A 52,240-nucleotide genomic window follows, 5' to 3' on the forward strand; every position below is an offset into this window, starting at 1 on the left:
AGGCTCAGCCTGGCGCGGGGAGGGTCCAGGGAGGGGGCGCGCAGCCCCCTTCCTGGCCGCCGGAGGCATCCGCCCGTTCGCCGTCAGGCGGTGACGGGCGATCCGTCGGCCTGCTCGAAGCCGTCGCACCAGTCGTAGGCGGAGAGGTACTCGTCGAGCTTGTCGCAGATGCCGTCGTCCTTGCACACCGAGCCGTAGGCCGAGCCGAGGACCTTCCAGCCCTTGTAGACCGACTCGAGGTATTCGGGCGAGTTGTTGAAGTGGCGGCAGTTCAGGCAGATGTCGTTCTTGTGGACGAGGGACACGGCGCATCCTCCGGAAGTTTGGGGTGAGGCGGAACGGCTGCCGTGCGGCGCCCGCGGGATGGTGCGGGCGCCGCGCGGCGTTTTTTCGGTTCCCGGCTAGTGCGACAGGTTCGTCCAGTAGTGGACGAAGACCATCGAGGACAGGACGAAGCCGAGGATCACGTTGACCACGACGCCGCAGGTGAAGGCCCAGAACGGCTTGGTGCCGGCCGAGGCGAGCTCCTTGAAGCGGGTGGTGAGGCCGATGCTGAAGAAGCAGAAGATGAAGGCCCAGGTGCGCAGGGCCTTGATCGGTCCGATCAGCAGGGGCTTCAGGACGTGGTTGAAGTCCGCGAAGCTGTACTGGCTGGTGATCACGGTCATGAGCACCGAGGCCACGAAGAAGCCGAGCACGAACTTCGGGAAGCGCCACCAGATCTCCTTGGGATCCGGCTTGGTGCCGCTCTTGCGGCCCCAGACCGTGGTGGAGATGATGGCCATGATGAAGGCCCAGATGCCGATCCAGATGTCGCGGCCGACGACCTTCATGAGGGTGAAGCCCCACACCGCGTCCTCCGGGGAGCCCGGGATGCCGCTGACGTGCCCGGCGAGGTTGCCGTAGGCCTGGGCCGCGGCGTAGCCCGCCGCGTCCGCGAACTCGGACGTGCCGACCCAGGCGCCGGTCACGCCGGTGGCCAGGTGCAGGGCGCGGGAGACCAGGGGCAGGAAGAAGATCATGACGATGGCCCAGATGATGACCATGGTGATGGCGATGGGCGCATGCTCCTTCTTGGCGCCCACGGCGCCCGCGATGGCGATGGAGCCGGAGACGCCGCACACGGCGCCGCCCGCGCCCAGCGTGGCGCACAGGCGACGGTCCAGGCCCATCTTTCGGCCCGCCCAGAAGATGACCAGGAAGGTGGTCACGGCGACGATGGAGGCCTGGCCGATGGCCACGGGGCCCGCCCAGGCGATCAGGGTCAGGGGCAGCGTGGCGCCGAGCAGGATGATGCCCACCTTGATGTAGTACTCGACGCGGAAGCCCGTATCCATCCAGCGCGGCAGGCCGGTGAAGTTGGCGATGACCATGCCGATGGCCAGGGCGATGAGGGGCGGCTCGAGGTTGTAGTCGTGCGCCTGGTCCCAGGAGCCGATCATGAAGATCACGATCGAGCAGACGTAGACGAAGGTGAACGAGGGGATGAACTCCCCGACCTTCTTGCCCATGATCTTGAGGCTGACGCTGAAGATGGCCGTCCACAGGACGAACTGCGCCACGTACTGCGTGATGTGGCTGCCGAAGTCGCCCGCCAGCTGGTCGAGCGTGTGCCACTTGGCCGGGGTGACGGCGATCCACTTGAGCGAGCCGCCCGCGAGAAAGAAGGCGTAGGCCGCCAGAATGATGCCCAGGGAGAGCCAGATGGCCCACCAGTCCTCTTTCAGGTACAGTTCCTTCAGGCCGACGGTCTGCCTGCGGGTCGGTTCTTCGACCTTTTCGTTTTCCCCTGACATTCCTTTCCTCCTAGTGCTTATGTTGCTGGTCCGGCGATCGCGTCTGCGCGGCCGCCGGACCTTTCCAGCGCAATTCGTCCCGTTTCCGGGAACGCCAGGGGATCCCGCTACTTGAACTCGTCCGTCGTGATGCCGAACCGGGCCAGCATGTTCTGCACGGCCACGCGCGAGAGGCCGGAGATGCGCGCGGCCTGGGAGACGTTGCCCCCGGCCCGGGCCATGGCCTCGCGGATGTAGTCGCGGGTGAATCCGTCCACCACCTGGCCCTTGGCCTCCTTGAACAAGGGAAGCTCGCCGTCCCTGGCCGCGGGCTCGCCCCCGGCCAGGCGGACGGCGTCCATGGCCACCGTGCCGCTGGTGCCGAACACGGCCAGCCTGCGGATGGTGTTCTGCAGCTCGCGCACGTTGCCGGGCCATTCCCCGGCCGCCAGGTGCCCCAGCACCTCGGGCGAGAGTTCCTTGTCCGGCAGTCCGAGCTCCGCGCAGGCCTTGTGCATGAAGTAGCGGGCCAGCAGGAGCACGTCGCCCTTGCGTTCGCGCAGCGGCGGCAGGTTCAGGGCGAGCACGTTCAGCCGGTGGTAGAGGTCCTCGCGGAAGGTCCGCTGCGCGACCCGGGCGGGGAGGTCCTGGTTGGTGGAGGCGATGACCCGCACGTCCACGCCGCGCGCCCTGTCCGAGCCCACGGGCCTGATCTCGCCTTCCTGCAGCACGCGCAGCAGCTTGGCCTGGGTCTCCAGCGGGATGTCCCCGATCTCGTCCAGCAGGATGGTGCCGGAATCGGCCCGCACGAAGAGCCCGTCGCGGTCCTTGTCCGCGCCGCTGAAGGCCCCCTTGACGTGGCCGAACAGCTCGCTTTCCAGCAGGTTCTCGGGAATCGCCGTGCAGTTCACGGCGACGAAGGGCTTGTCCGCCCTGCGGCTCAGGTCGCGGACCATGGAGGCCACGAGCTCCTTGCCGGTGCCGGACTCGCCCATGATGAGCACGGTGTATTCGGTCTGCGCGGCCGCGGCGATGGTCTTGCGCAGCTGCTCCATGGCCGGGCTCTCGCCGATGAGATGCTCCTTGCGGCGCTCGAGCTGGTCGCGCAGGTCGCGGTTCTCGGTGAGCAGGCGGCTGCGCTCCAGCCCCTTGGCCACCACCCTGAACAGGGTCTCCGGCTCGATGGGCTTGGTCAGGAAGTCGTAGGCCCCGGCCTTCAGCGCCTCCACCGCGATCTCGATGGAGCCGTGGGCGGTGAGCACCACGGCGGAGAGGAACGGCGCGCGGCGCAGCGCCGCGTCGAGCAGCGCCATGCCGTTCATGCCGGGCATCTGCAGGTCGGTGATCAGGAGGTTCACGCGGCCGCGCCTGAGGGCGACCGCGGCCTGCTCGCCGGACGTGGCCACCTGGACCCGGACGTCGGGGAACTCGCCCTCCACGAGCCTCTTGAGCCCCCTGGCGAAGTCGGCCTCGTCGTCCACGATGAGGATGTGCATGGCGGCGGCATCGCTCATGACGCGCCTCCCGGGGCGGCGGGGAAGCGCAGGGTGAAGACCGCGCCGCCGTCCTTGCCGTTTTCGGCCGTCACCGAGCCGCCGAGCTCGCCCATGAGCCCGAAGACGATGGACAGCCCGAGCCCCGAGCCCTTGTTCACTTCCTTGGTCGTGTAGAAGGGGTCGAAGATGTACTGGCGGTCCTCGTCGGCGATGCCGGGGCCGTCGTCGGCCACGCGCACCACGGCCTCGCGGGCCGCGGCGTCGTGCGAGACCGAGATGCGCACCCGGCCGCCCGGCTCGGGCAGCGCGTCCAGGGCGTTGATGATCAGGTTGGTCATGATGTGCTCGATGGCCTGCGAGTCGGCCGCCACGGGCGGAACGTCGCCGTCGGACTCGACCGAGATGGCGGCGCCCTGCCGCTCCGCCTGCACGCGGAAGACGTCCGCGATGGAGCGCACGGCCCGGGCCAGGTCCACGGCCTGGTCGGTGGAGGCCTTGGGCCTGGCGAAGGAGAGGAGGTCCTTCAGCACGTGCTGGGCCTGGCGCGTGTGCTTGAGGATGACCTCCACGTCCTCGCCCAGCTGGCCCTCGGGCACGGCCTTCTTCAGCAGCTCGGCGTAGCAGAGGATGACGCCCAGGGGATTGTTGATCTCGTGGGCCAGGCCCGAGGCCAGCTTGCCCACGGTGGCCATCTTCTCGGAGTGGGTCATGTGGGCCAGGAGGCGTTTTTGCTGCGTGGTCTCGTGCACGTAGACCACGGCCTGCCCGCTCTGCGACGGCCCGGCCGGGTAGACCGGGTAGATGCTCAGGGCGAAGGAGCGGCCGTTCGCCAGCGAGACCTCGCGCGAGATGACCTCGTTCAGCCTGATGGACTTCGCGATGTCGCAGTCCTTGTGCCCGGCGCCCGCCTCGCACAGCAGGCCGATGACGTTGCCGTCGCCGGTCACGCCGCCGGAGAGGTCCATGCTCAGCCGCCTGGCCGCCTCGTTGGCCACCACCGGGGAGCCGGAGGTGTCGGTCAGCAGCAGGGGCTCGGTGATGCCCTCGAAGATGGCGCGCAGGTTGGCGCTGTGGCGGACGATGGACTCCAGCGCCATGATGTTGTCGGCGGCCAGCCCCAGCTGGCGGCCGATGGCCTGCAGCACGGCCCGGTCCTGCTCCTCGAAGTCGCGGCCCGGCTTGCGGTACAGGCAGAGCAGCCCCTCGGCCGTGCCCTGGGTGGACTCCACCGGGATGAACGCCCGGTCGCCCTCTATGCGCGCCGTGGAGCCGGTCAGCAGGTCGATCCAGTCCGGCGGGAGGTCGCCCGCCTCGGCCGATTCGGGCCAGGCGTAGTGGCGGTTGGAGAAGAAGGTGCAGACGTAGGCCGCCCGCTCCAGGTCGAAGCGCTCGGCGATGAGGGGCAGGGTGGCCTGCCACAGCTCGGGGCGCGAGCCGCTGCGGTTCGCCCCGGCCAGGAGCTGCACGAACATCCGCACGTCCTCGGCGCGGGCGTGGGCCTGGTCGGCCAGCTCGCGGGTGCGCTCCTCCACCATGGCCTCGAGGTTCGTGGCGTAGCCCTGGATCTGCTGGCGCGTCTCGTAGAGATAGTCGCTCAGCTTGTCGATGCCCGCGAGCATCTCGCCGATCTCGTCGCCCTGCTCGACCTCGCGCACCAGGGCCGCGCCCTTGTCGTCGCTGAAGTTGCGGCGGAAGCTGGTGGTCAGCAGGCGGATGTTGTTGGCCACGATGCGCTTGAAGATCACGTTGGTGGCCGCGAAGTAGAGCAGCGCCCCCAGGGCGAAGAGCAGCAGGTAGGTCCAGATGGCGTTCTGGACGCGCGCCACCGAGGCGTCCACCGGCAGCCCCACGAAGTCCACGCCGCCGATGGAGTTCTCGGCATGGTGGAACCCCCGGTCGCCGTACAGCGCGATGAGCTCGGGAGGCGCGTCGCCGATCTCGCCGTGGCAGCGCAGGCAGCTCTGCTGATAGACCACCGGCCGCGCCATGACGAAGTGCCTGACCCCGCCGATCGTCTTGTAGCCCTGCCAGAGGTGCAGGGCCGGGTCCTTGCGGAAGGTCTCGATCAGCCCGCGCTCCAGGGCGTCGGCCTCGTACCTGGGATTGCGCGCGCCGATGGCCACCCGGCGGTAGAGCAGGTTGGTGTGGCTCTCGTCGGCCATGTCGTTCATGACGATGCGCGAGATGTAGGAGGAGGACATGGCCTCGATGATGAAGGTGTCCGGCAGGGCCTCGTACATGCGGGGCCGCAGTATGCGGCGCTCGTAGCGCTGCACGGAGTCCACCTGGGCCAGGACCATGGCCGCCTTGTCCCGCACCTCGTTCTCGAGCACCCGGCGCACGTGGTAGGAGAACCCGGCGAAGAGCAGGCCGCCGATGATGACCGAGGCCGCGAGCAGGCCGACGAGAAACCGGCTTTGCAGGGAGTATGGCCTTGGGAGCTTCATGCGTCCCTCCGCCGGCTGCCGGCAATGGTGCGGCCCACGCCGCGGGCCGTCCTGCGGGAATCTCCTCCCCGCGGGCCGGTTCCCGGCGAAAGCCTCGTTCTTCTGAATTCCACCATTTCCCTGGCGATCCTTTCCGGAATGACCCTGCGATCCGTATCCAGCCGTCCGTTCACGCCCCGCCTGGGCCGCGCTCGGCGTGTCCCTGCACGGGGAGCCGACCGCGCCGGGCGGTTCGGCTCCCTCGTGCCGCGCACCAAAAGCAAGGGACGGGCCAGTTTTCGGATCGGGTCACATCATCCCGGTTTTAAAAGTGATTTCTTTCTTGAAGCGGCGGGGTGTGCAAAGTCCACTTTGCAGTTGCGAAAGCGCGCTTGTCAATCCGGACGGCAGGAGGGGGAGGGCGGGCAGGGCGGCGGGTCTGCCGGTCCCCACCGGGCGGTCGCGGCGCGGGCCGCCCGCGCCGGGCCGGGGGCGTGCGCGTCCCTTCCGGGAAGGGCCGCCGCGCCTCCGTCCTGGGCCGGGAACCTCCGGTCTGCATCCGGGACGGGAGTCCAGGCGCGGAAGCGTTCGAGGAGATGTTTCAAGAAAAGCGCTGGATGGAAAAACGAGCTTATATTTTCGTGCCGCTTCCTGGCATTACGTTCGTCTATGCCCTAGTGTCTGTCTATCACCACCTGTTTGCATGAACAGTTTATCAAGTAAACCTGGGGGCATCATGAAAAATCTCAAGCTGGGAACAAAGATGGGGCTCGGCTTCGGCCTGCTCATCATCATCGCGTGCACGCTCGGCGGGCTGGCCGTGTACAACATGCGCGGCGTCAGCAAGGACGCCGACCGCCTCGACCGGGAGTACGTGCCCGAGGTGGCCAAGGCCAACATGCTCGAGCGGACGTCCCTGGCCACCATGCTCGAGATGCGCACGTACACCTACACCGGCGACCAGTCGTCCCTGCAGGCGCTGCGCCAGGACCTCGGACAGGTCAAGGAGGCCTTGCGCCAGGCCGATGCTCACGCGCAGGCCTTCCCGGATCTGACGACCCTGCGCGAGAACGTGGCCAAGGCCAAGGAGAAGGTGGCGCAATACGAGTCCTTGACCGACCAGACAGTGGCCGTGCAGGACGCCATCGACCAGATCCACCACAAGCTCGATGCGGCCGCCGTGCAGTACATGCAGAACTGCGCGACCTTCCTGAACGATCAGAACACCAGCATGAAGCAGGAGATACAGGGCAAGGCGTCCGCCCAATCCCTGGACGAGCGGCAGCAGAAGATCACCTGGGTCAATCAGATCATCGACGCGGGCAACGACACGCGGGTCAGGAACTTCAAGGCCCAGGCGTTCCGCAGCAAGGAGATGCTCAAGACCGCCCTGGGCAATTTCCCCAAGATCGAGGAGCTCCTGGCCGAGCTGCGCACGGTCACGCACAGGGAGAGCAACCTGCGGCAGATCGAGCTGACCAAGAAGGCGGCCGGGGACTACAAGGCGGCCATGACCGATCTTCTGGACGCCTGGGACCGCTCGGACGAGATCGCGGTCAGGCGCGGCAAGGCCGCGGACGAAGTCCTGGCGGCCTGCCGCGAGACGGCGGACGCGGGCATGGAGCACACGAACAAGATCGCGCACGAGTCGGCGGGCGCTCTCACGGCCGCCTCCTCGGTCATGGTCAGCGGCCTGGCCGTGGCGCTGCTCCTGGGCATCGGTCTGGCCGTCTATCTGACGCGCTCCATCACCCGGCCGGTGATCAAGGGCGTGGACTTCGCCAAGGCCATGGCCGAGGGCGACTTCAGCAAGCGCCTGGACATCGACCAGAAGGACGAGGTGGGCATCCTGGCCAAGGCGCTCAACGACATGGTCGAACGCGTCGGGCAGGTGGTTTCCGAGGTGAGCGGCGGGGCCGAGAACGTGGCCTCGGGCAGCCAGGAGCTCTCCGCCTCCTCCGAGACCCTTTCCCAGGGCGCCACGGAGCAGGCCGCCAGCGTGGAGGAGATCTCCTCGTCCATGGAGGAGATGGCCTCCAACATCCGCCAGAACGCCGAGAACGCCCGGCAGACCGAGAAGATCGCCCTGCAGTCCGCGCGCGACGCGGAGGAGGGGGGCCAGGCCGTGGGGGCGACCGTGTCGGCCATGAAGGAGATCGCGGAGAAGATCACCATCATCGAGGAGATCGCCCGGCAGACCAACCTCCTGGCGCTCAACGCGGCCATCGAGGCGGCGCGGGCCGGTGAGCACGGCAAGGGCTTCGCCGTGGTCGCGGCCGAGGTGCGCAAGCTTGCCGAACGCAGCGGCCAGGCCGCGGGGGAGATCAGCGAGCTCTCCGGCCGCAGCGTGGAGGTGGCCGAGAAGGCCGGAGAAATGCTGAACAGGATGGTCCCCGACATCAAGCGCACCGCGGACCTCGTGCAGGAGATCGCCGCCGCGAGCGCCGAGCAGGACTCGGGGGCGGAGCAGATCAACAAGGCCGTGCAGCAGCTCGACAAGGTCGTGCAGCAGAACGCCTCGGGCGCCGAGGAGATGGCCTCGACCTCCGAAGAGCTCTCCAGCCAGGCCGAGCAGCTGCAGGGGACCATGGGCTTCTTCCGCATCGACACGAAGGAAGGGCAGACCCGGCGCCCGCGGAAGAAGGCCATGATCGCGCACCCCGCGCCGCACGGGAAGCTCGCCCCCGCGACGCATGCCTCCACCCCCCCCGCCAAGTCCGCCGGATTGGCCCTGGACATGGGGGCGGGGGTCGGAGACGACGAATTCGAGAAGTTCTAGGCGGAATAAAGGAGAGCCGGTCATGGAAAGCGAAATGCGGTCAGGACAGTTCCTGACGTTCGTATTGGACGAGGAAAACTACGCCTTGCCGATCTCGGTAGTGCGCGAGGTGCTGGAATACACGAACATCACCCGGGTGCCCCGCACCCCCGCCGCCATGCGGGGGGTCATCAACCTGCGCGGGCACGCCGTGGCCGTGGTCGACATGCGGCTCAAGCTGGGCTTGAACGAAACCGATCCGACCGTGAGCACCTGCATCATCATCACCGAAACGGACATGGGCGACGGACCCGTGATCCTCGGGGCGCTGGTGGACGCCGTGCGCGAAGTGGTGGATATCGAGGCCGCGTCCGTGGAGCCCGCCCCCAAGATGGGGCTGGACGTCGACACCACGTACCTGAAGGGCATGGCGCAGCAGGAGGATGGGTTCGTCATGATCCTCGACGTGGACAACATATTCACGGCCGAGGATCTGCTCTCCCTCTCCTGCCGGGAACCGGCCGAGTGCGAGGCCGCCACGGCCTAGCCTCCGGTCCGGCGCCTTTTCCCACGGGCCCCCTTCCCGCCTCCGGGAAGGGGGCCCTCCTCTTTGCGGGGCCGCGCCCTCCGGGACGAAAAAAACGGCGCCCCTCCTTCGGGGGAGGGGCGCCGCTGTCCGGCATGGGCGGGGCGAGGCCGCTGCGCGGCTATTGCCCGGCGTCTTCCCGCAGCCTGGCGATGAGCCTCTGCAGGGCGTTGGCCTGGGCCGCCAGGTCGCTCACGGCGTGGGCCGACTGGGCCATGGCCTGCGCGGTCTCGGCCGAGATGCGGTTCACGTCCTCGATGCTGCGGTTGATCTCCTCGCTCGCGGCCGACTGCTCCTCGGACGCCGTGGCGATGGAGCGGACCTGGTCCGCCGCCTGGTCCACCAGATCCACGATGCGCTGCAGGGACTCGCCCGACTGGTTGGCGCGGGTCGTGGCGTCCTCGATGGCCTTGGCGGAATTGTCCACGTTCTGGATGTTCTTGCGGGTGCTCTGCTGGATGCCGGAGATGGCCTCGCCCACCTCCTTGGTGGCGGCCATGGTCTTCTCGGCCAGCTTGCGCACCTCGTCGGCCACCACGGCGAAGCCGCGGCCCGCGTCGCCCGCCCGGGCGGCCTCGATGGCGGCGTTCAGCGCCAGGAGGTTGGTCTGGTCCGCGATGTCCGTGATGACGTTCATGATCCGGCCGATGCCCTCGGCCTGCCGCCCGAGCGCCCCCATGTCCTCTCGCATCTCCTGGGCCTGGCTCTTGACCGTGTCCATGCCCTGCACGACGTCGTTCACGATCCGGGCGCCGTCCTCGGCGTTGTGCTTGGCGCTGTCCGCGGTCTCTGCGGCCTGGCCCGCGTTGCGCGCCACCTCGAGGACCGTGGCGTTCATCTCCTCCATGGCCGTGGCCGTCTCCGCCACGCGGCGGGACTGCTCCTCCGAGCCGCGGCTGGATTCGTCGATCTGGGCGGAAATCTCGGAGGATGCCGTGGACACCCTGGCCACGATGTCCTGCAGCTGGTCGGCCGCGCTGAGTATGCCTTCCTTGCGGGCGACCTCGGCCTTCGCCTGGGCCTCCTGGGTGGCCTGCAGAGCCTCGGACGCCTGGCGGGCCTTGTCCTCGGCGATCCGGGACTGCCTGCCCACCTCCTCCATGTTCCCCTTCAGCTGGGCGAGCATATCCCGGAACGCCTTGGCCAGGATTCCGTTCTCGTCCTTCTGGTCCACGTCGAGCGTTGCGTTGTAGTCGCCCTTGCCGATGCGCCGGGCGAAGTCCATCATCCTGCGCAGGGGCGTGGTGATGTTGCGCGAGAGGACGAAGGTGACGAAGGCGCCGAGCACGGCGCTGCCCACGGTGATGGCGATGAGTATGAGCACCAGGGTCTTGAAGGAGGCCTGCGACGCCTTGTCCTTGCCCTCGGCGAGCCTGTTCACGATCTCGGTGAGCTCGTTGAGGTTCTCGCGCATGGCGCCGAAGCGCTTCTTGGCCTCGCCCAGGGAGAGCTCCTTGGCGGCCTCCGTGTCGCCCTTCTCGCGCAGCTCGATGACCTTGCGGGAGACGGGTTCCCACGTCGCGCGGTCCCTGAAGTACTGGTCGACGTATTTCTTGGTCTCCGGGCTGGGCTCGGCCTCGTAGAACTTCTTCACCCGGGTGTCGGCCTGCCCGATGTTCTCCGTGTATTCCTGCATCAGGTCGGCGTAGGCCTTGCTGCCCGGCTGCGCGAAGATCATGGAGCGCTCGGCGATGAGCATCTGGTGGAGGTCCCTGTCGGCCTCGAGGAGGAGGGAGGCGCCCTTGAAGTCGTGCTCGAAGACGTCGGTGAGCTGCGACTGGAGGTACTCGGCGCTGTAATAGGCCACGAGCCCCATCGTGCTGAGCAGGAGGATGTTCAGGATCAGAATGAAGCCGAGTTTCCTGGAAATCTTGATGTCGCCCAGAGCGCTCATGCCATACCTCTCCTCGATGTTAAGTTTTTCCCCCTGGAAAACGTCAACTCATAATAGGTGTTCCTGGATAATCCACTCTTCGAAACCTCCTGAAGAAACTGCTGGAATGGCCCTTCACTGCGTCTCTGTCCTCGTGAAGATCCTGTACTGTCCACTCGTTGCAGGAAAAATTCCAGCTTATTGGACGCGAATCTCCATGCAGAGGCATGCATGACAAAGCAGAAGGCCGACTATTTGACCGTTTACCAGACGGCATCTGGAGATGCAATCCTCCTCGAAGCGCTTGAGCAGGCCGCATCGTCCTCTCATGGCGCAGATTCCAGCATGATTATTCTTCTCGACACGCGAAAAGACGTCTTCTGTTCGGCTGAAGGCACGTGAAGTGCCGTGGACAATCCCTGCAATATATCATCAGGGAGAAAATTTATGCATTGAAAGCATCATCTTATCTCGTCCAAAGAGCGCTGTTCCATGGGTTCTCGCCCCTGATGCTGCGCTCCTGCGTCACTTTGCCGCGCAAAGGCCGGAGAGGGGCGTCCCCGGCCTCGGGAGGCCCCGGACGTCTAGCGCGGTCCGTGCAGGAGCCGGGAGATGGTCTTGTCGAGCACGGCGCGGTCGATGGGCTTGGCGATGAAGGCGTCCATGCCCGCGGCGAGGAATTTTTCCTTGTCGCCGTTCATGGCGTAGGCGGTGAGGGCGACGATGGGGATGCGGGCGAGACGGCCGAGGGCTTTCGATTCGCGGATGGCGCGGGTGGCTTCGAGACCGTCCATGACGGGCATCTGCACGTCCATGAGGATGAGGTCGAAGTCTTCGGCCGCGACGCGGTCCAGGGCCTCCTGGCCGTCGCGCGCCTCGGCCGTGGCGTAGCCGGATTTCTCGAGCATCCATTTGACGGACGCGAGGCTGACCTCGTCGTCCTCGGCCACGAGGATGCGCGCGGGCCTGCCCGTGGGCGCGGACACCGCCGCGGAGGAGCGCTCCCGGGCGCCCTGGGGGGGACAGGCGTCCGGAGGGAGGCCGAGCGTGAGGGCGAGGTAGGCCGTGGTGCCGTCGCCCGGCGCGCTGTCGATGGCCAGCTCGCCGTCCATGAGGCGGACGAGCTTGCGCACGATGGACAGCCCGAGCCCGGCGCCCTGGAAGCTGCGGGTGTAGTCGGCCTCGGCCTGGGCGAAGGGCTCGAACATGTCGGCGTAGAACTCGTCCGGGATGCCGATGCCCGTGTCGTCCACGCTGAGCAGGACGCGCACGCGGCCGGACGCGGGCGCGGGCCGGGCGCTCACGGTCACGCGCACGCCGCCCTGCTCGGTGAACTTGATGGAGTTGCCCACGAGGTTGAAGAGGATCTGCTGCAGGCGCGCCTCGTCGCCGACGAGCTTCCCGGGCACGCTGTCCGAGATGTCGAAGGCGAGGGAGAGCCCCTTGTCCCGGGCCGTGGGCAGGAAGAGCTCGAAGATGGAATCGCGCAGGCTTGCGACGTCGAAGAGGGTCTCGGCGAGCTCCATCCTGCCCGCCTCGATGCGCGCGATGTCGAGGATGTCGGCGAGCAGGCGGGTCAGGCGGTTGGTGGAGCGCACGGCCAGGAGCAGGAACTCCTTCTGCTCCTCGCTGGGGTCGGTGGTCTGCAGCAGCTGGAGCATGCCCAGAACGCCGTTCAGCGGAGTGCGGATCTCGTGGCTCATGTTGGCCAGGAATTCGGACTTGGCGCGGTTGGCGGCCTCTGCCTTGTCCCGCATCTCGATGAGCTGCGCCTCCACGCGCTTGCGCTCGAAGATGAAGCGGGCCTGCTGCACGTTCTGGTAGGCGATGGTGGAGAGCTGGCGCGCCAGGGTGAACAGGGCCCGGGCCACGTCCTCGAAGCGCTCGCGGGACATGGCGGGCACCTCGTGCAGGGCGGCCACGGCCTCGTCCTCCTCGATGCCGATCGCGCGGGCGTATCCGCGCATCGTGTCGTCGGTCTGGGTCGCGTCGCGCACCTGGCCTATGAGCCAGTTGGCGACGTGGCGCCCGCCGACCGAGATGCCCGCCCCGGCGTCCCACAGGCCGCCGCTCAGGCAGGTGCAGACGGTCGGTCCCTCGGTGCACAGGCGGCCGAGGACGGCGTCGGACTTGAAGCAGTTGGCGAGCCCCTGCTTCGTGCCGCGGATCAGGGTGCACAGGCGGCAGAAGCCGCTGGGCGCGGTGATGGGCGTGCCGTCCGGCATGGTGATGATGGAGGCCACGCCGGTGGCCCGGGAGAACTCGTCCTGCAGGCGCTGGATGTCCTCGAGGTTGAACAGGTCCCGGAAGGTGATGCCCGCGGCGTCGTCCAGCGGCCGGGTCAGGGCCGTCATGCGCTCCTCGAGCTCGGTGGTCGCGGTGATGTCGTGGGCGATGCCGAGCACGCCGATGAGGGTGCCCCGCGCGTCGTGCATGGGGGTCTTGATGGTCCGGAAGAGGCCGCGGTAGCCGCCGGTGGCGAAGGTGAGCCACTCCTTGTTGGTCAGGGACTTCCCGGCCAGCAGGGCCCGGCGGTCGTTCTCCCGGAAGGAGTCGGCCACCGCTTTGGAGACGAAGTCGTAGTCGGTCCTGCCGACGATCTTGGCCTCGGCGGCCCCGAAATAGCGCTCGAAGGCGGCGTTGCAGGCCAGGTAGACCCCTTCCGGGTCCTTGAGCCAGACGAGGTCGGGGATGGTGTGCACGAGGCAGCGCAGGTAGTCGGCGGAGTGCGCGACCCCCGCCGGTGCGGGCGACTCCTGCGGCGCGCCGCCGCTTCCCGCGGCAGCGCGGCCGGACTCGAGCTCCCGGATGCGCCGCCTGGCCGCCTCGAGCTCGGCGCGCAGTTCTTCCCTGGTCTTCTCGCCGTCCGCCATGAGTCTCTCGTATCGGTGAACGAATATCACACGAATAGCGCAGCAAGGTGAAATTCGTCAATGCGGCGGGCGGCAGGGCGGGGCGCGCCGACTTCCGCCGCTGGAGCGACGGGCGGCCGGGACAGGGGGTGACTGCGGGTATGCGCTGGATTGTCGACCTGTTTGCTGAACAAAAGAATCCATGGAAGACGTTGGGCAACTGCGGCATGGGCGTCTCGGGATCATTGAAAGAACATGATTTTCCTGATCAGCGTGGTTTGGAAGCCGTTCCGGCAATGAATTTGTTGCTCAAGATGCTCTGGTGGTGCTAGGGGGAGGCTGGAAGTGGAAAACCCACGCCGCGCTCGCGAGCACGCCGTTGATTGCCGTACCGACCGCTGCGCCGACTGCTGAACCGATCGCCGCGCCCCGCGCCTGTTCAGGTACCTGCGCCGCCCCGGTATTCGTTCCGGCATTCAGCCCGGCTGCCGTGCGGGCTCCCCGCCTTCCGGCCCCGGCCGGGGAGGGGGCGCAGGCGCGTCGCGCCGGTCCCGCGGGGGGCGGTACCCCGGGGCCCGGTGCAAAGAGCGGCGAGGGACTTCCGTTCGCAGGAGGAGGGAGGCGCGGGCCGGAAGGCCGCGCCGCGCGAGCGAGGAGGGCCTTGACGGCAGAACGTCTGCCGAGCGCACAGCAATCCGCGAAGGTGGCCATGAAGCTCATCATTCAGATCCCGTGTCTCAATGAGGAGAAGACCCTTCCCGCCACGCTGGCCGATCTGCCCACGGAGATCGACGGGGTGGACGAGATCGAGGTGCTGATCATCGACGACGGCTCCACGGACAGGACCGTGGAGGTCGCGAGGCAGCACGGCGTGCGGCACATCGTGCAGAACAAGCGCAACATCGGGCTGGCGCGCAGCTTCCGCGAGGGCCTGGACTACTGCCTGCGGCACGGCGCGGACATCATCGTGAACACGGACGGCGACAACCAGTACGCCGGGTGGGACATCCCCCGCCTCATCGAGCCCATCCTGCAGGGCAGGGCGCAGATCGTGGTGGGGGACCGGCAGACCGGGAAGATCTGCCATTTCTCGGGCTGCAAGAAGCTGTTGCAGCGCGCGGGCAGCTGCATGGTCCGCTGCCTCTCGGACGTGGACATCCCGGACGCGGTCAGCGGATTTCGGGCCATATCGCGCGAGGCCGCGCTCAAGATCAACATCGTCTCGCCCTTCAGCTACACCACGGAGATGCTCATCCAGGCGGGCAAGAAGCACCTCGCCGTGGCCTCGGTCCCGGTGGACACCAACCCGAAGCTTCGGGAGTCGCGCCTCTTCACCAGCATCCCCGGCTTCATCAAGAAGCAGCTCTCCACCATGGTGCGCATGTACGCCATGTACCAGCCGCTCAGGGTCTGCTTCTACATCGGCACGGTCCTTCTGCTCATCGGCCTCGTGCCCATCGCCCGCTTCCTGTTCATGTACTTCACCGGCTCGGGCGAAGGGCACATCCAGTCCCTCGTGCTCGGCGGGGCCTTCATGGTCCTCGGCATGGTGGCCTACATGTTCGGGATCATCGCGGACATCGTGAACTTCAACCGGCAGCTGATGGAGATGACCCTGGAGAAGGTCCGCAGGATCGAGTTGGGAGAAGCGCTGCAGCCCGCCGCGGGTCCCGCTGCGCCCACCGCCCCCGAACGGGAAGGGAAGAGGAAGATCAGCAGATGGAATATTCCAAGGAAGACGGCGTCGTAATAGGCAACGTCGACGACAAGTACGGCTCGCGAAATCCCGTCGCCCGGATGCTCATGGACGGCTTCCTGGCCGCCTTCGACGAGCTCGTGGGGATGTGCGGGGCCTCGGAGGTCTTCGAGATCGGCTGCGGGGAGGGCCACCTGGCCGCGCGCATGGCGAGAAAGGGCATGCGCGTGCGGGCAGGCGACTTCTCCACCGCGATCATCGCCGAGGCCAGGGCCCGGAACGGGGGCTCGGGCGCGCACTTCTGCGTGAAGAGCATCTACGACCTCACGCCCGAGGACGCCGCCCCCCTCATCGTCTGCTGCGAGGTCCTGGAGCACCTGGAGGAGCCGGACGAGGCCCTGGCCGCGCTCGCGCGCGCGGCTTCGCAGTGGTGCCTGCTGAGCGTGCCGCGCGAGCCCCTGTGGCGGGTGCTGAACATGGCGCGCGGCAAGTACCTCGGGGACCTCGGCAACACCCCGGGCCACGTGCAGCACTGGGGCCGGGGCGGCTTCCTGCGCCTGCTGGCGCGGCATTTCGACGTCGTGGCCGTGCGTTCGCCCCTTCCCTGGTCCATGGCCCTGTGCCGCGCGCAATGAGCAGGCGGCAGGGGGCGGCGCGCGCGATGCTCAGGAAGGTCGTCAAATCCGCCGGGTGGGGGCTCACCCTCCTCGCGTTCTACTACGTCTTCCAGGTCTTTTGCCGCAACGCGGACGCCCTGGCGCGCCACGCCTGGGGCGCGTGGGACGCGGCGGCCGTCCTGGCCGCGGCGCTCGTGGTCGGCGGGGCGTACTTCGTCCTGGCCGTCTCCTGGGCGCGCATGGCGCCGCGCCACGAGGAGCGCCGCCTCTTCTGGACCGTCGTCGCGGCCTACTCCATCACCTCGATATTCAAGTACCTCCCGGGCAACTGCTTCCACTACGTGGGGCGCAACGTCATGGGCAGCCAGGGCGAGGGCGAGCAGGTGGGGCTGGCCTCGGCCACCCTCTTCGAGGTCGTGCTCTCCGGGCTGTGCTCGGTCTTCGTGGCCTCGCTCTGCGCGCTCCTGCCCGGCGCGAACGCGGGCCCGGCCTGGCGCTACGCGCTCCTCCTCGCGGCCGTCCTTCTCGGCATGGCCGTGCTCCTGCGGCTTTCCGGAATGAAGGCGAGGCCGGGCAGGGGCAGGCTCGTCTCCCTCGCCCTGCGCCTGGCCGAGGTCCCCCCGGGCATCGCCGCGCCCCTGGGGCTGACGCTCCTGGCCTACGGCCTCATGGCCGGGGCGGCAGTGGGCGTCTGGAACGCCTTCTCCGCGGTCCCCGTGGCCTGGCCGCAGATCGCCTCGGCCTACGTCTTCAGCTGGCTGGTGGGCTACGTCGTGCCCGGGGCGCCGGGGGGGCTCGGCGTGCGCGAGGCCTATCTCGTGCTCACGCTCTCGCCGTACGCGACCGAGCCCGCGGCCGTGCTCTTCGCGCTGGTCATGCGGGTGGTGGTCACGCTGGCGGACCTCGTCCTGCTGGCGGCCGGAAAGGTCATCCAGGGCCGCTTCCCCCGCCGCGCGGCGCCCCTGCTGCAGGAGGCGCGGGTGCGCTGCGGCACGGGACAGGAGGGCGGGGGTGTCTGAGGGAGACAAGGTCTTCGCCAACGAGGCGGCGGGCGCCCGGCTCCTCGCCGCGATCAGCCTGCTCGGGCTTTTCTTCGGCGCCTTCCTGATCACGGACGGGACGTTCGACTTCTTCGGCGTCAGCCGCTTCGGCTTCGCCTACAACCACTACCTCCTGAGCATCCTCCACGGACGGCTGGACATCCCGCCCGAGGTCCTCGGCCGCGAGGCCTTCTACGACGCGGCCGGGCGTGCCTATGCCTACTACGGCGTCTTTCCGGCCTTCCTGCGCCTGCCCTTCCTGCCCTTTCTCGACCTGACCGCGGTCTGCGTGTCGCGCGCAGTGGTCTTCGCCTGCGTCGCGGCCACGGGCCTGCTCGCCCAGTCCCTGGTCCGGCGCACGGTGCGCGCCGCCACGGCCGGGAATCGCCTGGACCTGGGCCTTTTGGCCTCGGGCAGCGTCCTCGTCTGGTTCGCCTCGCCCGTGACCTTCCTCTTCGGCAACGCCTCCATCTATCACGAGACCGTGGTCACGGGCCTTCTGGGCGTGGTCGTCTTCGCCTGGCTGGTCCTCGACGACCTGCTGGTGAAGGGCCGCCCACGCCCAGCAAGTCCGGTCCTCCTGGCCGTGATCGCGGGCGTGGTCCTGCACTGCCGCCCCACCCTGGCCATAGGCCTCTACGTCTGCGTCGGCGCCTTCTGCCTGCTGAACGCCCTGGACACCTACGCTGCCGAGCGCGGGCAGGGCAGGGGAGCGGCCGCGAGCGCCGCGCGGGCCCTGCTTTCGCCGCGCGGCGTGCTCCTGCCCATGCTGGTCCTCTTCGCCTTCGGCTGCGTGGTCCTGTTCATGAACTGGGTCCGCTGGGGGAACATGTTCACCAGCGCACCCATGGAACGCTACGGCTACTATCTGGGCGGCGAGACGAGCACAGGGCGCATGCAGAACTTCCTGCAGCAGGGCCGCTTCAATATCCGCCGCATCCTCCCCTCGATCTTCTTCAACCTCTTCGGCATCGATCCCACCTTCTGCTACACCGACTACTTCTTCGGCATCGGTCAAGCCTTCTGCAATACCGTCTACGCCAAGACCATGCAGTTCTTCGGCACCGGCACCATGCGCGTGGAGGACAACTTCTCCCTGCTGCTCCTCTGGGGGCCTTGGCTCGTCGTCGCGGCCTGGGTCCTTCTCTCCCGGGCGCCTTCCTGCCTCGAGGGCAGGGCCAGGACCACGCTGCGCGTGCTCGTCCTCTCCCTGTGCGTCTCGTGCGTGCTCATGCTCTCCTATCCCACCGTCACCATGCGCTACAAAGCCGAGTACTGGACGCCGCTCTTCGTCGCCTTCTGCCTCTTCGCCTGCGCCGCGGCCCGGGGCGCGGCACGGTTCTGGACCCGGCCGCTCCCGCGCCGGCTCTTCTTCGTCCTCGTGGCCGTGGCCGTGGCCTGCAACCTCGCCTTCGCCGTCAGGTACCGCCTGTCCTGGGTCTCCCTGAGCAGCGACACGAGCCACTTCCGCGCCCTCCTCGCCGCCTGGGCCTCCTGGCGCTTGCACTGAACCGTCTTCCTCGTCCCCTTCCTCCCCGGAACCCTCGGCCGTCGCGCCGCGGACTGTCGGACCGCTTTACAGTCAGCCTTCATTGTTTTTTCCCCATGGTCCTGTTTTTGCGGACGATCCGGCCGAGGCACGCTTTGTGCTTCTCCCGCACGAACGCGCGCGGCAACGAAGCCGCGCTGAGGGGGAGATCATGCGCAAGTTCATCTGTTCGTTCGTCTGCTCGTTCGTCCTGCTCGTCGCCGGACTGCTGGCCGCCGCCTCTGCCCAGGCCACCACGCTGACCGCCGTCGACCTGCTGCACGACTTCAACGCCGTCATCTTCCACGACGCGTCCACCACGGCCGACATCGAGGGCGCGTCCATCATCGGCGGCAGCTTCTCGGGCGCCACGGTGTACGGCACCCCGAAGGGCGTTCTCCTGCCCGCCTCGTTCAACGCGCTGAACGTCTACGGCGACAACGACGGGGGCCCGGTGAACCTGAACAACGGCGGCAGCGCCTACGTGGGCGGCGCCAGGAACGCCGTCGTCAACTTCAACGGCGGCGGCGGGTACGCGGCCGCGGCCCCGTCCATGAGCCTCAGCGAGATACAGACGGAGCTGACGAACTATTCCCTGTATCTCTCCACGCTCGCGGCCAACAGCACCCTGCCGACCCCGGACAACAACGAGGTCATCACCGCCACGCCGGACGCGAGCGGCATCGCCGTGTTCGACGTCAGCGTGGGCGACCTGGGTCTTATCCCGAGCTACGGCATCAACCTGAACGGCGCCACGACCGTGGTCTTCAACGTCTCGGGCTCGGTCCTCGACTTCACCGCCAACTACCAGGGCAACGACTCCATCTTCGGCAACGTCATCTGGAACTTCTACCAGGCCACGGACCTGACCTTCGAGACGCTCATCGGCGGCACGGTGCTCGCGCCTTACGCCACGGTGACCAACAGGAACCAGATCGACGGCGCCCTGGTGGCCGACTCCTGGAACGGCCAGGGCGAGCTGCACGAGTATCCCTTCGACGGCCCCCCGCCGCCCACGGCCACGCCGGAACCCGCCACCATGGTCCTCTCGGCCGCGGGCCTCGCGCTCCTCGGCCTTGTGCGCCGCCGCGCCGCGCGCTGACGCGGGCGGGGAGGGCAGGGGGCCGGCCCCCCTGGTCCATAGGCAGGCGGGATGGGGTGGACGGTTCCTATCGTCGGCATCAATGATATGGACTGAAAGCGTCAGGTTTTCCGACAGCGACGTGTCGGAAAACCTGCACGCCGTCGCTCTCGGGAAAGGCGGGGGGGCGCCTCGGCAATCCTCCCGGCACCGCGCAGGCGAAAAAAAGCACACCGGAAAGCTTTCTGGCCGCGTCCAGGGGTTGATGTTTCCCGGCGTTTTCTGGTCTACTCTGACGCTTTCGTAAGTTTTCCGGCCAAGGGCACGACGGGAAGAGGTCCGCGCGCCTTCCATCGGGGAGGGCGCTCCCGGACGTGCCTTTGGGCGCGCACCGCAGCTCCGGAAAAAATGCCAGAATCGCGTCCCGCCCCGGCGGCTGCGCCGACAGGAGCCGACATGCACCTGACCAGCAATGCGGTGGACCGCTGCCGATCCCGCCTTTGCGACATGACCGAATCCTGCGGGCGGCTTTGCGCCGTCACCGCACGCACCGTTCACGCCTCCCGTTTCCTGCTCCATGCGATGGGCAAGTCGCGGCGCTTCCTGCTGGTGCACTTCAGGAAGGGCTACGTGCGCGAGCAGCTCCATGTCCGCGAGGGAGGCTGCCGCCAGTGCGGCACCTGCTGCAACCTCCTCGTCACCTGCCCCATGCTGACCACGCAGAGGACGTGCCTGGCCTACGGCACCTGCCGCCCCCAGGCGTGCAAGGTCTTTCCCATCGACCAGCGCGACATCGACGAGGTGACGGCCTGCGGCGGCCGCTGCGGCTACAATTTCGGCACTCCGCCGTCCCCGCCGCTGCGCGACGAGGCCTAAGCCACGGCCCGACCCGCGGCCCGACCCACGGCCCGACCCGCGGCCCGACCCGCGGCCCGACCCGCGGCCTGATCCGAGACCTGCCCCCCGCCCGTCCTTCCCGGTTCGCGGCCTGTCCGGGCATCGCGCCGAACACCCCTCATCCCCGAAGGTCGATGGATGAAAAACATTGCCGTGCAAGGATTCCAAGACCTTCACCAAGTTTTTTAATCAAACGATTGATATTTTCCAGGGCCGGGCGTAGGTATCCGTCGCGCGTCGGGCGCGGCCTCCCGGACCAGGGGCCGGGGCGTTCCCGCGCGACATCTTCCAGGAGAGGAGGCGGGCATGAGCGCGGCGAACGGCACGGAAAAGACCACGGACACCAGGCTGACCAAGGGGCTGCGCACCAGGAACAGGCTTCTCGAGGAGGCCCTGCGTCTCTTCGCGCTCAGGGGGCCGGACGCCGTCGGCATCCGCGAGGTGGCCGCGGCGGCCAAGGCCAACCCCGCCTCCATCGCCTTTCATTTCGGCGGTAAGGAAGGGCTCTACGCCGCGGTCGTGGAGCGCATGGTCGAGGAGCTCTCGCGCGTGCACCGCGCCGCCCTGGACGAGGCCACGGCAGCGAGCGACGCCGCGGGCGAGGACGCCCCGGCCCGCGTGCGCCGCCTCGTGGCCGGGCTCACCTCCGGCTACCTCACCTCGAAGCGCTCGCAGTGGATGACGCTCCTCTTGCAGCGCGAGTTCATCTCGCCCACCGCGGCCTTCGAGAAGATCTACGCGGGCGCCCTGGCCCCCACGCTCGAGGTCCTCTCGCGCCTCGCGGGCGAGACCACGGGCCGCGCCCGAGGCGCCCAGGAGAGCAAGATCCTGGCCTTCTCCCTGTTCATCATGGGCAGCGCCTTTTCGCGCAACAGGAACACCTTCCTCCGCTTCTCGGGCAAGGACGCCTACGCCGCCGAGGACGTGGAGCTCATCAGCCGCACCGTGGCCGAGTTCGCGGCCTCGGGCCTTTCCAGCCACCTCTAGAAACGACTCCCCCCGCGGGACCAAGCCATGCAAAAACGCACCGGGCTCTTCAGCCTCGAATTCATCTGCATCTGCCTCCTGATCTTCCTGGCCTACTGCAACCTCACGGTCTTCTACACCCTCTACCTCTACCTGGAGCAGATCGGCATCGCCCCGGGCTGGCGCGGCTTCCTCATCGGCAGCTCCTCGCTGTCCACCATCGCCTTCTTCCTCTTCGCCAGCCCCTACATGGAGGCGCGCAACGCCCCCAGATGGGCCGTGGTCGGCGCGCTGCTGCTCGTGGTCTGCGGCTGGTCCTACATGTACGCGCACAGCGTGGCGGCCATCCTCTCCGTGCGCCTGCTGAACGGCGCGGCCATCTACCTGCTCTCCGCCTCGTGCATGACGCTCCTGGTGGAGAACATCCCGCCCGAGCGCAGCGGCCAGGCCTTCAGCTTCTACTCCGTGGCCCTGCTGCTGCCCTATTCCATCGTGCCCATGGCCTTCGACGCCGCGGTGCCCCACCTGCCCTCCGTGGCCGTGGGCTACCGGGACATGTCCCTGTTCCTGCTCCCCGGGCTGCTCATGATCCACGTCATCAGCCGGGGCCGCAGGCGCGCGGGCCCGCCCGCGGCCCCGGCCGGGATCTCCTTCGGCGAGATGTGGCGCAACGCCTCGGAGCCGCGCATCCTCGTGCTCCTGATCCTGAACTCGCTCTACATCGTCACCTTCTCCTCCCTCTTCTTCATGGCCCAGGGGCTCTTCCGCTCGCGCGGCTTCAGCGGCGTGGGCTACTACTTCACCATCCAGATGGTCTGCATGATGGCCATCCGGCTGTGCGGCAACAACCTCTTCGACAGCGTGCCCAAGGTGCGCCTCATCCGCACGAGCTTCGTCCTCTCGGCCGCGAGCTTCCTCCTGGCCTCCCATTCCTACGGCCTCACCGGGCTCTACGCCTCGTCCCTGATCATGGGCGTGGGCATGGGGCTCATCTCGCCCGCGCTCTACGGCCTCATGTTCACCATCGCCGAGCCGCGCTACAAGGCCGTGGACTCCAACCTCATGCAGCTCTCCCTGCAGATCGGCAACTTCACCGGCCCTCTGATCGGCGCCTGGCTCATGCAGCGCACGGGCTACGAGGGGCTCCTCGCGGGCGACGCGGGGCTCTGCCTCGCCGGTGTCGCCCTCTGCTTCCTGCTCACCAGCCGCCGCGTGGACCGCGACGGCCTGGCCGCCCGCGCCTGAGCCCGGCCCCGCCGAAGGGCGGGGCGGAACAGGCCGCCCGCGCCGCGGTCCGGCTCCCGGTGGCGAAAAATACCGGGTTTCCTCCATTTCCAGCGGCCGAAAAGGTCGGCATACGAAACGGTCCCGCGCGGACGGTCCTGTGCGGAAGGTTCCGCGCGGACGACCCCTCGGCGAAGGCCGGAGGCACGGCCGGGAATCAGTCCCGTTCCCCGCGCACAGGGGCGTGCGCCGTGCGCGGCCCGGGTAAGAAATTGACCTGTTGACTGAATATGCATATTCAGGACTTGATTTCCGGATGAGGTCCGGGAGCGGCCGCGGGGGCCGTGCCGGAGGACGGGGAGCGGTGATGGCCGGGAGGACGGACCCCGTCGTCTGCATGGACGCAGAGAACTTCATGGGAGAGTCATGCCCGCCGTCACGGACAGCGCCACGCCCATGAGGCCGACTTACGGGGCCTGGAGCCGCGGCCGCCGCGCGCGCTTCCTGCTCGTCGCGGCTGTCGGCTACTTCGTCGCCAACAAGATCGCCCTGTTCTTTCCCGACGCCGAGTCCATCCTGACCGCGGTCTGGCCCGCGGCGGGCGTCGGCCTGGCCTCCCTCCTGCTGGCTCCTCGCCGCCTGTGGCCCGCCGTCCTGGCCGCCGTCTTCCTGGCGGGCAACGCGGCCAACCTGCTCTCCGGCCGTCCCCTGGCCAACAGCCTCGGGTTCATGACGGCCAACGTCCTCGAATCCCTGCTCGGCGCATGGCTGATGCGGCTTTGGTGCGGCAGGGACATCCGCTTCAACCGCGTGAAGGACGTCGGCGCGCTGATCGCCGTCTCGGTCCTGGCCAACGCGGCCACGGCCTGCGTCGGGGCGGGCACGGCCGCCCTGGCGGGCGTGGCCTCCTTCTGGAGCTTGTGGGCCACCTGGTGGGTCGCGGACGGGCTGGGCATGCTCCTGGTCACGCCGCTCGTCGTGGGCTGGGCGGAGACGGCGCGCGCGGGCCTGGCCCGGAAGCCGGGCAGGGCGGCGGAGCACGCCGTGTTCCTCCTGCTCTGGTGCGCCGCCGCCTGGTGGACCTTCCAGCCCCATGCGGCCATCGCCTTTCTCGCCCCCAAGCCCTACGTGCTCGCGGCGCTCATCCTCTGGCCCGCCTTGCGCATGGGCCACCGCTCGGTGGCCTTCGCCCTGGCCGTGCTCACCTGCCTCGCCGTGCTCAGCCCGGCCGTGCAGTCCGGCCCCCTGCTCTGGGGCGGCGAGACCCCGTACGAGAGGATCCTGCATCTGCAGGTCTTCCTGGGCGTCATCGCCGCCACCTCCCTGCTGCTCACGGCCGCCGTGGCGGAGCGCACGACGGCGGAGCGCGCCCTGCGCGAGAAGCAGGCCCTGCTGGCCGCCATCGTGGAAGGCACGCCGGACGCCGTCTTCGCCACGGACACCGAAGGGCGGCACATCCTGGTCAACAGCGCGGGCGCGGCCCTCTTCGGCAGGACCCCGGACGAGGTCCTGGGGCGCGACATCGCCGAACTCTTCCCGCCCGACGTGGCGCCGAGGATCAGGGAACTGACCCGGGCGGCGGTTCGCGCGGCCGGGCCCGGCACCAGGGAGGAATCCATACCCGTGGCCGAGGGGCTGGAGCGTTCGTTCATCGTCACCCGGGGACCTCTTTCCGACGCGGACGGCGAGCCCATCGGCATGTTCGGCATCGCCCGCGACGTGACCGAGATGCGCGCCACCCAGGAAGCCCTGCAGGAGAGCGAGAGGCGCTTCCGCCACGCCTTCGAGCAGGCCGGGGTCGGCATGTTCCACGGCGACGCGCAGGGAAACTTCCTGCTCGCCAACCGCACGTTCGCCGAGATCACCGGCTACTCCGCGGACGAGTTGACCCGCATGACCTATCGCGACCTCAGCCACCCGGAGGACGCGGCGAAGGATGTCGCCGCAGTGGAGGCGCTGGTGTCCGGCAAATGCGCCCTGCTGCACGGCCAAAAGCGCTACGTCCGCAAGGACGGCTCCGAGGTCTGGGTCAACCGCACCGCCGCCTCGGTCTACGACGAATTCGGCCGCCTCAAGGGCGTCATGGGCGTTGTGGAAGACATCACGGAGCGCAGGCGGCTCGAGGAGCTCAGGGCCCAGGTCGAGCGCACCATGCGTCACGACCTGCGCACTCCGGCGGGCAACGCCCTGGCCCTGGCAGGGCTCCTGCGCCAGGAGAACGGCCTGGACGAAGGACAGAAACGGATGCTTGCGCTCCTCGAGCAGGCGGGCCGGGACATGCTGGACACGCTGGACGGCTCGCTCGAGATCTACAAGATCGAGACCGGGCAATACGCCTGCGAGCCCGAGATCTTCGACTGCCTGGCCCTCGTCCGCGGCATGGCGGAGGCCATGGTCCGCACCGAGCGCTTCCCGCGCGTGAAGCTGGACATCCGGCTCGACGGCGCCGTGCCGGACGCCTCTGCCCGCTGCCTCTGCCTGGGGCACCCCAACCTCGCCCGCCTCGCCCTGCAGAACCTCCTGGTCAACGCCATGGAGGCCTCGCCCAAGGGGGGCACGGTGCACGTCTCCCTCGCCTGCGGAGAGGACTGCCGCGTGGAGATCAGGAACGCGGGCGCCGTGCCCGCCGCGATCCGCGACAGGTTCTTCGACAAGTACGCGACCTCCGGCAAGACCTCGGGCACGGGCATCGGCACCTACTCCGCCCGGCTGATGGTCAGGGCCCAGAAGGGCGACGTGACCATGCGGACCTCGGACGGGCAGGACGAGACAGTGGTCGCCGTGCATCTGCCGCGGTGCTGAAGACGCGTCGCCCGCCTGCATCGCCCCTGTTCGCCGAAGTCATCGCCGCGTCTTTTTCCGAAATTTTCCGGACTGGTCCGCCGTGCGGCCGCAAAGACACGGCGGGCGCGCGTTGTCGCGCCGCGGCGATGCCGCGGTGAGAACGAAATGGGTCAAAAAAACCCATTTTTTGTTTTGCATGACCTTGACTTAGATGAGTTGTCGCGGATAGTAGCGCACAATCGGATAAGGAAAGTGTGTTCATTTGCAGAAACCCTGCGGTCGGCAAGGGAGGTCTTTTCTACTGCAACGGAGGAGGTACAGGGGGACTGGTTAGACAATAAAGAAGCCTCAAGGAGAGGTCTTTATGACGACTGCGCTCTTGATACTGATTTCCGTGATGTGGATTCCCGTCGCCATGCTCAATCTGGGCAAGGGAGAGGCCAAGGGGACCGGGGCCGCCACCGGGTTCGTCGGAATCCTGGTGGTCCTCGGCGCCCTCCTCCAGGCCGCGGTGTTCAGGGATCCCTTCGTGGCGGGGCTGCTCTTCGCCCACGGCGTGCTGTACTGCTGCGTCTCCTACGCCCTGCTCGCCGGACTCGAGGACCTGCGCTCCGTGGGGAACGTGAGCCTCACCGTGGCCTTCATCTCCGCCATCTACTGCCTGCTCTTCTACTTCGGCAGCCCCGTGCAGCCGGACGGCGCCCAGATGATCCATCCGAGCCTCTACCTGGCCATGGCCTGCCTGGGCTACACCATCCTCACCTTCGAGGTCTTCCTCGCCTTCCACGGCAAGCTCGGCGGGGGAACCGTGGCCTGGTCGCTGCTCACCTGGGTGCCCATCGGCCTGTGGGTCCCCTCGTTCTGGCTCATGAGCACCGGCACCCTGCCGTTCTGACGCACGGCGGGCACCCGAATACGTCCAACGGGCGGCCGGAGCATGCTCCGGCCGCCTTTTTCCGGTCCGCGAAGAGACGGCCCTCCCCGCACCGGGCCGAGGTTGACCGCGCGGCCCGAGTTCTGTACGTCTGCACCGCCCCCGTCCGCCATGCGGCCCTGCGGGGCGAAACCACGAAACATGCCCGGCGGTTCCCAGGCATCAGGCCCGGAATCTCCCGGCATTCCCAGAGAAACGCGATGTCAGACAAAGCTTTTGCGGCCACGCTCAGGCGCGAGGTCGAGCGCCGCCGCACCTTCGGCATCATCAGCCACCCGGACGCGGGCAAGACCACGCTGACGGAGAAGCTCCTGCTCTTCGGCGGGGTGATCCACCTCGCGGGCGCGGTCAAGGCCAAGAAGGCCGCGCGTCACGCCACGTCGGACTGGATGGCCATCGAGAAGGAGCGCGGCATCTCCGTGACCTCCTCGGTGATGCAGTTCGAGTACGACGGCTACGAGGTCAACCTGCTGGACACCCCGGGCCACCAGGACTTTTCCGAGGACACCTACCGCGTGCTCACGGCCGTGGACTCGGCGCTCATGGTCATCGACTCGGTCAAGGGCGTGGAGACGCAGACCAAGAAGCTCATGGACGTGTGCCGCATGCGCGACACGCCGATCATGACCTTCGTGAACAAGCTCGACCGCGACGGCCGCACGCCCTTCGAGCTCCTGGACGACATCGAGCAGAACCTGGGCATCGAGTGCGCGCCCATGACCTGGCCCATCGGCATGGGCAAGCTCTTCCAGGGCGTGTACGACCTGCGCCGGGGCATGATCCGGTTCTTCGAGAGCGAGGGCAAGGGATCGCGGCCGCGCGAGGCCGAGGTGGTCAAGGGGCTCGACGACCCGAAGCTCGACAGGCTCATCGGCGAGTCCGCGGCCGCGGAGCTGCGCGCCGAGCTCGAGCTGCTCGAGGGCGCGGGCTATCCCTTCGACCACGAGCGCTACCTGGCGGGCAAGCAGACGCCGGTCTTCTTCGGCAGCGCGGTGAACAACTTCGGCGTGCGCGAGCTGCTGGAGGCCTTCCTGCAGTATGCCCCGGCGCCCAGGCCGCGCGCGGCCGAGAGCCGCGAGGTCCTGCCCACGGAGGAGCAGTTCTCCGGCGTGATCTTCAAGATCCAGGCGAACATGGACCCGGCGCACCGCGACCGCGTGGCGTTTCTGCGCGTCAACTCCGGCCGCTTCAGCCGCGGCATGAAGGCCAGGCACCAGCGCACGGGCAAGGACATGCTCCTGCACAACGCCATCATCTTCATGGCCCAGGACCGCTCCGGCGTGGAGGAGGCCTGGCCCGGCGACATCATCGGCATCCCGAACCACGGCACGCTGCGCATCGGCGACACGCTGTGCGAGGGCAAGGAGCCGCTGCGCTACCTCGGCATCCCGCACTTCGCGCCGGAGCACTTCCGCCGCGTGGTGCTGAAGAACCCCTTCAAGGCCAAGCAGCTGGACAAGGGGCTCGAGCAGCTGACCGAGGAGGGCGCCATCCAGTTCTTCCGCCCCGCCATGGGCCGCGACCAGATCCTCGGCGCCGTGGGCGCGCTGCAGTTCGACGTCATCGCCGCGCGCCTGGCCGCGGAGTACGACGTGCAGATCCTGACCGAGCCCATGGGCATCGCGGCCGTGCGCTGGCTGGCCGGCGACGACGCCATCGTGCTCGAGCGGCTCAAGCGCGACAACCAGAGCGCCATGGTCACGGACTCGGACGGCCACCTGGCCATGACCTTCGCCAGCGAATGGCGGCTGGAAAAGGCCCAGGAGGACTACCCCGAGGTCCGCTTCCTGACCACGCGCGAGTGCGTCTGATCCTCATCCCTTCCTGATTCATTCCGGCCGGATAGATGTCCGGCCCGAAACGCGCGACGTCCCGGGCGATGCTCCTCGAGCATCGTCCGGGACGTCGCGCGTCCGCCCGGCCGCACGGCGCGGGCAGGGAAAATGACGGCCTCCTATGCCCCGCCGGGCAGGAACTGCAGCCAGACGTTGCGGGAGCGGGGGCCGTCGAATTCGCAGAAGTAGACGTGCTGCCAGGTGCCGAGCTTCACTTCGCCGTCGGCCACGACGACGAGCTGGCCGCAGCCGGTGAGGCTCGACTTGACGTGGGCGTCGGAGTTGCCCTCCGAGTGGCGGTAGTCGCCCTCGAGGGGCACCAGGCGGCGCAGGGTGGTCAGGATGTCGCGCTGCACGTCCGGGTCGGCGCCCTCGTTCACGGTGATGGCCGCCGTGGTGTGGGGGCAGTAGACGAGGAGCGCTCCGTCGCGCCAGTCGTTGTCGCGCACCGCGCGACGCACCTCGGAGGTGATGTCGACCATTTCCTCGTGCCGTTCGGTGGTGACGCGCAAGGTCTGCATCAGGCTTTTCCCTTCTCCTTGAGGAAGGCGGCCAGGCGCATGTCCGTGCCCCGGATGTGGCCGAGCCACCAGTCCGTCAGATAGTCCAAGACCTCGGTGGAAAGCTCTTCCTCGCCCTTGGTGGTATCCACGAGGAAGCCGATGGTCTTCTCCATGAACACGCGGTGCTGGGCCACGTGGACGTCGCGCTCGGGGTAGCCGTTCTCGGCCATGAGCTTCTCCTCGGTCCCGAAGTGGTAGCAGGCGTAGTCCGAGAGCTCTCCGATGATGCGCGTGATGATCTCCTTGGCGCGTCCGGCGGCGTAGGACTGGTAGAGTTCGTTGATGAGCCCCGTGAGCTTCTCGTGCTGCTCGTCGATGTCGGCGACGCCGATGTTCAGGCTCGGGTTCCAGCAGATCTCCGGCATGTTCTCCTCCTCGAATAAGGACAGTCTTCTTGGTAGCAGCGGCGCCGCGGCATGGCAATGCCGCGGCGCCGGAAAAGGGGCTTTGCGGGGGCGCGGGGCCGGACGCTTACGCCGGTCGCGTGGCGCTGATGACGAAGACGGGGTTCTGGCCCCGAAGGCGCGTGCCCGGTCCCAGGATCTCGGACTGGCTGACCTGGACCTGCTGGATGGAGGTGGGCCAGGAGAGCGAGGCGAAGACGCTCTGGGCGCGGGAGAGCGAGTCCAGGAGCACGGCGTGGGCGGTGATGCGTCCGCCGGGCTTCAGGCGCCTGCAGCAGGCGCGCAGGACTTCCTCGCCCTGGGAGCCGCCGCCGCCGATGCCGCCGCCGAGCCCCCCGCCCACGAAGATGCGGTCGGGATCGGGCAGGCCCGCGAGGCAGTCCGGGGCCTCTCCGGCAACGGCGAGCACGGACCAGGCGCCGGTGCGGCGCAGGTTCTCGCGCAGCATCTCCATGCGCCTCTCGTCGCGCTCCACGGCCACGACCTCGCCGTCGCTGGCCAGCACCGCGGCTTCGATGGACACGGCGCCGCAGCCCGCGCCCACGTCCCAGACCACGTCCTCGGGCTCGATGGCCAGCGAGGCGAGGCCCACGGCGCGCACGGGCCACTTGGTGATCATGTCGCCCTCGTGGGCCAGGTCCTCGTCCGGGATGCCCAGGCGAAGCGGCAGGGGCGCCTTGCGGCGGCGCTCGAGCACGGCCATGTTCAGGGGCGAGAAGCGCTCCTGCACGGCGTGCTCGAGGGAGTAGAGGCCGATGCGCTCGGTGGGCGACTCCAGGTCCTCGAAGACCCACATGCCGTAGTCCGTGGCGCCGCGCTCGAGCAGGGAGCGGGCGATGGTGCCGGGCGTGTGCTCGTCGTCGGTGAACACGGCCACGCGCTCGTACCAGGTGAGGGCCGCGAAGAGCGGGGCCTGGTCGTCGCGGCCGTGCATGGAGACCACGCGGATGTCCTGCCAGGGCAGGCCCATGCGCGCGGCCGCGGTCTGCAGCGTGGTCACGCCGGGATGGATGCGCACGCTCTCGGCGCCCAGCGTCTCGATCAGGGTGCGGCCGATGCCGTAGAAGAGCGGATCGCCGTCCGCGAGCACGACCACGCGCCTGCCCTCGTCGGAGCGGGCGCGGATGGCGTCGATGACCTTGCCGAGGGGCGCGGTGATGGCGATGCGCTCGCCCCCGGCGTCCGGGAAGGCGGCGAGCTGCCGCTTGCCGCCGACGATGACGTCGGCGTCCGCGATGGCCAGGCAGGTGGCGCCGCAGAGAAGTTCGGGGTTCAGGCCGATGCCCACGACCTCGATCATGGTCTGTCCTCCTCGCTGGAAGCGTCGTTCAGGCGGGTCCCGTCGTAGTCCAAGAGGACGCAGCGCGCAAGCATTGTGCGACCGTCCCGGGCGGAAAAGCCCGATTCGGGAGAAACTGAAAAGCCCGATTGGGGGGAATACGGCGCGTCTGTTTGGGGGGAAGCGGCGAAACCGGCCGCGGCGCGGGCGGCCAGGCGGCAGAGCTCGTGCAGCAGGCCGGGCAGGGCAGGGGAGGGGCGCAGGATCTCCAGGGCGTGGCGGGCCGTGGCGCAGGCGGGAAGCTGTGCCGCCAGGGGCTCGGCCACGCCCGCGGCCCGGGCCCGGCGCGCCAGGAAGTCGAGGTCCAGGGCGGCGCTGTGGGCGTGGGTGTTGGGCAGGGCCTGGGCCTGCTTGACCAGCTTGCCGAAGAAGACGCCCCAGACCATCCGCGCAAAGCCGCGGCTTGCGGCCTCCCGGCAGGCGAAGGCGAAGAAGTCCGCGGCCTGGACGATGGAGTGCTCCGGCATGTCCGGCAGGCCGAGGGCCGGAAGGTTTTCGCGCAGGAAGCGCTCGCTGCGTCCGCCCGTGCACAGGGCGATGGTGGTCGCGCCCAGGGCCTTGGCCACGTCCATGGCCTGGGCCACGGAGGCGGTCCAGGCCTCGTGGCTGAAGGGCCGCACCGTGCCGCGCGTGCCCAGGATGGAGATGCCGCCCAGGATGCCGAGGCGCGCGTTCATGGTCTTCTCGGCGATGCGCTCGCCCTCGGGCACCTCGATGAGCACGTCCGCGCCCGCAGCGCCTTGCGCCTGGGCCAGGGCCTCGGCCACGGCGGCCGCGATCTGGCCGCGCGGCGCAGGGTTGATGGCCGCCTCGCCCACGGCCACGGGCAGCCCGGGCAGGGTGGCCCGGCCCACGCCGCGCCCGCCGTCCACGCTGACGCCGGGAACGTCCGAGAGGCGCACCAGGGCCTCTATGCGGGCCATGTGCGTGGCGTCCGGGTCGTCGCCGCCGTCCTTTATCACCAGGCCGCGCACGGCCTCGTCCTCTCCCCAGCCCTCGCGGGTCGCGCGCTCCACGGGCACGTCGAGCCGAGCGCCCGTGGGCAGGGGGGTGTCCACGAGAAGCGGCGTGTCCGCCGCGTCTCCCGGCTCCCGCGCTCCTGGCCGCAGGAGCCCGAGCAGGGCAAGGGTCGCGGCCTTGGCCGCCGCGGCCGCCGCGGTCCCGGTGGTGAAGCCCTCGCGCAGGGCCTGGCCCTTGCGGCTCATGGCTCGGCGGTCTGGGCTGCGGCGGCTCCCGCCCGGCCCGCGGCGCAGGCATCCGCGAAGTGGCGGGCCAGCAGCGGGTTGGAGCCGAAATGCAGGTGGATGTAGGAGGCCGCGACGGTGTGCGCGGCAAAGCCGTCCGGGCGCTCGCGCGGCCCCTTGCGGTCCTCCACGGCGTAGAGCCCGGCCTGCGCGTAGGCCTCGTCCGGGATGGAGGAGTAGTGGAACTCGTGGCCCCGGGCCAGGGTCCCGGCCGGGCCCAGGAGCGAGTCCGCCGCGGTCGTCACCTGGCGGTAGCCGAGCCCCGCGAAGCGCTCGTTCATGCGCGCGGCGAAGGGGAAGACCCCGGCCATGCGGCAGGTGAGGCCGTTCACGTCCACCATGGAGTCCATGAGGTACATGAAGCCGCCGCATTCCGCGTAGACCGGGCGGTCGTCCTCGCAAAAGCGCCTGATCTCGCGCCTGAGCCCCGCGTTGTTCGAGAGGTCGTAGGCGTAGAGCTCCGGGTAGCCGCCGCCGAGGTAGAGGCCGTCCGCGCCCTCGGGCAGCCGCTTGTCCGCGATGGGCGAGAAGGGCAGCAGCTCGGCCCCGGCCGCCTCCAGCAGGCGCAGGTTCTCGTGGTAGTAGAAGCGGAAGGCCGCGTCGCGGGCCACGGCGATGCGCGCGCGGGGCGCCGCGGGCCGGGCTGCGTCCCGCACCGGGGCGGCGGGCGAGACGTCGGGGAGCCGTTCGAGCAGCGCGTCCAGGTCCAGCGAGCGCTCCACCCAGTCGGCCAGCCGCCCGCGCACCGCGTCCTCGGCCCCCTCTGCGCCGTGGTCCGCGCCGGGCAGCACCAGCCCCAGATGGCGCGCGGGCAGGGCCAGCCCCTCCTCGCGCGGCAGCAGGCCGAGCAGCGGCGCGGGCAGGTCGGCGCAGGCCTCGCGCAGGAGCTCGGCGTGGTTGTGCGAGGCCACGCGGTTCAGGACCACGCCCACGAAGGGCAGGGCGGGGTCGAAGGCGAGGTAGCCGCCGACCATGGCCGCGGCCGAGCGGGCCATGGACGAGGCGTCCGCCGCGAGCAGCACGGGCAGGCCGAGCCACTTGGCCACCTGGGCCGAGGAGCCCGCCTCGTCGCGGCCCGAGAAGCCGTCGAAGAGGCCCATCACGCCCTCGACCACGGCCACGTCCGCGTCCTGCGCGTGGCGGGCGAAGATCTCCTCCACGCCCGAGCGGCCGCACATCCAGCCGTCCAGGTTGTGGGAGGCGCGGCCGCAGGCGCGCTCGTGGTGCGCGGGGTCGATGAAGTCCGGCCCGCACTTGAAGGGCGCCACGCGCAGGCCCCGGCGCCCGAGCGCGGCCATGAGGCCGAGCGCCAGGCTCGTCTTGCCGCAGCCGCTGCGGGTCCCGGCGACCACGAGTCCCTTCATGGCAGTCCCTTCATGCGGCGCAGGATAGGCCAAAGCAGGCGCGGCGAAAAGGGCTTTGCAGAATCGGCGCCATGAGGCAGGCTGCCAGGGATCGAAAACCTCGGAGGGCAGTGACTGTGACTTGTTTTCGTCTCGCATGCCGCTTCGCGTCCGCCTTCTGCCTGCTGCTCCTGCTCGGCGCGCAGGCGCGGGCCGACACGGTGGTGATGAAGAACGGCGACCGGCTGAGCGGCATGGTCGTGAACATGGAGAACGGCAAGCTGACGCTTTCCACGGACTACGCCGGAACCCTGACCATCGACTGGGCGGCCGTGGCCCGGGTGGAGTCGGAAAAGCCCATGACCGTCTACGCGCCGGACGGCGAAGCAAAGAGCCGCACCGTCATCGAGACCCGGACCGGCAAGGTGGAGGCGGTCAACGCCAATCCCGGCCGCTGGAAGGTGAGCGCCGACGTCTCGGCCGGATGGATCAACCAGACCGGCAACACGGACTCCCAGGAGACCCGGGCCGACGCCAAGGTGAAGGCGCGCAAGGACGACGACCGCTACAAGCTCGACGGCCATTTCGAGTGGCAGCAGGACGACGACACGCGCACGGCGTACAACTGGTACGCCCAGCCCGCGTACGACCGCTTTTTGGGCGAGCATCTGTACTGGACCTTCCTCGGCCGCCTGGAGCACGACGAGTTCCAGGACCTGCGGCTGCGCAAGGTCCTGGGCACGGGGCCGGGCTGGCAGATACTGGACAACGACATCGCCAGCCTGTCCGTGGAGTTCGGCCCGGCCTACGTCTGGGAGAGCTACAACGGCGACCGCAACGACGACGACTTCCCGGCCGCGCGCTGGCAGCTCTCCGCAGAGGTCTGGCTGTGGAAGGACTGGGTGCAGTTCTTTCACGACGACCAGATCCTGGCCAGCTTCAAGGCGTCCGACGAGGTGCTGCTCGAGAGCGCCACGGGCCTTCGCTTCCCGCTCACGGCGGGCTTCAACCTGACCCTCGAGTACGACCACGACTGGCGCAACAACCCGGCCCCGGGCACCCGGCGGACCGACGACACGACCATGCTCAAGCTCGGCTACCAGTTCCGCTAGCAGGCCGTGCCGAAACGGCGCTCCGCCGCGTCGGCGAAGGGCCCCGAACGGCTGCGGCAGGGGGCCGTCGGGGGAAGAGCCGCCTAGCGCTTGGCGCGCAGGTACTGGCTCGGCCAGTAGTCGATGTCCACGCCGAGGTCGTGCGCCGCGTGCAGCACCCAGAAGGGGTCGCGCAGGAGCGCCCGGGCCATGAAGACCATGTCCGCGCGGCCGCTCGCGACGATCTCCTCGGCCATGGCCGGGGCCTCGACGAGCCCGCCCGCGACCACGGGCAGGCCGGTGGCCTTGCGGAGGATCTCCGCGTGGGGAACCTGGAAGCCCGGGAAGACGTCGGGCGGCGCCACGTCCACGGTGCCGCCCGTGCTCACGTGCACGATGTCCAGCCCCTCGTCCTTCACGGAATTCACGAGCTCGGCCGTGTCCTCGGCCTCGTTGCCGCCCTCCATCCAGTCCGTGGCCGAGACGCGCAGGCACAGCGGCATGGAGTCCGGGATCACGGCGCGCACCGCCGCGACGACGCGCCGGGCGAACAGGGCGCGGTCCTTGCCGTAGGCGTCCTGGCGGCGGTTGGTCAGCGGGGAGAGGAATTCGTTGATCAGATAGCCGTGCGCGCCGTGCAGCTCGATCATGCCGAAGCCCGCCTCCACGGCGCGCGCCGCCGCCGAGGCGAAGGCCGCGACCACGGCCCCGATCTCGTCCTTGCTGAGCTCGGCCGGGGTCTTGTAGTCCGCGGAGAAGGCGAGGGCGCTCGGGGCCACGGGGCGCGGGTCGTCCTGGGCCTTGCGCCCGGCGTGGGCCAGCTGCACGGAGGGCAGGGCGCCCTGGCCGCGGGCGAAGGCCGCGATGCGCGCGAGCGCCTCGGCCTGCGCCTCGTTCCAGAGTCCCATGTCCTGATCCGAGATGCGGCCGCGCGGCTCCACGGCCGTGGCCTCGACGGTCATGACGCCCACGCCGCCGAGCACGCGCGCGCCGTAGTGGGCCATGTGGAAGTCGTTCGCCAGGCCGTTCTCGCACGAGTACATGCACATGGGCGCCATGAGCACGCGGTTGCGCGCGGTCGCGCCGCGCAGTCTGATGGGGGTGAAGAGCATGGACATGGAAGGCCCCCTCGTCTCGGGCCGGTTGCATTCGACGTCTGCGCCCCCGCCCCCGCGGGACGGGGAGGACGGAACTGGGCCAGGGTATACCAAGCCGTCCAAAGGGCAAGAACGCACCGCAAGGTTCGCTGGTATGCGTATGGATACCGGCCCGGCCGTCCGGCGCTCGCCATTTGCCGCGCGAGCGGCTATCCTCCGGCCATGTCGGCCAAGACGCGCCTCCCCATCCGCTCCTCGCGCCCGCGCCCCGCGCGGCCATCCCGTGCATCCCGCTCCGCGCGCGCTTCCCATACGGCCGGGTCCCGGCGCCCCCGCGCGGAGCGCGTGAGCCGCATCCTGCTCCTCGCGCTCGCAGCCCTTCTTCTCGCGGGCATGGTGGACGTGGGCCGCTACGCCGTGTGGCCGGACGTGGCCGTTCTCGCGCACCAGAACCCGGGCAAGACCGCCTTCATGCGCTGGCGCGAGGCGCAGTGGGAGCGGGAGGGGAAGAAGAAGCGCATCACCCAGGTCTGGGTGCCGCTCTCGCGCGTCTCGCGCAGCGCGATCATGGCCGTGACCATCGCCGAGGACGACAAGTTCTGGAACCACGAGGGCTTCGACTTCGAGGGCATGGAGCAGGCCCTGCAGAAGGACCTGGAGAAGGGGCGCATCGCCGCGGGCGGCAGCACCATCACCCAGCAGCTGGCCAAGAACCTCTGGCTCTCGCCCAGCAGGAACCCCCTGCGCAAGCTCAAGGAGGCCATCCTCACCTGGCGGCTGGAGAAGGCCCTGTCCAAGCGCCGCATCCTCGAGCTCTACCTCAACGTGGCCGAGTGGGGCGACGGCATCTTCGGCATAGAGGCCGCGGCCCGCGCCGACTTCGGCGTCTCCGCGGCGGGCCTCTCCGAGGAGCAGGCCGCGCGCCTGGCCGCGGTCCTGCCGAGCCCGCTCAAGTGGTCCGCCTCCCATCCCTCGCGCGGCGTGGCCCTGCGCGCCCGCATCATCCTGCACCGCATGCAGAGAAGGCTGGGAGACCAGGGCTGACGGCCCGCTCGGCGCAGGGCTGTGAACGGTGTTCATTGACGTAGCCGCCCGGCGCGTGTAACCGGCGAAAGCTGGAAATGCACCATCAAACGAGGATAGCGGATGTCTCTCTCCCTGGATCTTGTCCGTCATGCATAGCATGGGCTGTTGCATGACGGCGTAGTTTTCGCGGCAATGGCCCATGCTCGGTCCTGATACGACATCGGGAGGAGCATGATGAGCTGCAGAAAAGCGAACGACCTGCTCCCGCCGCATCTGCTGCGGGCCGTGCAGGAGTATATCGACGGCGAATGCCTCTACATCCCCCGCAAGGAAGGGAACAGGAAGCGGTGGGGGGAGAACACGCCGACCAGGCAGCGCCTGCGCGCCAGGAACCGCGAGATCGCGGCCGGGCGCAGGGAGGGCTGGCCGGTCGCCGCCCTGGCGGAACGGTACTTCCTGTCCGTCAAGGCCGTGTACAAGATACTCGCCGCCATGAAGGACGGCTGACGCACGAGCGCCCCGGGATTCCCGGGGCGCTTTTTCGTTGTGCAGGCGAGAAGTGGAATGCCTCCGGCGGCCGGGTCGCGTATGGCTGGGCATGTTTCCCGGGAGGAGGACATGTTGCACGATCATGCCTGCGCGACAGAGGTGATACCGTCATGAACCTGAAGGATCTCGGCTTCGACGAGTGGTTCGAGGCGCATGCCGCAGAAGGCGGCCCGGAGGGCGGCCGCTTCGCCCGCGTGTGCGCGGTCGACCGCGGCGCGTACTTCATACGGCACGAAACGGGGGAGATTCCGGCCGAGCTGACCGGAAAGCTCGCCTACCACATCGACGGCCCCGCGGAGCTGCCGTGCGTCGGGGACTGGGTGGTGGCGGTCTGCCACAACGGCGGGGCCGAGGCCGTCATCCACCGGGTGCTGCCGCGCAGGACGTTCCTGCGCCGCAGGACGCCGGGAAGGAACGCCGATTGCCAGATGATCGCCGCCAACATCGACGTCGCGTTCATCGTCCAGTCGTGCCGCTACGACTTCAATGCCGGGCGGCTGGACCGCTATCTGGTCATGGCGGCGGACGGGCGGGTGGAGCCGGTGGTCGTGCTCACGAAGACGGACCTGGTCGACGAGGAGGAACTTGCGCGCAAGATCGAGACCGTCCGCGCGGCCACCGCGGCCCGGGTGATCGCGCTCAGCTGCATGAGCGGCGCGGGGCTCGAGGAGTTCCGGCAGGCGCTCGTCCCGGGCAGGACCTGCTGCCTGCTCGGTTCGTCCGGCGTGGGCAAGACGACCCTGCTCAACCGCCTGACGGGCCGGGAATCCTTTGCGACGCGGCCGGTCAGCGCCACGGGGGAGGGCACCCACACGACGACGCGGCGCCAGCTCGTCGTCCTCGACCGGGGCGCGATGGTCGTCGACACGCCCGGCATGCGGGAGCTCGGCATCGTGGGCGCGGACGACGCGCTCGACGCGGGCTTCGACGAGATCGCCGCGCTCGCCGCGGGGTGCCGCTACGCGGACTGCAGCCACGAGCACGAGCCCGGCTGCGCCGTCAGGGCCGCGCTCGAGCGCGGGGAGCTGGCCGGGGAGCGGTACGCCAGCTACCTCAAGCTCAGGAAGGAGTCGCGCTACCACGAGATGTCCTGCCTGGAGAAGCGCAGGAAGGACAAGGCCTTCGGCCGGTTCGTCAAGTCGGTGAAGAAGCGCGCGAGGCGCTGACGCATCGGCCGCCCCGGAGCCCATGCGCCCGGGGCGGCCGATGCCGGAGTCGCAGGGTTGCGGCTAGCCCAGGCCGCCGTTGGCGCGCAGGACCTGGCCCGTGACCCAGGCGGATTCCGGTCCGGCCAGGAAGGAGACCACGGGCGCTATGTCCGTGGGCTCGCCCAGGCGGGCGAGCGGGGTCAGGGAGACGAGGCGGTCGATGAGCTCCTGGCTCTTGTCCTCGAAGAAGAGCTCCGTGGCCACCGGGCCCGGGGCCACGGCGTTGACCGTGATGCCGCGCGGCCCGAGCTCCTTGGAAAGGACGCGCGTCATGGCCTCCACGGCCGCCTTGGAGGCGTTGTAGGCCGCGTAGCCGGGCAGCGAGGTGTGCAGGGCCGTGGTGGAGAAGTTGACGATGCGGCCGTTCTCGCGCAGCCGCGCGGCCGCCAGGTGGAGCATGTTGTAGGTGCCGGTCAGGTTCACGGCGATGATCCTGGCGAAGACGTCGGGCCGCAGCTTCTCCACGGGCGCGAGGTTGATGATGCCCGCGTTGTTCACCAGCACGTCCACCCCGCCGAAGGCCTTCTCGGTCTCGTCGAAGAGGCGCGTGGCGGCGGCGAAGTCGGAGACGTCGGCCTGCAGGGCCACGGCCTTGCCGCCCGCGGCCTCGATGGCCGCGACGACCTTGTCCGCCTCGTCGGCCGAGCGGGCGTAGTTGACGGTCACGGCGAAGCCGTCGCGTGCGAGGCGCAGCGCGACCTCCCTGCCGATGCCGCGCGAGCTTCCGGTGACGATTGCCGTTTTCCGGCTGGATGCGGTCATTGAAGGACTCCTTTGGCGTTTTTTCGGTTCATTCGGCCACGAGGGAGGCGACGACCTCGGCGAGCGGCGTCTCGCCGCGCACGGACTCGGCCGTTTTGCCCTCGAAGGTGATCCAGCCTGAATTGAAGCCGTCCACCATCTCCATGAGCGGCGCGGGATCGGGAATGCCCGCCCCGCGCAGAAGCTCCTCCCAGCGCCCGCGCTCCGTCTCCACCGCGCGCACGGGGCGGCGCAGCGCCGCGGACAGGGCCTCGGCCAGGTCGTTCGGGCAGCACCCGGGTCCCGCGATCTCGAGGACGCGGCGGCCGGTCCACCCGGTCTGCATGGTCTGCGCGACAAGGTTCCCGACGTCCGCCGTGGCGACCATGGGAATGGCCCGGTTCAGCGGCTGGAGGAAGCTCGGCAGCTCCCCGGTTGCGCGGACCATGGGGATGTCGCGGCGCAGGTTCTCCATGAACCAGGCCGCGCGCACGAAGGCCACGGGCAGGTCGAGCGCGGCGAGCTCCTGCTCCAGGATGCGCAGCTGGGTGACGAGCCCGAGCCCGCTTTCCCTGTGCGCGCCCACGGACGAGAGGCAGACCACCCGGTCCGGCCGCGCGGCGGACAGCGCCCTGCGCAGCGTGGCCGCGAGGGTGCGCGCCTCGGCATAGTCCCTGGAGGGCGAGAAGTTGGGCGGCAGCATGACGAAGGCGCCCTCCGCGCCGCGCATGACCGCGGCCAGGGCCTCGGCGTCGGAGAAGTCGGCCAGCGCGGGTTGCGCGCCCCGGGCCACCAGGGGGTCGGCCCGGCCCACGTCGCGCACCACGGCCCGCACCGGCATGTTCCTGTCGAGCAGGCCGCGCGCGGCGGCACCCCCGACCTGTCCCGTCGCTCCAAGAATCACGAACATGATGAAGCCTCCCGGCGTACGGACGTTTCCGGCCCGGCCCACCGGCCGTGCCGTCCTTCAGGGCGGGCGGCGCATCCTGCGGCGCGTCGTCCGCTGCCCTCGGCGCGCGAAGGAGAGGGAGGGCCGGACAGGGAGAGCTGCGGCCGAAGCGCGGCGGGCCGTGCGCCGAGGGCCCGAAGGTCCTGCCTGCGCCGGGCCGCCGAAGGCCCTCGATGCAGCCATAGCAGAAAAAAGCCGCCGAGAGGAAGGGGAAGAGCCGAGGTCCCGGCTCCCCCCGTCCCCCCTGCGGGCCGCGGGCTCACGCGGCGGCCCGTGGGGAGCGGCGCAGGAGATCGTAGGCGAGGATGCCGGACACGCCCCAGACGAGGTTGAAGAAGACGACCCACAGCGGGGTGGCCGGGCCGAGGGCCAGCCCCATGACGCCCTTGCCGAGCTGCGGGAAGACCTTGAAGAGCATGTACAGCGTGGGCGCGATGCTGAACAGCGCGCCGCGCGCCCACTCCCGGCCGCGCGGCCACGAGGAGAGGAACAAGAGCCCCCACAGTCCCCCGAAGAACAGCCGCGGCAGGAGCCAGGCCGTGGTCAGGGGCGGGGCGATGTCGGCGCCGAGCAGCGGGGTGATGCCCAGGGCGCCGAACCCCCAGACCGCCAGACTGTTGACCAGGCCGCCGAAGACGCCCGCAAGCAGCGCGTGGATGATGGCAACGAACCTCGACATGGCGCGCTCCTCTCTGATCCCACGATTGTGTACCCAAGGAGAGGGGCGCGGGCAAGAGATCAGGCGAGGTGCGCGGAAAAAGTCCGCCTTGTTCCTTCGCGCTGCCTGCCGCGCCCGGGCTTCGTCTGCCCGGCCGTCGGCCGTGCCGCGCGCGAAGGGGGGCCAGTCCCGGCCTGGCGCAAAGGGTCCAGGGAGGGCGCGCAGCCCTCCCTGGCCGCCGGAGGCGTTCCTGCCTCTGCCCCGGCCTGCCGGTCCGGCGCCCTACGCCGCCTGGCCGCCCGCGGGCTCCACGTAGAGGGTTTCGTCGTCGTCGTCGTAGGAGAGGAGCTCGGCGTAGCGGCCCCAGTTGATGGCGGTGTCCACCTGGCGTTCGGCCTCGGCCGCGGGGAACTCGATGGCCAGGGCGGTCTCGATGACGTCGCGCGAGAGCCCCTTGCCGCCTCCGGCGCGGACCATGTCCGTGAGCCAGCGGAAGAAGGGCAGGTGGCGCAGGCGGGAGGCGAAGATCTCCTTGCGCGCGAGGATGGAGGCCTCGCCGAAGGTCTCGCCGAGCGGGGTGAGCTTGATGTCGCCCGCGGAGATGGTGGCGAAGCCGAGCAGCTCCGCGGCGTCGATGACCGAGAGGATGTAGTCCGAGCCGACCTTCAGCTCGTGGGCGATGCGGTAGATGTCGGTCTTGTGGTCCACGAGCTCGTTCAGGCGCTCGATGAGGCCGGCCATCTCGTTGACGTTGATGGCGGGCAGGCGGCGGGTGACGCCCGGCTCGCCCGGCGCGGTGCCCATCTCCAGGTCCGGGGAGAGGGTCTGGCCCGCGAGCATGGCGTAGACGCGGTCCACGAGGTTCAGGAAGTCGTGCGACTTGCGCTGGCGGGGCCGGGGCAGGTCCACGGGGAACTCGCGGATGATGCGGCCGGGGTCCTTGTCCATGATCACGATGCGGTCGGCCATGAACACGGCCTCGTCGATGTTGTGCGAGACCATGAGGATGGCCCTGGTGGGGATCTTGCCGCTGGTCCACAGCTCCAAGAGCTCGCCGCGCAGGGTCTCGGCGGAGAGCACGTCCAGGGCGGAGAAGGGCTCGTCGAGGCAGAGGAGCTCGGGCTCCACGGCCATGGCGCGGGCGAAGCCCACCTTCTGGCGCATGCCGCCGGAGAGCTCGCGCGGGTAGGCGGTCTCGAAGCCGTCCAGGCCCACGCGGTCGAGCAGGTCCAGGGCGCGGTTGGTGCGCAGCCCGGGCGGCACGCCGCGGGCCTTGAGCGCCACCTCCACGTTCTCCTGCACGGTGAGCCAGGGGAAGAGGGCGAAGGTCTGGAAGACGATGGCCGCGTGCGGGTTGACCCCGGAGAGGACCTTTCCGCGGTAGAGCACGTCGCCGCGCGTGGGCCGGATGAGCCCGGAGATCATGCGCAGGATGGTGCTCTTGCCGCAGCCCGAAGGCCCGAGCAGGGCCACGAACTCGCCCTCGCGGATGGTGAGGTCCACGCCCTCGACGGCGATGAACTTGCGGCCGCTGCCGTATTCCTTGGCCACGCGGGAGAGCTGGACCAGGGCGGCGCCGGTCCCGGCGCCCGCGGCGGGGGCGTTTCGGGCGTCGGGCTTGACGTAGGAGGCGACGGGGGCGGCGTGCGTCTTCACGGCATCACTCCATGCGGAACTTTTCTTCGGCCAGGCGGTAGAGCCTGCGCCAGACGAGGCGGTTGAACAGGACCACGGTGACGACCATGCTCATGGTCCCGGCCAGGAGCAGGGGATAGTCTCCCCTGGCCGTGGCCTGGGCGATGATGGCGCCGATGCCCACGGTGGAGATGTTCCTGCCCGCGAAATTGACGTACTCCGAGACGATGCTGGCGTTCCAGGCGCCGCCGCCCGCGGTCACCGCGCCGGTGATGATGTAGGGGAAGAGGGCGGGCAGGACGAGGGTGCGCCAGCGCGTCCAGCGCGACAGGCCGAGGAGCACCGCGGTGTCCTTCAGGTCCTGGGGGATGGTGGAGGCGCCCGCGATGACGTTGAAGAGCATGTACCACTGGGTGCCCATGAGCATGAGCAGCACCGCGGCGAGGTTGAGCCCGCCGGTGAGCCCCACGAGGAACATGAGCGCCACGGGGAAGATGGCCGTGGCGGGCACCGAGGCCGCGATCTGGACCATGGGCTGCAGGAACGAGGCCAGGCGCGGGTTGGAGCCGATGGCCACGCCGAGCGGCACGGTCCAGAGCATGGCCACGGCCAGCGCGGCCATGACGCGCAGGAAGGTGGCGAGAAGGCCCACGGCGATGTCGGCCCAGCGGGCCGAGGGCAGATGGCCGAGCAGGCGCAGGGCCTGCGCGGCCACGATCACGGCGAAGACCCCGGCCACGGCCATGAACAGGCGCGAGCGCCAGGTGAGCGGGGCGCGCTCCTCCACGCGGCCGTCGAAGGGGCGGACGCGGTTCTGGATGAACATGTCGATCCATTCCATGGCCGGGACGAGGACGCGCTCGTGGAAGGCCCAGAGCAGGTTCGAGCCCTGCAGCAGGTCGTAGACCCAGGAGGTGGGCTCCTCCTCGCTGCCGACCATGGTCAGCTTGAAGCGCTCGCCCCAGGCCAGCAGGGGCCGCCAGACGAGCTGGTCCAGCGCCACGATGACCAGCACGAGCACGCCGAGCCCCCAGAGGATGGCGCGCACGTTGCCCTGGGAGGCGGCCTCCTGGAGGTAGGAGCCGATGCCGGGCAGGCGGAAGTCGCGGTGGCCCACGGTGAAGATCTCGGCGGCCATGAGGAAGAACCAGCCCCCGGCCCAGCTCATGATGCTGTTCCAGATGAGGCTGACCCCGGCGAAGGGCAGGTCCAGGGTGCGGAAGCGCAGCCAGGGGTTGAAGCGGAAGTTGGCGCTGGCCTCCTTCAGCTCCTTGGGCATGGTCACCTGCGACTGGTACCAGGCGAAGGTGATGTTCCAGGCCTGGCTCGTGAAGATGAGCACCACGGAGGCCAGCTCCACGGCCAGGTTCTCGGGCAGCACGGCGGTGAAGCCGAGCAGCACCACGGGCAGGAAGGAGAGGATGGGCACGCTCTGCAGCACGTCGAGCACGGGCAGCATGAAGACCTCGCCGAAGCGCGAGCGCGCCGCGAGGGAGCCGTAGAACATGGAGAAGAGCATGGAGAGCACGTAGGCCGCGAACATGCGGGCCACGGAATAGGCCGCGTACCACGGCAGGCTCGAGAGCGAGAGGGAGATCTCCGGGCCGCTCACGGTCTGCGGCGCGGACAGGGCCAGCCAGCCCACCAGGCCCACGAGGCCGATGAGGCCCGCGAGGATGGCCGCGTCCACGACCCAGGGCCCGGCGGATTCCGTGCGGCCCGGCTTGAAGATCATCTGCTGCATGTTCATGGCGTCACCCGTGCGCGCGGACATTCCCGATCGAAACGGCGCCGGGACGGACGCCAAGACGGACGCGAAAGGCCGGAACCGCCCGTGCCCGCCCCTGGGCCCGGCGCACGGCGCGCGCGGGCAGGGGCCAAAAAGCGGCCGCCGCTACATGGCACGCCGCTTCGGTCGCAACGGTTACGGCCGTGCGACGAAACGGTCACGTCGATGAAGATGTGGTGAGCCATGGCCTGCCTCTCGTCTCCGCCGGGCGGCGGTCGCAGCAGGCCTGGAAAGGGTCAGGGCCGCGTGCGGACCGGGGCGTCCGGTGCTGTCGTGGCGCGGCTGCTCCGCGCCCGGGGTCTAGTACTGCCGTCCGATCCGTTCACTGCGGTCTCCGTTAGGAAGTTGCGAAGGCGCCCCGAGGGGCAGCACCGGCCTATACCCAAACGGCCTCGCTGGCAAGATGCGGGGGGGGCGGGCAAGGCGGCGGGCTGGCCCGGCGTTTCGGGCCGAATCCGGACGGATGCGGGCGGGAAGCCGCCCTGGGCGGGGGCTCGTCTTGCCGCGTCCACCCGGGCATGGTACAGGCGATCACAAGGGAAGACACGGCCGCGTGTCCGTTCGCGCGGCCGAAACGATGCCCGAGCGCCCGCAAACCCCATGGAGGAAAGGCATGAAGCGCTTTCTCTACGCCTTGGTCCTGGTGCTCGCCTTGGGCGGCCTCACCGCCTGCGGCGCGCACAACTACACGGTGTCCATGAGCGACGGCACGCAGTACACCGCGCACGGCCAGCCCGAGTACGACGAGAGCTCCAAGACCTACACCTTCAAGGACCTCGACGGCCGCACCGTCACGGTCCCGCGCGACGGCGTGAAGTCCATCCAGGAGCACCTGAAGGACTAGCCCGCGCGCCTTTCGACCGCAGCGGCGCATGGCTGCTGCGTGAAAGCCCCGTTTCCCGACGTTGCGGACATCTGCGGGAAGCGGGGCTTTTTTCCATGAAAGCGTTGCATGGCGCGGATTCCGCTTGCATTGGCCCCGGCCCGGCGTTAGGTGGTGTCGAGAAACGCGATGCACCTGCGCTGCGGAAAGGAGTCCCATGCGGAATGATACTGTAAGGCCCGGCGGTGCGATCGCCGCGGCTCTGCCCGTAAGGCTGGTCCTCGCCTGCTTCGTCCTGGCGATCCTCTGCCTTTCCCCGCTTCCCTCCGCCGCTTCCCCGCATCAGCAACGCGAGATCCAGGCCCGTTCGGCCATCATCATGGATTTCAACACCGGCAAGGTGCTCTTCGAGCAGAACGCCGACCAGAAGATTCCCCCGGCCTCCCTGACCAAGGTCATGAGCATGTACCTGGTCTTCGACGCCATCAAGCAGGGCCGCGTGTCGCTGGGCGACGTCATCACCGTGAGCGGCGACGCCGCGCGCACCGGCGGCTCGCGCATGCACCTGAAGACCAACGAGAAGGTCACCCTGCGCGACATCCTGCGCGGCATGGCCGTCTCCTCGGGCAACGACGCCAGCACCGCCGCGGCCGAGCACGTGGCGGGCGACGTCTCGGACTTCGTGGCCGCCATGAACGCCAAGGCCGCGGCCATCGGCATGCACGAGACCCACTTCGTGAACCCCACGGGCCTGCCCGCTCCCGGGCACATCACCTCCGCCCGCGACATGATGATCCTGGCCCAGCACTACCTGCGGGCCTATCCCCAGGCCCTGGAGTACCATTCCCAGAAGACCCTGGTGCACAACCGCATCCAGACCCGCAACCACAATCCCCTGCTGGAGAGCTGCCCCGGCGCCGACGGCCTCAAGTCCGGCTGGGTCTGCGCCTCGGGCTACAACCTCATCACCACCGCCAAGCGCGGCAACACGCGCCTCATCGGCGTCATCCTCGGCGCCGCCAACCCGAGCGTGCGCGCCCGCGAGAACCGCCGCCTCATGGAAGCGGGCTTCATGGCCGTCGAGGACCACATGACCGTGGCCGAGGCCCTGCCCGAGGTCCGCCTGCCCCAGTACCAGCGCGTCAAGAGCAGGCACCGCCGCTCCACCGAGGTGGCCGAGGCCTCCTCCCAGTCCTCCAAGTCCTCCAAATCCCGCAAGTCCTCGCGCAAGTCCAGGAAGCATTCCTCGCGCCAGGTGGCCGAGGCCGAGTGCTCCACCTCCGCGACGCTCGTGGCCGAGGCCGACGCCCCGAAGGCGTCCCGGCGCTCGGCCTCCAGGAAGGCCTCCGTCGAGTCCGCCTCCGCAAGCCGCACGAAATCCAAGAAAACCGCCTCCCGCAAGGCCAAGGCCTCCAAGGCGACCACCGCCGAAGGCCCGAGCGCCAAAAGCCGCTCCCGCCACCACAAGAAGAAGCAGTCTTCCGAGACCGCGACCCACAAGGCCAAGGAGCCCGGCACCCAGGCCAGGGCCAGGTCACGCTCCGACGACAGCTAGCCTCCGCTCTCCCCGCATCCCGCCCGCTCCGGCATCGCCGCGCGGTCGCCCCGCATCAGTTTCATCCCCGCGTTCCTCCTCGATTTTCCAGCCGTTGTCCGCCTTTTCGTCCGTGCCGGTAAAACGCCTGCGGCCAGGACAGCTCCGCCCCGCGAAGCCCGCATGACGCCGCCTTTGGGCGTCCGAATGTTTTGACATGTGCTCCCAGGGTGGTAGTCTGCGCCCAATGGCGCATCCGGCCGCAGGCGGCCCCGGCCCTTTCATGGGCCCGCCGTCAGGTCGTCCCCGGGGCCCGTTCCCGTCAGGCCCCGGTACGTCCCGGGAATTCCCCAGATTGCCTCCTCATCCCCCTCGCGCGGCAGTCTTTCCCGGCAGGCCGAGTGCGCCGGTGGAACAGACACCAGAGAACAAAGAGAGACCGCATGATCAACGACGAATCCCTCGGCCTGTCGCCGAAGCGAAGGCCGGGACGCCGGGGCGTGCTCGACGTGCTGCTGCTGGCCGTCGTCGCCCTCGCGGCGGCCGTGGCCGCCTACAAGGCCTCCCGGCTGGCCTACTTCCCCACCGACCTCGACCTCGCGCGCTGGGTGCAGACCAACGTGCCCATGCCCGATGCCTGGGCCCACTGGATCGGCCGTACAGCGGACATCCCGGGCTGCTTCGTCCTGCTGGCCGGAACCGTCGTCGTGGCCTGGCTCGTCAGCGGCTGGCGGGCAGCCGCCTGCGCCGTGCCCATCTTCCTCTTCTCCCTCGTGCTCGGCCACTGGCTGCAGCCCATCGTGGCCCGGCCGCGCCCCTCGGCGGACCTCATCGGCGTGAGCGGAACCCCGACCGGCTTCGGCTTCCCCTCCATCTTCGCCCTGGTCTACATGACCACCTTCGGCTACATCGCCATCCTGGCCTGGGTCAGGGGGCGCGGCAGCCTGAGCCTCCTCGTGACCATCCTCTCCGTGGCCGCGCTGCTCATAGGCCTCGCCTCGCGCGTGGCGCTCGGCGTCCACTGGCCGAGCGACCTCTGGGGCGGCTGCCTCATCGGCCTGTTCTGGATCCTCGCCTTCCTGCCGTTCTCGCGCTGAGGACAGGCCGCCCCGAAGCCGCTTGCGGCGACGTCGCAGCGAAGAGATTCGGGCCCGCGCGTATTCAGCAGACGCGCGGGCCCGGACTCTTCACGCTCCGTGGAAAAAGGGGCCCTCCGCCATTCCTTTTGCCCCGGCATCCCGTTCCCAAGGCTTCCTGATCCGCCTCGCGGTCCGGGCGGACGCGGATGGGCGGCCGCCGCGGTCCGGCCGCCGCGTCCTCGCCTGGTCCCTCGGGCAAAGGAACGGGCCGGGATTCCTTTCTCGGAACCCCGGCCCGCGCGTGGCTGCATGACGGGCACCGTGCGCCCGTGTGCGGCTATTCCTCCGCCTGCATCCTGGTCATGGTGGTCTCGAGGTCGTCCGCGAGGCGGGCGATCTCGTCCAGGGTCTCGGCGGCCTGGGCCATGCTCTCGGCCGTCTCCCCGGCGATGCGGTGGATCTGGTCCGTGGAGCGGTTGATCTCCTCGGAGGTGGCGGACTGCTGCTCGGCCGCGGTGGCGATGCCCAGCACCTGGTCCGAGGTGCGTCGCACGAAGTCCAGGATCTTCTTCAGGGCGTCGCCCGCGGAGTGGGCCAGGGTGTCGGCATCCTGGATGACGCGCGTGGTCTCGTCCGTGGCGCTCATGTTGCGCTTGGCGCTCTCCTGGATGGCGTTGATGTAGCCCGCCACCTCGTTGGTGGCGGTCATGGTCTTCTCGGCGAGCTTCCTGACCTCGTCCGCGACCACGGCGAAGCCGCGGCCCGCGTCGCCCGCGCGCGCGGCCTCGATGGCCGCGTTCAGCGCCAGCAGGTTGGTCTGGTCCGCGATGTCGGTGATGACCTGCATGATCTGCCCGATGCCCTGGGCCTGTCCGCCCAGGTCCTGCATCTCGGTCTTCAGCCCCTCGGCCTTGGCGTTGACCGACTCCATGACCGAGGTGACCTTGTTCACCAGGTCCGCGCCCTGGGCGGCGGTGTCGTTGGCCTGGGCCGCGGTCTGCGAGGCCTCGCCCGCGCTCTGGGCGACCTCGGCGATGGTGGCGTTCATCTCCTCCATGGCCGTGGCCACCTCGGCGGTGCGCGTGCGCTGCTCCTCCATGTCCCGGGAAGAACGCTCGAGCTGCGTCTTCATCTCGCCCGAGGCCGAGGTCAGGCGCAGGACGACCGCGGAGGATTCCTTGACCGTCTGCGCGATGCGCTCGTTCTGGCTGGTGATGAAGCGCTCCTTGTTGACCACGTTGGTGAAGTCGGCCACGGAGATGAAGCCGCCGATGAGCCCGCCCTCGGAATCCCGGATGGGCGTGGCGAAGACGCTGATGAACTTGTGGTTGCCCTTCCTGGTGTCGAACTCGGTCTTGGAGCCCTGCTTGTCGTTTGCGCGCAGGGCCTTCTGGGCCAGGTTCTCGCGGTCGTCGCCGTAGAAGAAGCGCGAGAAGCTCTTGCCGTGGAAGGCCGCGAGCTCGCCGCTGTTCTCGGTCAGGCGCACCATGGCCTCGTTGAGCCACTGGATGGTGCCGTCCTCGTTGATCACGGCCATGGGGGTGATGATGTTGGCGAGCATGGCCTCGGCGCGGCCGAGGCGGTGCCTGATGTGGGAAAGGCAGGCCTTCTCGGCCTCGCGCAGGCGGGCGGTGTCCATGAGCGGGGCCGCTGCCCCGGACCCGGCGAAGGAACCGGCGCGCAGGGCGTCGTAGCCCGCGGCCACAGCGTCGATGGTCCGGGCCGCGCTCCTGCCCGCGATGACGAGGAAAATCGTGCTGAGCAGCCAGGCCAGCGCCGCCAGGGCGGCGACCGCGGGCTGCCCGCTCAGCAGGGCGCAGGCCGCGAGTACTATGCCGATGACGACTATGAATGCAAGGACCACTTTCGTTTTCATGAAAGCCTCGGTGGGTTGAAGACCCTGCCACCCGGACGCGCCGCGCACCCTCGGGACCCGGCCGTTCCCGGCTGCCTGCGCAGCGGGGTGAACGGCCGTTCGGGCGCTCCCGGGATCCCGTCCGCGCGCACGTGCGCTTCCGGGCCCCCCTCGAACGATACCGCCGCATGGCCGCTGCCCGACCCACCTCGGATTGCGGCGGGAACCCCTGCCCTGCAGGCGGTTCTCCGGCGGATGTCTTTTGTATTTCTGTACAAATTCAATTTAGCAGCCTTCAATGGCGGTGCCAAGCCTTAATCAGATGGTTGATTGAACGATCAATCCTGTTTCCTGGCGGCCGACCGCCCGGGGAAGGCGCCCGGAGGGCTTGGCGCGGCATGCGGAGGCAGGACCGGGAAAGGCGCTCGCCGCGCCGCGCGCGTTGACAGCGGGTCGCCCCGGAGGCAAGGATGCTCGTTCTATGGACCCCTCGCCTCACGCGCCCTTCGGCCGGTCCCCGCGGCCGCTCCCGTGCCCCGCACGTCTCGTATCGGGGCTCCTCGCCTGCTGCCTGGCCGCGCTCCTGCTCGGGGTCGGATGGTCCGTCCCCGTCCGGGCCCTGGCCCAGGAGGCCGCGTCTCCCCAAACGTCTGCCGAGGCGTCTGCCGGGACGGCTGCTGCCCCGGCGCAGGCCGCCGCGGGGCCGGACGCGGCCGTCCCCCAGGCCGCGGAGGCCGGACCCGGCGCGGGCCAGACCGCCAAGCCCCTGCCGCCGATCCCCAAATTCTCCGTGAGCCTTTCCGAGGGGTCGTCCGGCCGCGTGGGCGTGACCGGCAACCAGGCCTGGTACGGCGACCTGGAGACCGACCTGCGCGCCAAGTGGGGCGTGTGGAACGCGGGCTACGAACGCCGCGACTTCTTCTGGAACAACGCCAGCCGGCTGCACTTCGGCAACAGCCAGGGCACGCCCTGGGAGACGCTGCACCGCTACTACGTCGGCCGCGACCTCTTCCGGGGGGACTACGAGCGCCTGGAATACTACGCGGGCGCGCTGGCCGACATGGCCTTCGAGACCCAGCCGGACGACGCCCTGGGCCTCGGCGTCTTCGGCCACGCCACGGTGGACGTCTACAGGGGGTTCAGGCTCGGGCTCGAGGGCGACGCCTCGGCGGTGCGCGTGCGCGGCGGAAACGTGCTGCCCCGCTTCGGCCTGCGCGTGCGCCTGGACCTGCCCGAATCGCGCCTCAAGACGTGGTTCCTGACCCATCTCGGCATCTCGCCCGAGAACACGGGCCGGGTCTCGTTCGGCATCGAATACCTGCGCCGCCGCCGCATCTACCGCCTGGCCGACAACAGCACCGTGCAGAACAAGGGCTACGTGGACATGAACGAGACCTCCATCGGCCTGCCCATCACCGTGCGCCTGACGCCCGGCCTGGACGTGCGCCTCGTCCCCCGCTACTTCCTGCCGCGCGTCCTCTCCTTCTACGACAGCGCGGGGCAGAGCACGAGCAACCTCAGGACCGGCCACTCCATAGGCGGCGCCCTGGAGATCGAGTGGACGCCGGATTTCTAGCCCCTCCCCGCCGCTCCTGATCCGTCTTCCTGCCGCAAGACGGCAGGGCGCTGCCGGGACGCGCGCACCGCGGGTTGCCGTGGCGCGGCCGAGACGGTAGAGAAAGGGCAAAAGGACGAACCCCATGAACGCCCAGCGCATCCATTACGCCGCCACGGCGGCGCTTCTCTTCTGCGCCGTGCTCGTGGCCGTGGCCAGCGGCTATCGCGCGCAGGCCGTGCATTCACAGGCCGTGCGCGTCACGGAGCTGGCCCGCGAACAGCAGCTGCGCGTCATGCGCCTGGCCGTGCTCGCCTCGCGCGAGGACGCCGTGTCGCACGCCGAGCTGCGCGCCGAACTGCGCCGCCTGGGCGACGGGGAGCGCGAGCTCTACGGCGACGACCCCGAGGTGGCCGGTCTCCTGGCCGAGCCCGCGGCGGCCCGCATCCTGCCGAGCGACCGCGGCGTCCTGCGCACGCAGGCAGAAGACTTCGCCCGCATCCTCGCCGCGGCCCGGCCCGAAGGCAGGCCCCTGGCCGACGCGGAACTCGCCGCCGTGCAGGACGCGGCCGTGAACGCCCTGTCCGACGGCTACGACGCCGTGGCCCGCGCCGCCCACGCCGTGGACAAGGCCGAGCAGGAGCACTCCGGGCGCATGCTCTACGCCGCCTTCCTGGCCGTCGCCGCGATCCTGCTCTACCAGTTCTTCGTGGTCGTGCGGCCCCTCATCCAGGCGGCCGAGGACGACCGCCGCGAGCTGTCCCAGGCCCGGGCCGAACTGGACGCCTGGGTGGGCCGCGACAACCTGACCGGGCTTTCCAGCCGCAGGCATCTGGAAGAGGTGCTGCGCCGCGAGGTGGAGTACGTGCGCCGCTACGGGACCAAACTCGCGGCCGTGGCCCTGGACGTGGACCGCTTCGCGCGCGTCAACGCCGTCCTGGGGCAGGTGGGCGGAGACGACGTGCTGCAGGCGCTGGCCGGGCTGCTCGGCCAGGACCTCGGCCAGGACGAGCTGCTCTCCCGCTTCAGCGGCGACAAGTTCATCCTCCTGGCCCCGCACGTGGGCGGCGCCACGGCCGTGCTCAGGGCCGAGAGCCTGCGCGGCCGCGCCGCCGAGGCCACCTTCGACAAGGGAGTGCGCGTGACGCTCTCCTGCGGCGTGGCCGAGTGCCGCAAGGACGACGACCTGGAGAGCTTCCTGGCGCGCCTGGACAAGGCCCTGCACCAGGCCCAGCAGGCAGGCGACCTGACCGTGGCTCTCTAGTGTGACGTCCGCAGAATACGCAAAGCCGTATTCTGCGGAAGATCGCTGCGCCGAAAACGTGGTTTTCGGCTTGCTAAAGCCGCCGCAGCGCTGCTGTCGGCATCCGTAAGACTCGCGCCAAAGCGC

At 69.3% G+C, this 52,240-nt stretch carries 42 protein-coding genes; 24 read left to right on the top strand and 18 right to left on the bottom strand.

The genetic code is table 11. The annotated features are described in order from the left end of the window. Nucleotides 1–83: 83 nt before the first annotated feature. The 4 genes from DSX2_RS09510 to DSX2_RS09525 all read right to left on the bottom strand — a co-directional run bounded on the left by DSX2_RS09510 (nt 84) and on the right by DSX2_RS09525 (nt 5,718). Entirely contained in the window at nt 84–305 is a 222-nt protein-coding gene (locus DSX2_RS09510) for a hypothetical protein (RefSeq protein ID WP_020880812.1), read from the bottom strand. 96 nt (nt 306–401) lie between these two features. Further along, on the bottom strand, nt 402–1,796 hold the full coding sequence (locus DSX2_RS09515; protein ID WP_020880813.1) for a YeiH family protein: 1,395 nt from the start codon (nt 1,794–1,796) through the stop codon (nt 402–404). 107 nt (nt 1,797–1,903) lie between these two features. Next, a complete protein-coding gene (locus DSX2_RS09520; protein WP_020880814.1) occupies nt 1,904–3,289 on the bottom strand; it encodes a sigma-54 dependent transcriptional regulator in 1,386 nt (461 codons plus the stop codon). Next, complete coding sequence (locus tag DSX2_RS09525; protein WP_020880815.1) at nt 3,286–5,718, bottom strand: DUF3365 domain-containing protein; 2,433 nt, start codon at nt 5,716–5,718, stop codon at nt 3,286–3,288. Before DSX2_RS09525 ends, DSX2_RS09520 begins: the two co-directional genes overlap by 4 nt. A 715-nt stretch (nt 5,719–6,433) precedes the next feature. On the opposite strand from DSX2_RS09525, the gene DSX2_RS09530 reads away from it, so the two are divergent. Together DSX2_RS09530 and DSX2_RS09535 are read left to right on the top strand one after the other, a co-directional pair. After that, nucleotides 6,434–8,476 carry a methyl-accepting chemotaxis protein gene (locus DSX2_RS09530; RefSeq protein WP_020880816.1) on the top strand — a complete coding sequence of 681 codons (2,043 nt, stop codon included), beginning with the start codon at nt 6,434–6,436 and terminating at the stop codon, nt 8,474–8,476. Between the two features lie 22 nt (nt 8,477–8,498). Further along, entirely contained in the window at nt 8,499–9,002 is a 504-nt protein-coding gene (locus DSX2_RS09535; RefSeq protein WP_020880817.1) for a chemotaxis protein CheW, read from the top strand. 160 nt (nt 9,003–9,162) lie between these two features. Here the strand turns inward: DSX2_RS09535 and DSX2_RS09540 are convergent, their stop codons facing one another. After that, nucleotides 9,163–10,935 carry a methyl-accepting chemotaxis protein gene (locus tag DSX2_RS09540; protein ID WP_020880818.1) on the bottom strand — a complete coding sequence of 591 codons (1,773 nt, stop codon included), beginning with the start codon at nt 10,933–10,935 and terminating at the stop codon, nt 9,163–9,165. Between the two features lie 210 nt (nt 10,936–11,145). Between DSX2_RS09540 and DSX2_RS18575 the strand changes: the two genes are divergently transcribed. Continuing rightward, nucleotides 11,146–11,316, top strand: coding sequence for a hypothetical protein (locus tag DSX2_RS18575; RefSeq protein WP_172640021.1), 171 nt, complete (start codon nt 11,146–11,148; stop codon nt 11,314–11,316). A gap of 182 nt (nt 11,317–11,498) precedes the next feature. Here the strand turns inward: DSX2_RS18575 and DSX2_RS18700 are convergent, their stop codons facing one another. Beyond that, complete coding sequence (locus tag DSX2_RS18700) at nt 11,499–13,787, bottom strand: PocR ligand-binding domain-containing protein (protein ID WP_020880819.1); 2,289 nt, start codon at nt 13,785–13,787, stop codon at nt 11,499–11,501. Between the two features lie 47 nt (nt 13,788–13,834). On the opposite strand from DSX2_RS18700, the gene DSX2_RS18295 reads away from it, so the two are divergent. The 12 genes from DSX2_RS18295 to DSX2_RS09600 all read left to right on the top strand — a co-directional run bounded on the left by DSX2_RS18295 (nt 13,835) and on the right by DSX2_RS09600 (nt 28,344). Next, entirely contained in the window at nt 13,835–14,098 is a 264-nt protein-coding gene (locus tag DSX2_RS18295; RefSeq protein ID WP_152512901.1) for a hypothetical protein, read from the top strand. A gap of 377 nt (nt 14,099–14,475) precedes the next feature. Next, nucleotides 14,476–15,516 (top strand): glycosyltransferase family 2 protein, encoded by a 1,041-nt coding sequence (locus DSX2_RS09550; protein WP_020880820.1) that lies wholly within the window; start codon nt 14,476–14,478, stop codon nt 15,514–15,516. Continuing rightward, complete coding sequence (locus DSX2_RS09555; protein WP_020880821.1) at nt 15,486–16,097, top strand: class I SAM-dependent methyltransferase; 612 nt, start codon at nt 15,486–15,488, stop codon at nt 16,095–16,097. Before DSX2_RS09550 ends, DSX2_RS09555 begins: the two co-directional genes overlap by 31 nt. A gap of 26 nt (nt 16,098–16,123) precedes the next feature. Beyond that, a complete protein-coding gene (locus DSX2_RS09560) occupies nt 16,124–17,098 on the top strand; it encodes a hypothetical protein (protein ID WP_035041612.1) in 975 nt (324 codons plus the stop codon). After that, nucleotides 17,091–18,629, top strand: a complete 1,539-nt coding sequence (locus DSX2_RS09565; protein ID WP_020880823.1) for a hypothetical protein — start codon at nt 17,091–17,093, stop codon at nt 18,627–18,629. The genes DSX2_RS09560 and DSX2_RS09565 overlap by 8 nt, the downstream gene beginning before the upstream one ends. 190 nt (nt 18,630–18,819) lie before the next feature. After that, a complete protein-coding gene (locus DSX2_RS17575; RefSeq protein ID WP_020880824.1) occupies nt 18,820–19,749 on the top strand; it encodes a choice-of-anchor A family protein in 930 nt (309 codons plus the stop codon). A gap of 435 nt (nt 19,750–20,184) precedes the next feature. Then, entirely contained in the window at nt 20,185–20,604 is a 420-nt protein-coding gene (locus DSX2_RS09575; RefSeq protein WP_020880825.1) for a hypothetical protein, read from the top strand. Nucleotides 20,605–20,931: 327 nt separating this feature from the next. Further along, entirely contained in the window at nt 20,932–21,612 is a 681-nt protein-coding gene (locus DSX2_RS09580; RefSeq protein WP_020880826.1) for a CerR family C-terminal domain-containing protein, read from the top strand. Between the two features lie 27 nt (nt 21,613–21,639). After that, nucleotides 21,640–22,836, top strand: coding sequence for an MFS transporter (locus DSX2_RS09585; protein ID WP_020880827.1), 1,197 nt, complete (start codon nt 21,640–21,642; stop codon nt 22,834–22,836). Nucleotides 22,837–23,241: 405 nt separating this feature from the next. Continuing rightward, nucleotides 23,242–25,617: a PAS domain S-box protein gene (locus DSX2_RS09590; RefSeq protein ID WP_020880828.1), complete on the top strand. Its 2,376-nt coding sequence runs from the start codon at nt 23,242–23,244 to the stop codon at nt 25,615–25,617. A gap of 346 nt (nt 25,618–25,963) precedes the next feature. Next, a complete protein-coding gene (locus tag DSX2_RS09595; protein ID WP_020880829.1) occupies nt 25,964–26,494 on the top strand; it encodes a hypothetical protein in 531 nt (176 codons plus the stop codon). A gap of 239 nt (nt 26,495–26,733) precedes the next feature. After that, nucleotides 26,734–28,344: a peptide chain release factor 3 gene (locus DSX2_RS09600; protein WP_020880830.1), complete on the top strand. Its 1,611-nt coding sequence runs from the start codon at nt 26,734–26,736 to the stop codon at nt 28,342–28,344. A 143-nt stretch (nt 28,345–28,487) separates the two neighbouring features. Here DSX2_RS09600 and DSX2_RS09605 read toward each other — a convergent pair whose 3' ends face one another. The 5 genes from DSX2_RS09605 to DSX2_RS09625 form a co-directional block, all read right to left on the bottom strand. Beyond that, nucleotides 28,488–28,889, bottom strand: coding sequence for a secondary thiamine-phosphate synthase enzyme YjbQ (locus DSX2_RS09605; RefSeq protein WP_020880831.1), 402 nt, complete (start codon nt 28,887–28,889; stop codon nt 28,488–28,490). After that, a complete protein-coding gene (locus DSX2_RS09610) occupies nt 28,889–29,296 on the bottom strand; it encodes a bacteriohemerythrin (protein ID WP_020880832.1) in 408 nt (135 codons plus the stop codon). The genes DSX2_RS09605 and DSX2_RS09610 overlap by 1 nt, the downstream gene beginning before the upstream one ends. Nucleotides 29,297–29,402: 106 nt before the next feature. Continuing rightward, the gene (locus DSX2_RS09615) at nt 29,403–30,635 is read right to left on the bottom strand and encodes a bifunctional cobalt-precorrin-7 (C(5))-methyltransferase/cobalt-precorrin-6B (C(15))-methyltransferase (protein WP_020880833.1); all 1,233 of its coding nucleotides are present in this window, start codon (nt 30,633–30,635) and stop codon (nt 29,403–29,405) included. Next, nucleotides 30,632–31,879 carry a cobalt-precorrin-5B (C(1))-methyltransferase CbiD gene (cbiD, locus tag DSX2_RS09620; protein ID WP_020880834.1) on the bottom strand — a complete coding sequence of 416 codons (1,248 nt, stop codon included), beginning with the start codon at nt 31,877–31,879 and terminating at the stop codon, nt 30,632–30,634. The genes DSX2_RS09615 and cbiD overlap by 4 nt, the downstream gene beginning before the upstream one ends. Then, nucleotides 31,876–33,282: a cobyrinate a,c-diamide synthase gene (locus DSX2_RS09625; protein ID WP_020880835.1), complete on the bottom strand. Its 1,407-nt coding sequence runs from the start codon at nt 33,280–33,282 to the stop codon at nt 31,876–31,878. Before DSX2_RS09625 ends, cbiD begins: the two co-directional genes overlap by 4 nt. A 116-nt stretch (nt 33,283–33,398) precedes the next feature. Between DSX2_RS09625 and DSX2_RS09630 the strand changes: the two genes are divergently transcribed. After that, nucleotides 33,399–34,373 carry a YdiY family protein gene (locus DSX2_RS09630; protein ID WP_020880836.1) on the top strand — a complete coding sequence of 325 codons (975 nt, stop codon included), beginning with the start codon at nt 33,399–33,401 and terminating at the stop codon, nt 34,371–34,373. Nucleotides 34,374–34,456: 83 nt separating this feature from the next. Here DSX2_RS09630 and DSX2_RS09635 read toward each other — a convergent pair whose 3' ends face one another. Beyond that, entirely contained in the window at nt 34,457–35,470 is a 1,014-nt protein-coding gene (locus tag DSX2_RS09635; protein WP_020880837.1) for a hypothetical protein, read from the bottom strand. 324 nt (nt 35,471–35,794) lie between these two features. On the opposite strand from DSX2_RS09635, the gene mtgA reads away from it, so the two are divergent. From mtgA to rsgA, 3 genes are all read left to right on the top strand, one after another. After that, nucleotides 35,795–36,493, top strand: coding sequence for a monofunctional biosynthetic peptidoglycan transglycosylase (mtgA, locus tag DSX2_RS09640; protein WP_035041615.1), 699 nt, complete (start codon nt 35,795–35,797; stop codon nt 36,491–36,493). 216 nt (nt 36,494–36,709) lie between these two features. Further along, nucleotides 36,710–36,982: a CD3324 family protein gene (locus tag DSX2_RS09645; protein WP_020880839.1), complete on the top strand. Its 273-nt coding sequence runs from the start codon at nt 36,710–36,712 to the stop codon at nt 36,980–36,982. A 152-nt stretch (nt 36,983–37,134) separates the two neighbouring features. After that, nucleotides 37,135–38,190 carry a ribosome small subunit-dependent GTPase A gene (rsgA, locus tag DSX2_RS09650; RefSeq protein WP_020880840.1) on the top strand — a complete coding sequence of 352 codons (1,056 nt, stop codon included), beginning with the start codon at nt 37,135–37,137 and terminating at the stop codon, nt 38,188–38,190. 63 nt (nt 38,191–38,253) lie between these two features. On the opposite strand, the gene DSX2_RS09655 is transcribed toward rsgA, so the two are convergent. The 5 genes from DSX2_RS09655 to DSX2_RS09675 form a co-directional block, all read right to left on the bottom strand. After that, on the bottom strand, nt 38,254–38,994 hold the full coding sequence (locus DSX2_RS09655) for an SDR family oxidoreductase (RefSeq protein ID WP_020880841.1): 741 nt from the start codon (nt 38,992–38,994) through the stop codon (nt 38,254–38,256). 28 nt (nt 38,995–39,022) lie between these two features. Beyond that, nucleotides 39,023–39,883 carry an NmrA family NAD(P)-binding protein gene (locus tag DSX2_RS09660; protein ID WP_020880842.1) on the bottom strand — a complete coding sequence of 287 codons (861 nt, stop codon included), beginning with the start codon at nt 39,881–39,883 and terminating at the stop codon, nt 39,023–39,025. Between the two features lie 298 nt (nt 39,884–40,181). Next, nucleotides 40,182–40,601, bottom strand: coding sequence for a hypothetical protein (locus DSX2_RS09665; RefSeq protein WP_020880843.1), 420 nt, complete (start codon nt 40,599–40,601; stop codon nt 40,182–40,184). Nucleotides 40,602–40,862: 261 nt separating this feature from the next. Beyond that, nucleotides 40,863–42,236 (bottom strand): nitrate/sulfonate/bicarbonate ABC transporter ATP-binding protein, encoded by a 1,374-nt coding sequence (locus DSX2_RS09670; RefSeq protein ID WP_020880844.1) that lies wholly within the window; start codon nt 42,234–42,236, stop codon nt 40,863–40,865. Nucleotides 42,237–42,240: 4 nt separating this feature from the next. Continuing rightward, complete coding sequence (locus DSX2_RS09675) at nt 42,241–43,989, bottom strand: ABC transporter permease subunit (RefSeq protein ID WP_236615101.1); 1,749 nt, start codon at nt 43,987–43,989, stop codon at nt 42,241–42,243. 628 nt (nt 43,990–44,617) lie between these two features. Here DSX2_RS09675 and DSX2_RS09680 point away from each other — a divergent pair. The 3 genes from DSX2_RS09680 to DSX2_RS09690 all read left to right on the top strand — a co-directional run bounded on the left by DSX2_RS09680 (nt 44,618) and on the right by DSX2_RS09690 (nt 47,458). Then, a complete protein-coding gene (locus DSX2_RS09680) occupies nt 44,618–44,848 on the top strand; it encodes a YgdI/YgdR family lipoprotein (RefSeq protein WP_020880846.1) in 231 nt (76 codons plus the stop codon). Between the two features lie 196 nt (nt 44,849–45,044). After that, nucleotides 45,045–46,382 (top strand): D-alanyl-D-alanine carboxypeptidase family protein, encoded by a 1,338-nt coding sequence (locus DSX2_RS09685; RefSeq protein ID WP_020880847.1) that lies wholly within the window; start codon nt 45,045–45,047, stop codon nt 46,380–46,382. Nucleotides 46,383–46,804: 422 nt separating this feature from the next. Further along, nucleotides 46,805–47,458, top strand: a complete 654-nt coding sequence (locus tag DSX2_RS09690; protein WP_020880848.1) for a phosphatase PAP2 family protein — start codon at nt 46,805–46,807, stop codon at nt 47,456–47,458. 319 nt (nt 47,459–47,777) lie between these two features. Here the strand turns inward: DSX2_RS09690 and DSX2_RS09695 are convergent, their stop codons facing one another. Next, nucleotides 47,778–49,316: a methyl-accepting chemotaxis protein gene (locus DSX2_RS09695; protein ID WP_020880849.1), complete on the bottom strand. Its 1,539-nt coding sequence runs from the start codon at nt 49,314–49,316 to the stop codon at nt 47,778–47,780. Between the two features lie 460 nt (nt 49,317–49,776). Between DSX2_RS09695 and DSX2_RS09700 the strand changes: the two genes are divergently transcribed. Together DSX2_RS09700 and DSX2_RS09705 are read left to right on the top strand one after the other, a co-directional pair. After that, nucleotides 49,777–50,871 carry a hypothetical protein gene (locus DSX2_RS09700; protein ID WP_020880850.1) on the top strand — a complete coding sequence of 365 codons (1,095 nt, stop codon included), beginning with the start codon at nt 49,777–49,779 and terminating at the stop codon, nt 50,869–50,871. A 124-nt stretch (nt 50,872–50,995) separates the two neighbouring features. Continuing rightward, entirely contained in the window at nt 50,996–52,114 is a 1,119-nt protein-coding gene (locus tag DSX2_RS09705; RefSeq protein ID WP_020880851.1) for a diguanylate cyclase, read from the top strand. Nucleotides 52,115–52,240 lie beyond the last annotated feature (126 nt).

The organism is Desulfovibrio sp. X2, assembly GCF_000422205.1.
In the GTDB taxonomy this organism is placed as follows: domain Bacteria; phylum Desulfobacterota; class Desulfovibrionia; order Desulfovibrionales; family Desulfovibrionaceae; genus Alkalidesulfovibrio.

What these genes read in the sequence shown, in the direction of transcription:
- cbiD (WP_020880834.1), bottom strand. Translation starts at nt 31,879, where the DNA reads ATGAGCCGCAAGGGCCAGGCCCTGCGCGAGGGCTTCACCACCGGGACC.
- DSX2_RS09560 (WP_035041612.1), top strand. Translation starts at nt 16,124, where the DNA reads ATGCTCAGGAAGGTCGTCAAATCCGCCGGGTGGGGGCTCACCCTCCTC.
- DSX2_RS09700 (WP_020880850.1), top strand. Translation starts at nt 49,777, where the DNA reads ATGGACCCCTCGCCTCACGCGCCCTTCGGCCGGTCCCCGCGGCCGCTC.
- DSX2_RS09600 (WP_020880830.1), top strand. Translation starts at nt 26,734, where the DNA reads ATGTCAGACAAAGCTTTTGCGGCCACGCTCAGGCGCGAGGTCGAGCGC.
- DSX2_RS09530 (WP_020880816.1), top strand. Translation starts at nt 6,434, where the DNA reads ATGAAAAATCTCAAGCTGGGAACAAAGATGGGGCTCGGCTTCGGCCTG.
- DSX2_RS09595 (WP_020880829.1), top strand. Translation starts at nt 25,964, where the DNA reads ATGACGACTGCGCTCTTGATACTGATTTCCGTGATGTGGATTCCCGTC.
- DSX2_RS18575 (WP_172640021.1), top strand. Translation starts at nt 11,146, where the DNA reads ATGACAAAGCAGAAGGCCGACTATTTGACCGTTTACCAGACGGCATCT.
- DSX2_RS09610 (WP_020880832.1), bottom strand. Translation starts at nt 29,296, where the DNA reads ATGCCGGAGATCTGCTGGAACCCGAGCCTGAACATCGGCGTCGCCGAC.
- DSX2_RS09580 (WP_020880826.1), top strand. Translation starts at nt 20,932, where the DNA reads ATGAGCGCGGCGAACGGCACGGAAAAGACCACGGACACCAGGCTGACC.
- DSX2_RS09680 (WP_020880846.1), top strand. Translation starts at nt 44,618, where the DNA reads ATGAAGCGCTTTCTCTACGCCTTGGTCCTGGTGCTCGCCTTGGGCGGC.
- DSX2_RS09655 (WP_020880841.1), bottom strand. Translation starts at nt 38,994, where the DNA reads ATGACCGCATCCAGCCGGAAAACGGCAATCGTCACCGGAAGCTCGCGC.
- DSX2_RS09615 (WP_020880833.1), bottom strand. Translation starts at nt 30,635, where the DNA reads ATGATCGAGGTCGTGGGCATCGGCCTGAACCCCGAACTTCTCTGCGGC.
- DSX2_RS09690 (WP_020880848.1), top strand. Translation starts at nt 46,805, where the DNA reads ATGATCAACGACGAATCCCTCGGCCTGTCGCCGAAGCGAAGGCCGGGA.
- DSX2_RS09520 (WP_020880814.1), bottom strand. Translation starts at nt 3,289, where the DNA reads ATGAGCGATGCCGCCGCCATGCACATCCTCATCGTGGACGACGAGGCC.
- DSX2_RS09605 (WP_020880831.1), bottom strand. Translation starts at nt 28,889, where the DNA reads ATGCAGACCTTGCGCGTCACCACCGAACGGCACGAGGAAATGGTCGAC.
- DSX2_RS09535 (WP_020880817.1), top strand. Translation starts at nt 8,499, where the DNA reads ATGGAAAGCGAAATGCGGTCAGGACAGTTCCTGACGTTCGTATTGGAC.
- DSX2_RS09635 (WP_020880837.1), bottom strand. Translation starts at nt 35,470, where the DNA reads ATGTCCATGCTCTTCACCCCCATCAGACTGCGCGGCGCGACCGCGCGC.
- DSX2_RS09585 (WP_020880827.1), top strand. Translation starts at nt 21,640, where the DNA reads ATGCAAAAACGCACCGGGCTCTTCAGCCTCGAATTCATCTGCATCTGC.
- DSX2_RS09685 (WP_020880847.1), top strand. Translation starts at nt 45,045, where the DNA reads ATGCGGAATGATACTGTAAGGCCCGGCGGTGCGATCGCCGCGGCTCTG.
- DSX2_RS09525 (WP_020880815.1), bottom strand. Translation starts at nt 5,718, where the DNA reads ATGAAGCTCCCAAGGCCATACTCCCTGCAAAGCCGGTTTCTCGTCGGC.
- DSX2_RS17575 (WP_020880824.1), top strand. Translation starts at nt 18,820, where the DNA reads ATGCGCAAGTTCATCTGTTCGTTCGTCTGCTCGTTCGTCCTGCTCGTC.
- rsgA (WP_020880840.1), top strand. Translation starts at nt 37,135, where the DNA reads ATGAACCTGAAGGATCTCGGCTTCGACGAGTGGTTCGAGGCGCATGCC.
- DSX2_RS09705 (WP_020880851.1), top strand. Translation starts at nt 50,996, where the DNA reads ATGAACGCCCAGCGCATCCATTACGCCGCCACGGCGGCGCTTCTCTTC.
- DSX2_RS09555 (WP_020880821.1), top strand. Translation starts at nt 15,486, where the DNA reads ATGGAATATTCCAAGGAAGACGGCGTCGTAATAGGCAACGTCGACGAC.
- DSX2_RS09590 (WP_020880828.1), top strand. Translation starts at nt 23,242, where the DNA reads ATGCCCGCCGTCACGGACAGCGCCACGCCCATGAGGCCGACTTACGGG.
- DSX2_RS09695 (WP_020880849.1), bottom strand. Translation starts at nt 49,316, where the DNA reads ATGAAAACGAAAGTGGTCCTTGCATTCATAGTCGTCATCGGCATAGTA.
- DSX2_RS09575 (WP_020880825.1), top strand. Translation starts at nt 20,185, where the DNA reads ATGCACCTGACCAGCAATGCGGTGGACCGCTGCCGATCCCGCCTTTGC.
- DSX2_RS09550 (WP_020880820.1), top strand. Translation starts at nt 14,476, where the DNA reads ATGAAGCTCATCATTCAGATCCCGTGTCTCAATGAGGAGAAGACCCTT.
- DSX2_RS09515 (WP_020880813.1), bottom strand. Translation starts at nt 1,796, where the DNA reads ATGTCAGGGGAAAACGAAAAGGTCGAAGAACCGACCCGCAGGCAGACC.
- DSX2_RS09625 (WP_020880835.1), bottom strand. Translation starts at nt 33,282, where the DNA reads ATGAAGGGACTCGTGGTCGCCGGGACCCGCAGCGGCTGCGGCAAGACG.
- DSX2_RS09660 (WP_020880842.1), bottom strand. Translation starts at nt 39,883, where the DNA reads ATGTTCGTGATTCTTGGAGCGACGGGACAGGTCGGGGGTGCCGCCGCG.
- DSX2_RS09540 (WP_020880818.1), bottom strand. Translation starts at nt 10,935, where the DNA reads ATGAGCGCTCTGGGCGACATCAAGATTTCCAGGAAACTCGGCTTCATT.
- DSX2_RS09675 (WP_236615101.1), bottom strand. Translation starts at nt 43,989, where the DNA reads ATGTCCGCGCGCACGGGTGACGCCATGAACATGCAGCAGATGATCTTC.
- DSX2_RS18700 (WP_020880819.1), bottom strand. Translation starts at nt 13,787, where the DNA reads ATGGCGGACGGCGAGAAGACCAGGGAAGAACTGCGCGCCGAGCTCGAG.
- DSX2_RS09645 (WP_020880839.1), top strand. Translation starts at nt 36,710, where the DNA reads ATGAGCTGCAGAAAAGCGAACGACCTGCTCCCGCCGCATCTGCTGCGG.
- DSX2_RS09665 (WP_020880843.1), bottom strand. Translation starts at nt 40,601, where the DNA reads ATGTCGAGGTTCGTTGCCATCATCCACGCGCTGCTTGCGGGCGTCTTC.